The following is a 56374-nucleotide window of genomic DNA, read 5'->3' on the forward strand; positions in this document are numbered from 1 at the left end:
ACGAATATAAGCCGGTTCCTTTAAAAAAATGTAAGATTACATTAATCCCTTATAATTCGTGGGGAAATAGGGGAGAAACGGAAATGAGTGTGTATTTGCGTGTCTAAAATATTTAGAAGTAAAAATATGAATTAAAAGATTACAACTGTTGTAATTTCTCTTTGACAGGTTGATATAATCTGCCAATACCTCGGAATATTCGTGTTTCGAGGCTTTTTTATGCCCGAATACTGCTTTTTACGGCGGTATTCGGGCATTTTTTCTTTGCCTTAAAATATCGTGAGAGTCTTTGAGAGATTTTAAGAGACGGCTTATTTCAAAATTCCAAAGTCATTTTAGTGCGATTTAGGGCATTTATGACTGAGACTTTTGAGAGACATCGTTCAAATCAAAATCGTAACACGAATTGAAATGAGCAAAAAATTTGAGAGACTTTTCAAAAAATAATGAGGGCTTAAAGTAATAAAACTTTAAACCCTCACTTTAAGTTCGCCATTTTATATTGTTTATCCATCAAAAATGCAAAGGCAGACATCAATTTTTTTACTTGCAATTAGTATATAGTTTATCGAATTACTCGGGGAATAATTTGAACATTATTTCACTGCGAGTTGTTCGGTTTCGAGGGCGTCAAGGCGAGCTTTTGCATCAGCGTAAAGTAACTTGATGTCGTCGAAATGCGAATAGTTTGAAGCCTGAATGAGAGTTCTTTTTGCATCAAGATAAGGCTTTGCGGCACGGTAGTAAATCGAGTTCTTTTCGGTTGCGTCCTTGATTTCTTCCTTGATTTTTGCCTTTTGGAATTGCAACTGCTTAACCTTTGCTTTGAGTTGCTGAACCTCTGCCGTGTTTTTGTTTTCCTTTGCCTGCTTCATAGCCTTTAATGAATTATGAAGTTCAAGTTCATTTTCGTCATCGGCTTTGAAAAGCTCCTCAAACACCGAGCTGTCAAACTCAACAATACCGTTTGGAAAATACTTTTTGATGGCCTTTTTGGAGGCGTTGATTTTTGAAATCTGGATGAGTGCATCCCTGCGTCTGTCCTTTTCCTCCTGGGTATTCTTCGGCATTGCCTTTGCCTGCTCTTTGGTGATTGTTTGAACATTCAAAAAGCCGTCAAGGCCTGCATCAACAAAGCGTCTTGCGGTTTCTATTTCTGCCAAACCCTCCGCTGTTTCAAAGCGATGAAGCTCACGCATAACATAGCCTGCAATCTCGATTTTTTCGTTTTCTTCTCTCTGTGCCTGATAATTTTTCTTTGCTTCCTTGATTAAAGCCTTGTTTCTTGTTTTCTTGGCTTGCTTGATTTCGTCCTTTGAAAGTTCCTTTATTTCCTTGCCGTAATATTCCTCGGCATCATTGATGACATCAACAGCCTCAACAAGCGAATTGTCCGACAAAACATTGTTGCCGTAATCCTCAAACAATGCACGGATTTTCAAAACGCTGACCATTGCACGCTGTCTTGTTTCGGTCAAATCGTAGAAGAAAAACGGAATAACATTCATAATTGCACCTGCAACAGAAGCAATAACAAGCACCGAGCAAATCGAGATGAAATATTCTTTATTATAAAGAACATCATAAACATTTGAGCCGTCATATCCAAGCGAAACGGCAACAGTCTTGTTCAAGCCTGCTTTTTCGTAAATCATAGGCAAAACAGAGCTTGTGGCAAGAGTGATTACATTACCGATAAGTGCCACGGCTGCGAACATTCCGTCAATTCTCTCACCTGTGATGTACTGCTGATAGTCACGAATGTCCGCCTGCAAACTTGGGTTCATCAAATGACCGAGCGATGAAATAAATGTGTTTATAAATGTAATAAACAACAGTGCCCAAATGATAATCGGCGAGCCTGTCATTTTGATTATCGGCAACATAGTTGCAATAAAGACGATGTTGAGAAAGTTGGTGTATACCAAAATCTTCTTTTTTCCGTATTTTCTAATCAAAAAAGGAGCTACAAGATTTGGCCAAAATGCCGCATTGCCCGCTATGGCGGTAATGATTACATACTGCCCCGGTGTTGCAGCGTTTTGATAATTGTACAACCAACCGATAATGTTGTTGAACGAGCCTTCCAAAAATCCGAGCCAGCCTGCAAGAGAAATAATCCAGAAATACTTGTTTCTTGCGATAGCACGGAACGCATCTGAAAACTTGATTTGCACAACATGGGTCTTTGCCTGAACAATTTTTTCCTCGGTGTTTGTGTAGATTAACATCGAGATAAAGAAGCCGACAATAAGCATCGGAGGATACATAACTCTGTAAATCTTTATATCGTAAAGCGTGTTTTCGCCTGTAATCATTTTTGCAACAAGAGGCAAGAAAATATTTGCTATTGACGGAGCGATATTTTCAACAACCGCCTTGATTGAATTTACATCCGAACGCTCAACGCTGTTTGACGACAAAACATTGAGGATACTGTCGTTGACATCAATATAAAAATTGTAGAAAAATTGAAAACCGATGTTGAACAAAAGAACAATGGCACACTTCCAGAACAAATTGAAATGCTCATACGGCATCCAAATAAAACCGATACCGAGAAGCACGGACGGTATGCCCATACTGACTATGTACGGTCGGTATTTGCCCTTCATACTCTTTGTGTTGTCTATCATCTTTGCACGAAGCGCCGTAAGCGGAAAACTTGAAAGCACGCCGAGAAGATAGATGACATACATCGGTGTAGGGTCAATGCCTATTGTGTTGCCGATAAGCGAATTGCCAACGCTGAGCATCATATTGTTTATGCAATAATAAACGAATTTGACACCTATTCCGCCGACCGATAAGGAGCAGATTTCCTTGAAAGACATATATCTGCCTTTAGGCGGTATCTTCCAATATCGCTTAAAATCAGATATAAATGATTTGACTTTTCCTTTCATATTTTGCTCATTCCCCCTATTTTAATATTATGTTATTGAAAATTTTGAATTGTTTTGATAAAATATGAGTAAATAAATTTTGAAAATGTGTATTTTATGGAGCGTTAAATATGCCTGTTTTTAACGAAGAATTCAATCTTTACGACCAAAACAACAACAGCGAGCTGTTTCATCTTCATTCATTCGGCAAGCTGTTCCCCGATTCGAGCTATATCATTTCGAGAAAAGAAAACAACAACACAATCATTGAATGTGTGCTTGACGGAACAGGGTATTTTGAGCACAACGGCATTGTGACAATGCTTGAAAAAGGCGATTGCTACATCATAAAGCCGGGAGGTGCTCACACCTATTATTCAGACGATAAAAATCCATACACAAAAATTTGGTTCACCGTGTCGGGAAAAATGGTTGACGAATGGCTGAAATTCTACAAAATAGACACGCCGATTTTCGTTCGCCAGCTCGATATAACCCCCTATTACAATCAAATCAAGCAAATAGGTCTCGGCAAGCCGAATTTCCAAAACGAAAAAAGGCTTATGCTGTTGACGCATAATGTGCTGTTTGAAATGGGAATGACCGCACCGAAAACAAACAAGCAACAAAAAAGCGAAGCCCATTACATAAAAACAAACGACAATGTCATTTTGGATGTTAAAAAATACATCGAAAAGCAGTGCAACGAGCAACTGCGAATGAAAGATATTGCAATCAAATTCGGCATTTCTCCAAACATAATGAACAAGATGTTCATTGAAAAATACGGAATTTCCCCAAACAAATATCATATGCAGTGCAAATTGCAGTCATCTGTATATTTCCTTGAAAGCACGGATTTGAGCATTGATATGATAAGCGAAACGGTAGGCTTTTGCGACCGAAGCCATTTTAGGAAGGCGTTTGTAAAAGAATACTCCGTAACCCCAAGCAGATACAGAAAAGAATTCCTAAAATCGCAGGCTAAAACATAATAGTATTCACAGATTTTGCAGATATTTTTATATCTGCATTTTTTGTTTTACGCTCTGCAAGATTGTTGTCCTTGTCAGTTGTAGCAACGGTTAGTTCACTGTTAATCGCAGGAACTGTAACTGTCTTTTCGTCGTCTGTATCATTGATGACAATCAGCACGGTTTTCTTGTCTTTTGTAAAGGCAAGAAGTTTCAAAGCCTCGTCATCGACAACGGCTTCAACACGAATGGCACCGTATGGGATGTATTTTGAAAAATTGCCTGTGGCATAATATCTTTTGGTTGTTTCAAAGGATTTGTCGGCTAAATTTATGTAAATCAAGCCGTCACAGTAGTCGCCCTCTGCGACAGCCACCCAATGTTGCCAAGAAGTGACATTGAGCATGGAAATATCCTCGTACATAATATTTGCCATAACAAGCGCCGAGTTCATACCGTAATCTCTGCCGCTTTGCATATGACACCATTCGCTCATTTTGACATCAACATTCGGATAATTTTTATCAAGCCATTTTCTGTATCTTTTTATGTATGCCTTTCTGCTGAAATACGGAATTGAAACGGGATTGAGAAAATACGAATGAACATCTATTGAATCAATTCGTTTTCTGACATTGACATATTTGAGCAGATTTCTTGTGTAGGATTTATTGAACCAGCGGACATCCGCACTCTCCAAACCTGAAAGTTTGACATCATCGAGCAACGGTCTTTTGTTCATTTCGTCAGCAAAAACTTTGAACACTTTTCCCGCACTGCAAGGACTGTAATGGCAACCCTCTTGACCGCCAAGCCACAGCCATATAGGCTCGTTAATCGGCGAAAGATATTTTACGGGAATTCCTTTTTTGACAAAATGTTCTGTGACATCAAGACAGTATTTTGCAAAAGCAGTGTAATTCTTTGGACTGATATTATCCTGAAAAATCCTTGACGCATCGCAATGAGTTTTGCCGTTTTTTGTGAGCCTTTCAAGCGGAGAATTGACAAATAGCACCACCTCGTCGGCACCGTCCCTCACAGCCTGCTCCATCATATAAACGGCATTTTTGTCACGATCAAAATCATATCTGCCGTCAGCCGTTTCAAAAGAATCTGTTCTTCTCAACGGATTGTCGATTTTTCCGTTGCCGGATTGCTTTGAGCCACCACCGATATTGTAGCGATATGTGCGCAGACCTATTCCCTCGGTTTTGCTGTACAGAAGCTGAGAAATTCGGTCACGAACAGCAAGGTTGCTCTCGGCATCCTTATGCTCCCAGCCACCGACTTCCTGTGCCCACCAAGCACCGCTTGCACCAAACCCCTCAAAGGTCTGAAATGCTTTTTTCTTGTTTATATAAACATTCATAACTGTCCTCAAATTATGATTATTCCACAAATTTGTATATTATAAAAAACTATTATTAATACAATATTACCATATTCACCACCAAATAATAGGTACTTTTTATATAAAAAAGGGTACTTTATCACTTATTGCTGAGTAGAGCTTAAAGTAACAAAACTTTAAAGATAGATGTTTATTCATTTGAATAAATTCTTGAAAATGTGGGATAATTATTTGTACATTAAGTATAATTGCTCTCGCTCTATAACAGAGTGAGGGCGATTTGTTTTTTAATAATCCATTTGACTTGCAGATACCTTTAATGGTATAATCATTTTGCGACAAAAATCCAATTTAATAATATCACGAGGATATAGGTAGTGTATGTTTTTATCTTTTGATAAAAACACGCACTTCTTTTTACACGCCTATCTCGTGATAGCTTGTTGGGTTTTTGTCGCAGAAAACTTTGAAGCTGTGTGTTTTTTGAGCGTAGCTTCGGCTACGCTCTTTTTGCTTTTCTGCGGTGATTTCAATGGATTATAAAAGCCAAACATGTTGTTTTACAGGGCATCGTGACATTGCCCCATATACGCCCGACACGGTCTTTGAACAGACGAAGGCTGTCGTTACCCTGCTCGTTTCTAAAGGCTTCAAATACTTCGGCACAGGCGGTGCTTTGGGGTTTGATACCATTGCTGCACAGGCTGTTTTGTCGGTAAAAGAAATTCATCCCGAAGTTAAACTTATTTTAGTGTTGCCATGCGAAAACCAAACGAAATATTGGAAGCAACAAGATATTGATGTGTATAATGGTATTAAATTGAGAGCCGATAAAGTGAAGGTTCTTGCTCCGCATTACTATAACGGCTGTATGCAAAAAAGAAACAGACACCTTGTTGATTGTAGTTCTGCTTGCATTTGCTTTCTTACAAAGCACGAGGGCGGCACGGCATACACTGTTGATTATGCAAAACAAAAGGGTCTTTATTTAATAAATGTTGCCGACCAATGCAGTTAAACTTAACAAAAGGTCACTTATCTGACAAGTTTATATGGCGAAAAGTACGCCCCCTAAATGCTATAATGATTTATAGTTAAGGGGGCGTATTTATGTTTTCGGATAGTTTATTATATTTAAGAAACATTAAAGGCTTATTGAAACAATGAAACCCGAAGTTCAATAGCTTTTTCAACAGTCTGTTGTGTGTTGCTGTTTTTTAGCAAGTCGTTCAACCTTTAGGTCGTCAAAAACATTGGTCAAGCCCTCCCAGGTGAGCTGTCGTCTTTCAAACCAAAGATTTTGGAAAAATGCCAAAGGTTTGCTTGGGTTTGCCGTATTCAATTTAGAATAACCGATTCCGTTTTTGTCGAGGAAGGAATAGTAATAATCCAAAATTTCAGCAAACTTTTCGTATGAGTTGTCACCGTGCCATACGGTTTGAGCCATTGCGCCGAGTCGAGGATAAGTCACCTTGTCCGCCATTGTCATATTCGGCACATATTCTGTCCACAATGTGACCTCACCGCCGAGGCAGTTGCCCGAATAAAGTCGGTGGTCGGCTGTATTCTTTAAACTTATATATCCGTAAGGCAAATCAATGTAGTAGGCAGATGTGCTTGTATCAATGAACGGTCGGTCGCCCGTGTCCATATCTCCGCATTTTGTAAAGCCCAAATCCTTTGAAAGCAATTTATCGTTCTTCAAATCCCAACTCCACATAAACGCCTGCTTGCCCTTACTTTTGCAATAATCGTTCACCCTATTCATAAAGTAGCATTGAAGTTCGTCCTCGTTCTTCAATCCCAATTCTTTCATCTTTGCCTGACAGTGCGGACACAAATGCCATCTGTGTTTCGGCACTTCGTCACCGCCGATGTGAAAATATTTGTCGGGGAACATTTCGCAAAATTCATCAATAATATTTTCAACAAATTCGTAGGTTGAGTCCTTCCCTGCACACAGAACATCGTGCTTAACTCCCCAATGGTCGGCAACAGGCAACTTTCTGTCAAAACAGCCAAGATAGCTGTAGCCCGCCATTGCACTCCTGCTGTGCCCCGGAATGTCAAATTCGGGCATAACGCCGATTGCAAAATTGTGGGCATAGTCAACAATCTCTTTGATTTGAGCCTTTGTGTAAAATCCGCCGTGCTCCTTGTGGTTGAAATTGGTCTTTTTTCTAACCGAACCGATTTGAGTGAGCAATGGATATTTGTCGATTTCAACTCGCCATCCCTGATCTTCCGTAAGATGCAGATGCAGAAAATTTAACTTGTGCAGCGACATTTTTCTGATGAACAGTTTTACATCATCAACAAAGAAAAAATATCTGCCCACATCAAGCATAAATCCTCTGATTTCGTGCTTCGGCTTGTCCTTGATTGTGAGGCAAGGCACATTTTCACCATATTGAAAAAGGATTTGTTTCAGCGTTTGCAATGCAAAAATTTTTCCGCCGAGGCTGTTTGAATAAATACGGATTTTGTCGTTGATTTCAAGCCTGTATTCTTCGTTGTCAAGTGAGCCGTCATCAGCAAATTCAATCTGTGAACCGTTGCCGTTTTGAATGTTGATTTTGCTCAAAAACGCATAAAAATCATCAATCGCATCTCGGTTGATATCGGTTTCGTTTATCACGATTGATTTCACATTTAGCGTTTTTGTTTCGTTGATTTCTACAAATTTCGGTGTCGGAATAAGGTTTAACATAATAATATGTAGGCTGTTGAGAAAGTTTCTGAATTTCGTTTTCTTGCGAACATTGCTGTACAATGGTACCGCTTGTTCGCAAAAAACGAAAAACGCCAAAAATGCTGTAAGTTCGATATTTACAGCATTTTTAAAACCCCACCGTCAACACTTCGTGTTGCCACCTCCCCTTTAAAAAAATGGGAGGCATAATTCGGTTAATTATATTTGGCGTGTTTCAGGAGCTTTATCGACAGTCTGTATCCTTTATTATTTATTGGACTTTATTATACATTTATTTTCAGTTTTTGGCAACTGCCAAACTCCCATTGATTGTTGAGGGATTGTGTGCTATATTTGTTATGTAGAGCAAGAAAATCGGCAAATGAAGTGCCGTTGCTCAACGAATGATTTTTTTATAGGAGGAAAAATTATGTACATTGCGTCAAAGGAAAGATATTCGGCTATGGAATATAATCGTTGCGGAAGAAGTGGCTTGATGCTTCCAAAAGTGTCGCTCGGATTGTGGCATAATTTTGGTGACACGGCTAATTTTGAAAATATGAAATCGCTGTGTTTCACAGCTTTTGACAACGGAATCACTCATTTTGATTTGGCAAACAATTATGGTCCACAGCCGGGAAGTGCGGAGAAAAACTTCGGCAGAATTATGAAAGAAGACTTGCGCCCTTATCGTGACGAAATGATAATTTCAACAAAGGCGGGCTATCTTATGTGGGATGGTCCTTACGGTGATTGGGGCAGTCGCAAGTATCTGCTTGCAAGCCTTGACCAGAGTTTACAGCGTATGGGACTTGATTATGTTGATATTTTTTATCATCACAGAATGGACCCCGACACACCGCTTGAGGAAACTATGGGTGCGCTTGCAACAGCGGTCAACAGCGGCAAAGCGCTTTATGTAGGCCTTTCAAATTATGACGGAAAGACGCTGAAAAAAGCAACTTCGATTTTGAAAGATTTGAACTGCCCGTTTATAATTAATCAAAACCGTTATTCAATTTTTGACAGAACGGTAGAAAACAACGGCTTAAAAGAAGCGGTTGACAAATTGCACAAAGGCTTGATTACATTCAGCCCGCTTGCACAAGGTCAGCTCACCGACCGTTATTTGAACGGAATTCCTGAGGATAGCCGAATCAAAACAGACGGCAGATACCTCAAGGAGAGCACGCTCGATGAGCACAGGATGGAGCAAATCCGCCGACTCAACGATTTGGCAAAACAGCGTGGCGAAAAGCTTGCCGATATGGCTCTCGGCTGGCTGCTCCAAAAAGACGAAGTCACAAGCGTTTTAATCGGCGCATCAAAGCCACAGCAAATCCTCGACAACATCAAGGCAATTTCCTGCGCACCGTTCACCAAAGAAGAACTGAAATTTATTGATGACATTTCATTGAGTTGAGTTCTGTAATCTCAGTTTTATAAAAATTAAAAACCGACATTCATTTGAGTATTTCTTGATTGAATGTCGATTTTTGTTTTTGTCACTTATTGCCAAATTCAGTTTTGAAAGCCGTTATTCCGCTTCTTCCATAACTTGTCGGATTTTTTCAAGTGTGTTTCTTGTGGTTTCCAAGTCGTCGGGAGCAATTTCGGAAACAACTTTGTCATAGATTGAAATGATTTTGTTTTTTTCGCAGTTGGTCAGTTCTATTGCCTTGTTTGTCAAAACAATGTAGGTTTGTTCTTTTTTCTCGTCCAATTTCCAAATGATATAGCCTTTTCTTTCAAGGTTTGTTATCATTTTTGATGTTGCGGGCATAGATAAATCCATATAGCTTGCAAGCTCGGAAAGATACGCACCCTCCGGACATTCCGAATGTTTGATACATTCCTTAATTTTGTAGAGGAACAAATAGTCTGTTTTTTCCGCAAATTCAAATACAATCTCAAAATTCAGTATTCTGAGCAAAAATTCCTCGGCGTTGTTTGCAATTCCCATATTATCTTTCCTCCCTTGCGATATAGTCCTTTGTGTCCATCAAACTCTTGTATGCAGGACGGATGATTTTGTCTGTGGTTATCAATTCTTCCAAACGGTGAGTGCTCCAACCGACAATTCTTGCGATTGCAAACAGCGGAGTGTACAGTTCTCTCGGAATGTTGAGCATATCATAAACAAAACCGCTGTAAAAGTCGATGTTAGGGCTGACACCTTTAAATATTTTGCGCTGTTCGGCAATCAAAATCGGTGCAATCTTTTCAACATTATTATAAAGGAGCATATCGTCGCTGCGACCTTTTTCGTTTGCAAGCTGTTCAACAAATCCCTTGAACACTCTTTCTCTTGGGTCAGAAATAGAATATACGGCGTGACCCATTCCGTAGATAAGTCCCTTTTTGTCGAGCGCTTCTTTGTTGAGAATTTTGCTCAAATATGCTGCGATTTCTTCCTCGTCCGAATAATCCTTAACATGTGCTCTGATGTCGTCCATCATATTCATTACCATAAGGTTTGCACCGCCGTGCTTCTTGCCTTTCAATGATGACATAGCGGCGGAAATTACAGAATATGTGTCTGAACCCGATGAGGTTACAACTCTTGTGGTGAAAGTTGAATTGTTACCTCCGCCGTGCTCCATATGCAACAGCAACGCAACATCCAAAACTCTTGCTTCGAGTTCCGTGAACTGCAAATCGGGTCTCAGCATACGCAAAAAGTTCTCTGCCAACGACAAATTTTTTTCGGGTCTGTGGATGTACATACTCTCGTTTTTTTCATAGTGATTATATGCGTGGTATGCGTAAACGGCAAGCATAGGAAATGTTGCAATCAACTGCATACTTTGCTTCAAAACATTTGGAATTTCAAGCAATTCCTTTTGCTTGTCATAAGAGCCCAAGGTGAGAATACTCCTTGTCATCGAGCCCATAATATCCGATGTCGGTGAATCCATAATAACATCCCTTACAAAGTAGGTCGGGAGCTCCATACACTCGGACAAATGTTCCTGAAATTCTTTTAACTGTGCTTCGGTCGGCAACTCGCCGAACAAAAGAAGATATGCACCCTCCTCAAAGACAAATCTTTTGCCCTTGCTTCCTGCAACCAAATCTTCAATGTTATATCCACGATAGGACAACACGCCGTCACACGGGCATTTCTCTCCGTTGTGATAATCAAAAGCCTTGATGTTTGAAATGTTTGTAAGTCCGGTCAAAACGCCCTGTCCGTTTTCGTCACGCAGTCCACGCTTAACGCCGTATTCTGCATATAAATTTTTGCTTATGCTGTCGTTCTGCTCGCAGAGAACCGACTGTTGCTCCATATAATTTTCTAAGTTGGCCATTTTATTTTTCCTTTCGTTGCCGTATTTCGATTTTGTATCAAGTATATCGCTAAGTCCTCACATCATTTTAGGTTGTAAAAAATATGTTTCTTAAGATTTTATTTGAAACTCTCCAACCTAAACAAAATTCAAAAATTTGATGTTGTATCCCAAATTTAATAATACCGCAAAAAAATCTACTAACAATGAATAAAAATAAAACAAATTGTTAAATCGCATATAACACACTGTTATATTTTTAGCTAAAAACTCGTTTTTGTATTAATAAATAATTCAAAGAATCTTGCAACCGCCTTTGCGATTATGATATAATTTAAAAAAAGACAGGAGGGATTTTTGTGAATAAAAAAGGCATGGGTGCAATTTTCGGCACAATCTGTGGGTTGACAGCTTTGACCGCAATATCGGCAGAAATATTTTATGATTTTTCGATAAACACAAAATCGCCGATACATATGAGCAAGCTCAACAACCTTGTTCAAAAAGCCACAAACACCAACGGCAGTGAAGAAGATGCAAGCGCAAAATACAGCGGACTGACCGGCACACCGGAGATGAAAAAATGGTATGGCGAAAACGGCGAAGATGTTTATATTATGTCCGATTTATTTCGTCTGCACGGAAAATTATTCAAAAATCCCGGCACAAAATATGCTCTTGTCTGCCACGGATACACAAGCAAGGCAAAGCATATGGCAGGTTTTGTCAACAAATTCCACTCGCTCGGCTATAATGTTTTGGCAGTTGATGCACGAGCACACGGCGACAGCGAGGGAACAAAAATCGGAATGGGATGGGTAGAACGCTTTGATGTTATCGAATGGATAAACTATATCATTTCATTAGAGCCTGACGCACAAATTATCCTCCACGGCGTATCTATGGGCGCATCAACCGTGCTTATGGCATCGGGCGAAGAATTGCCGAAAAATGTCAAGGCAATAATAGCGGACTGCGGCTACACATCGGAATGGGATGAGTTCAGACAAGAGGCAGATGTTTTGCACATTCCGTGGTTTCCTGTTCTCAACGCAAGTTCTGCAATTTCAAAGATTCGTGACGGCTACGATTTCAAGCAGGCGAGTGCAGTTGAACAGGTCAAAAAGAGTCATACTCCAACCTTGTTCATCCACGGTTCGGAGGATGAACTTGTACCGTACGGTATGCTAAACGAACTGTATTCGGCAGCGAATTGCGAAAAAGAAATTCTGACAATTCAAGGCGCAGGTCACGCACTTTCGTCGTCTGTTGCGCCTGAACTTTATTGGAACACGGTTGAAGCTTTCCTCGAAAAACATTTGGAAAAATAAATCATTTGCATATAAATTGAAAAAGTCAAGATCTCCGACTAAGCCGAAGGTCTTGACTTTTAATAAGGTATAAGTAAAAAGAAAAAGACAAGTCATTGACTTGTCTTTTTGTGGCTCCCCCTGTTGGACTTGAACCAACGACAACTCGGTTAACAGCCGAGTGCTCTACCGACTGAGCTAAGGAGGAATGTGTGTTCTCTCTCGAGTGCTTATACATAATATCACTTTACGGACGAGATGTCAAGAGTTTTTTTGAATTTTTTTATTTTTTTTGAAAAAATGCTTTTCGCCTGTTCATCGGTGATTATGCGCCACACTTACTCTTGAATTAAACGGGCAATAATGGTAAACTTTAAATATAATTTTTATTTTTTAAGGAGGTCGGCTATGACGGATGCAGAGTTGAAAAATCAAATGCGTGAAAAGTTGAAAGACGATTATTTGCTCAACGGCAGTTCTGCTTTGTCGGATACCGAACTTCTTGAAATGGCGCTTGCTCTTTCGATTTCAAAAACCGACGGCAAAAAAGTTGCCGACAATCTTATCCACGAGTTTAAATCTTTGAAATGTATTTCTGTGGTGCGTCCTGAGCAAATGTTAAAAATTGACGGAATTGATGAATACAGTGCAATTTATCTTTCGCTTATGCGCCACATTTTGTCGAGGATAGAACTTGCAAAAAATGATGAAGTCAAGGTGCTTGACAACACCGATAAAATAATTGAATATGCAAAAAATATGTTGTCGGTTCAGGTTGTTGAAAGGGTCGTTATGGTGACCCTTGATGAAGATTACAGAGTTATCAAGTCGGGTTATATATCGCAGGGAACGGCAAGTTTTGCAAATGTTATGCCAACCGAGGTTTCAAAGCGACTGATTGCCGAGCAACCTTGTTATGTGTTTGTTGCGCACAATCATTTGATTGACAACTCCTGTGCTTCGTTTTCGGATGTCAATTTTACTTTGAATCTGTTGAATTGGCTTAATCAATTCGGAATTGAGCTGATTGACCATATAATTGTCAGCAAAAATGACGCAATGTCGATGGCATCCGACGACGAATACAAATTTATTTTTGATTGACATTGAATAGTTATATTGATATTATAAATAATAGATTACTATATACGGAGTGATACTATGAAAGATTTTGACAATCTTTGCGCTAATTGCTGGGAAGAGCTTACCGAAGGCTCGGTGTGTGCCGAATGCGGTTACGACAACGACACTCAAAACGACAGCATTAATCTCAAAACAAAGACCATCCTTGCCGACAAATATATTATTGGCAAGGTTATAAAGGTTGAAAGTGATTCTGTCACCTATTCGGGTTATGACGGACAAATCGAAAAACCGATTTATATCAGAGAATTTTTCCCAAAGGGGATTGCAAGCAGATTTGACGACAGCGATGAACTCCATGTTCGTCAAAAGTTTGTGAATGAGTTTGCACGCTACAAAAAGTCGTTTTTCAATTTGTGGACAACTATGCAAAAGCTCCACAATCTTTCTGCCGTTGTGCCTGTTTATGACCTTGTTGAAGCAAACGGCACATATTATGCAATAATTGAAAAAACCGAGTCTGTTCCGCTTCGTGAATATTTGCTCAGAAATGAGGAGGGCTATATTCCTTGGGAAACCGCAAGGCTTATGTTTATGCCTGTTCTCACAACAATTGAGGCACTTCATTCAAACGGCATTGTTCACGGTTCAATCACACCCGACAATCTTGTGCTTTGCAGAGACGGAAAGGTGCATCTTGCTCCGTTCCCGATTACAGAGGCAAGCGATAAATCGACCGCTTTGGAGTTTACCGAAAACGAGGGCTACACAGCGCTTGAACAATATGACAATAAGCACAGAATTTGTGCCGCAACCGATATTTACAGTTTTTCGGCTTGCATTTACAGAGCACTTGTCGGTGCAAATCCGCCGTCTGCCGTTTCAAGAGAGGCGAATGACAAGTTGATGATTCCAAACGCCATTGCCGAAAAAATCCCGATGCATGTAATCAAGGCGCTTGTCGGAGGTTTGCAGGTTTATCCCGAAAAGAGAGTCAAGACCGTTGACGATTTCAGAGAACTTCTTGACGCTGCTCCTGCCGTAAGGGCAAAAGCTGCCGTTGAGCAAGAGGATATTTATCAAGAGGGCGCAAAGGGCGGTTATCCCGATTATAATGACGACAAGGGCGACAAAAAACGCAAGGCAGTTGTTTGGATTCTTATAATTTTGATTGTTGCCGCAATTGCCGCTGCGGTTTATGTTGTGCAGTTTTCAGGCTTGATTGATAACAACAAGGATAACATAACAACCAACGCACCTGTTAAAACTCATCAAGTTCCGAATTTTGTCGGCGCAGGCTATACTCAAAGCGATATTGAAAACAACGGTGCTTGGAACGAGCAGTTCAAATTCACTTTCCAAGGCGAATATTCGGCAGACACCGAAGAGGGAATAATCTTTAAGCAGAGCGTCAATGCAGGCGAAACTGTGGACGAGGGCACTGAGATTATCCTCACCGTGTCAAAGGGCATTCAAACCCAGGCTGTTCCGGACGTGAGAGGTTTGACCCTTGAGGACGCCACAAAACAGCTTGAAGAACTCGGCTTCAAGGTCAGCACTGTTGCTGTTTATAATGACGGAACACATATTGCAAATACCGTTAAAAATACAGACGCATCTGCTCCGGCAGCAGGTTCAATTGCCGCAGTCGGTGAGGAGGTTATTCTTCAGGTTTACGGCGAGCCTGAAACAACAACCGCTCCTGCCGTAAAAGAATCAGCAGAATCAGCAGAATAAGATAACAAAAATGATAAAACGCTCCTTGGCTTAGGGGCGTTTTTGTTGCTTAATAAACTTAAAATATGTAAAAGGTAGTTTATTTTCAAAAAAATTTGACAAAGAGCTCAAAATTTGATATAACATTAAGCGGTTACAAAAAGGTTACAAAAATTACAAGTTTGTAAAGGAGATTTTGTTATCAGTAGACTATCAATGAAAATCGTTTCTTTCGTGATGACGGCAATCGTGGTTTTGGGTGCTTCTGTGCCTGCATATGCCGGCTCGGTTCATCAGGACTACACGGGGATAAAAACGGCTATGGCAGGTGATGCACCGTTTGTTCAAAGCACTTTTGATATGATACAACCGGAAAAAACGGAAGTGTTCAGCATTGAGGCTTATGACATCGGCGAATCAACTGCAAAAATCAAGTGGTCGGGCGACAAGATTTACTTGGGCTACAACATTTATCAGTTTAACCCTATTACGCATGGCTTTGAAGAGTATGCAACCACCAACACAACCAATATAACAGTAGGCGGATTGCTTGATGATTCAACATACAAGTTTATGGTGACATCGGCTGTCGGCGAAGAAACACTCGGTGTTGTCAGCTTTCAGACCAAATCGTTGAAACCACGCATCAAAGTTGCAAAAACATCGGCTGACGGAATCGAGCTGACATTCAAAAACACTTATGACGCTTCAAAACTTGTTGTTTACAGAAGCGACAACGACAATGATTTTGAAAAAATCGCTGTTGTCGACAATGCAACTTCGTTTGTTGACAAGGATGTAAAGACAAATGTTGTTTACACCTACAAGGTGAAAATGCTTTCTGCGCATAACGCAAGATTCAGCAACACGGCAGAAGCGGAGATACCGAAAGAAATGGGGCTTCCGAATGTTTCGGGCGCAACAAAAACTTATGCCTACTACACGGCAGTAACTGCCAAAGGTTCACCGCAGTACGCACTTCTTAATTCAAACGAATGTTATACCGATGAAAAAACGGGTATTCGTATGATTGGGAATTATTATTGCGTTGCCCTCGGTTCGTTCTACGGCAGTACAATCGGCACAAGATACCGCATTACATTTTCAACGGGAAAATCCATAAAAGTTATTCTTTGTGATCAAAAGTCGGACAGACACACCGACAGTAACCATCAGTATGCAGTAAGAAATTGTGATATTATGGAATTCTATGTTGAAAAGGGCAAAATCCCGTCAAATGTTCGTGGCAACTACGGCAACCTTGAGCAGTTCAGCGGAGATATTGTAAAAATAGAAAGATATTCGTTATAAATCAACACACGGCTCTCCGATTTTGGGGAGCTGTTGATTTTTTTAAGTGAGCAAACTCGTTTTGACGGGGAGTGCTTTTTGTGTTATAATACATATATATAATGTATATAATTAACGAGGTGACATATATGTTTAAGGAAATAGAATTCAGCGAGGTTAAGGAAAATGTTGTTGACCTTATTGCAAAGCAGTGGGCACTTGTTACAGCGGGTGATAAGGACGGCTACAACACAATGACTGTGTCTTGGGGTGCGGTCGGCGAACTTTGGGGAGTTGACACCGCAACTGTTTATATTCGACCACAGAGATACACAGAGCAGTTTGTTGATAAAAACGATTATTTCACAGTCAGCTTTTATCCTGCCGAACTCAAAAATCAAATTCACGGAGTGTGCGGTTCAAAGAGCGGTAGAGATGTTGACAAGGCTAAGGAAGCTGAAATTACACCTGTTTTCGATGAAAAGGCGCCGTATTTTGAGGAGGCAAAGCTTGTTCTTGTTTGCAGAAAAACAGCAAAGAGCAAGTTTGAACCTGAACAATTCATTGACAAAACCGTTGATGAAAGATGGTATCCCGAAAAGGACTATCACAATATTTACTACGGAGCAATCGAGAAGGTTCTTGTTAAAGAATAAAAATAATTATTGATTTATTATATTATTTATTGTATAATAACAAAACAGAGGTGCTTTTACACCTTCAGCGTAGCGTATGGGCCCTGTGCGACAGGATGCTACGAACCTTGTCAGGCGGGGAACCGAGCAGCAATAAGTGGATTATTCTGTGTGCCTCAGACAAGTCTGTACGTTACGTTGAGGGCGTAGAAGCATTTTAATTCTTTAAGGAGGTTTTGATATGTATCAGGTTTTGTACAGAAAATACAGACCAAAGGTTTTTTCCGATGTATACGGACAGGACCATGTCACCTCCACGCTTAAAAATGAGATTAAAAACGGCAGAGTGTCGCACGCATATTTGTTCACGGGTTCTCGTGGAACAGGCAAAACAACTTGTGCAAAAATTCTTGCCAAGGCTGTGAACTGCGAGCATAATGTTGACGGTGAGCCTTGCAACGAATGTGAGGTTTGCAGAGGACTCGACAACGGCTCAATCTATGATGTTGTTGAAATAGATGCCGCTTCAAACAACGGCGTTGACAATATTCGTGAACTTCGTGACGAAACGAATTACGCTCCGAGCCGTGGAAAATACAGAGTATATATTATCGACGAAGTGCATATGCTCTCAACAGGGGCATTCAATGCCTTGCTCAAAACTCTTGAAGAACCGCCTGCACATGTAATATTCATTCTTGCAACAACCGAGGTGCACAAACTTCCTGCCACAATTCTTTCTCGCTGTCAAAGGTTTGATTTTAAACGAATTCAGCCCGAAACAATGGCGGTCAGACTAAAAGAGGTTGCAGGTCTTGAGGGACTCAGCCTTGATGACGACGCAGCCGTGCTTATTGCAAGAATTGCCGACGGTGCATTGCGTGACGGACTTTCAATTCTCGACCAATGCGCAGGCAGAAGCAAGGAAATCAATTCGGATTTGGTGTCCGAGGTTGCGGGTCTTGCAGGCAGAGAAGCTATGTACAAACTCTCTGATTGCATTGCAAACAGCGACAGCAACACGGCTATGTCGATTATCAGCGACCTTTATCAAAACAGCTTTGATATGGAGCGACTTTGCGTTGAGATGATTAATCATTTCCGCAATTTCTTGGTTGCCAAAACCGTGCGTAAGAGCCGTGAACTGATTATTTGCACGGATGATGAATATAACACAATTTTGAAAGCGTCAAAGGGATTTTCGGTTGAAAGCATTGTTTTTGCACTCGACCTGTTCCAAAACACTTTGGTGATAATCAAAGGCGGCGCTTCGGCAAGAATTGAGGTTGAAATGGCGTTCATTAAACTCTGCGAGCCAAAGATGGATGAGAGCATCGCTTCACTTCTTGACAGAGTTTCAAAACTTGAAAATGCAATTAAAAGCGGTGTAAAAGTTCAGCCGACACAAACTGCTGTTCCTGCACCGAAAGAAGAATATGTGCCGAGGGAAGAGCCGAAGCCACAACCAAAGGTAGAGCCGACACCCGTGCCGACTCTAGAACCTGAACCGACTCCCGTTGAGGAAGAACCGCCTGTTCAGGAACAACAACCGGTTGTTGAAACTCCTCCTGTTGAGCACAAAACCGCACCGCTTGTTGCAAATCCAAACGAAACCGTTGAATTTACACAATGGGGCGATTTTATGGATGTCTTGCACAGGACAAACATTCCGTTGTTCGGCGTGCTCAGCGGTTCAAAGGGCTATGTCAGAGGCGAGTTTTTCTTGCTCGACAGTCCAAATCCGGCGGTAAGAGATTTCATCAAACTGCCGATTCATTCAAAATCAATCAAGGCGGCATTGCTTGAGGTGACAGGCGTTCAGTTCAAACTCGGACTTTTCAAGCGTCCGGCAGAGCAAACCGCACCAAAACGGGACCCGCTTGAGGATTTAATCAATCAGGCGCAAGGCTCGGTTAATATCGAATTTAAGTAATTTAATTAAGGAGAATATTATGAAAGCAAGAATTCCAAAAGGTATGGGCGGAGGCCCACAGAATATGCAGGCAATGCTCAAGCAGGCTCAAAAAATGCAAGAGGATATCGAAGCAAAGAAAAATGAGCTTGAGCAAAAGGAATATGTTGTTACTTCAGGCGGCGGTATGGTAGAAATCACTATGACAGGCAGTCATGAAGTTAAGGCAATCGGCATCAATCCTGAGGTTGTTGACCCTGAGGATGTTGAAATGCTTGAAGATATGCTTGTTGCAGCTCTTAACGAAGTTACCCGTCAAATCGATGAGGAAGCTGAAAGAGAACTTAATTCCGTAACAGGCGGACTCAATATTCCGGGACTTTAATCTGAAAATATAAGAGGATAATTATGGCGTACAATCTTGCACCGCTTCAAAATTTAATAGATCAATTTGAGCGGATGCAGGGTATCGGCCATAAAACCGCACAGCGAATGGCGTTTTATGTTCTCGGCTTGTCCGATGCACAGGCGCAGGAGTTTGCAAAGGCAATTACCGACGCTCACACCAAAATCAAGCAATGTAAGATTTGTTGCGATTTGGCTGATGATGAACTTTGCCCGATTTGCAAGGACAACACGAGGGATAAGAGCGTTATCTGCGTTGTTGAAGACCCGAGGGATGTTGTTGCGATTGAGAGAACGCACGAATACAAGGGCACATATCATGTGCTCCACGGTGCGATTTCGCCGATGGATAATATCGGACCTGACCAAATCAGGATTAAGGAACTCATTGCACGACTCGGTGACGGTGAGGTTGAGGAAGTCATTATGGCAACCAATCCAACCGTTGAGGGCGAGGCAACCGCTATGTATATATCCCGATTGCTCAAACCTATGGGCATTACGGTCAGCAGGCTTGCCTACGGAGTTCCTGTCGGCGCAGACCTTGAATATGCCGATGAGGTAACTCTTTCAAGGGCAATTGAGGGCAGAAGCGTGATTTAACAAAATAACAAAGGAGTGATAGACTTGGAGAAAAAAGAGAATAACACAGTTGCAACCAACAAAAAAGCCTATCACGACTATTTTGTTTTGGAAAAATACGAGGCAGGCATTGAACTTTTCGGCACGGAGATTAAGTCAATCCGTGCAGGCAGAGTTAATTTGAAAGACAGCTTTTGCAGTGTTGATGACGGCGAGATGTTTGTTATCGGTATGCACATTTCACCGTATGAGATGGGCAACCGTTTCAATCGTGACCCGCTTCGCAAAAAGAAACTTTTGCTCCACAAAAAAGAGATTATGAAGTTGTTTGGCGAAAGTCAACAGCAGGGATTGTCAATTATCCCGCTTGAATTATATATCAAAAACGGCAGAGCCAAGTTGTCAATCGGACTTTGCAAAGGTAAAAAACTTTACGACAAGCGTGCCGTTCAGGCAAAAAAGGATGCCAACCGCACGATTGAAAGGGAGTTTAAAGAACGATATTGAGTGCACGGCACTTGAAAATACGGGGATGAAAGGATTTCGACGGGGTCGGAAAACCTTGGTCAGCGAGTAGCGGAGTTGCACCGCTTTAAAAGTAACAACTTTAAAATTAACTGACAATAATACAGTTTCTTTGAAGGCTGCGTAAGCACCCTTCCGTTCTCACCGATAGTGCCACGGATTGGATGAGGGCGTCGATTAGTGGCGAACATGAATGAGAGAGTGCTTCGGCTCTCATCAGGAATCAGAAGCTACCGTAGCGTATAGGCTGTTTGTCGCCGATGCGTGAGGGGAATCCCAAACGATAAACTACACTCGTAGAGCCCTTGGCAATTCTTCTTCGGACGCGGTTTCGATTACCGCCATCTCCACCAAAAATAAAAGAGTACCCTTGCGGTGCTCTTTTTATTTATGCTGTGGAATGTAATCGAAACAGCCGTTAAGAAAACAGTCCGGTGGACTGTTTTTAGGCGCGGCGTGTCGGTGAGCGCAGAAGCGAACCGAGCGATTACCGCCATCTCCACCAAAAATAAAAAAATCCGAAACTTGTTGTCATAACAGTTTCGGATTTTCTTTTGTTTGGATGATTATTAAATTGCATTTTGCAAAGGTTAAAAACGAGGTTTGTTGTTGACGTTTTTGTGATAAAATGATGAATTTTAATCTTCGATATATTCAAATCTTTTGAATATTTTTCCGTCGCGTTCTATGGTTTCGTTCCACATTTTTGCAGGACGAACCCAGGTGTCGCCGTCGCCGTAAAGTGCTTTGTAAACCACCATTTCCTCAAGTGTTTCGCTGTGTTTGGCGATTGTGATAACTTCATATTCGTTCCCTTTGAAATGACGATATTTTCCGAGTTTTATGTTCATTTAGTTCTCCTTTTGCTGTGCTTTGTTGACCTTATTTGTTCTTTGTGCTAAAATATTATATCAAAGCTGAAAAAATTATACAAGGACTTTGATTTATGAAAAAGTTGTTTAACAAGGAAATAATTATGTATCTTATTTTCGGTGTGCTCACAACCGTTGTTTCGTGGGGCACGTACACCGTGTTTGTCAATTTTTGCAAAATGTCGGTGTTTTGGGCAAATCTTGTCAGTTGGGTTTGTGCCGTGAGTTTTGCATATGTCACAAACAAATTGTGGGTGTTTGAATCGAAAAGCTGGGAGGTAAAATTTGTCCTTAAAGAAGCCGTGTCGTTTTTTGCATCTCGTGGTGTTACGGGGGTTATTGAGATTGTTTGCGTTCCGCTTCTTGTAAAGACTTCGTTTGATAATCTGTTTTACAATTTGTTTGAAAAAATGGGTGTAGGAATGAAAATTTTGTTCACCGACGGCATTTATTCAAAGGTAGCAGTGTCGTTCATTATTATAATTCTGAATTATGTTTTTTCAAAATTAATAGTGTTTAAGAACAAAAAGGTCGAGGATTAAAAGACCTTTTTATTCTTTTTCACAAAAAAATTATTCCATCTTTGTATAATTTTTATAAATTATTATAATAAATATATAAATTAATATTGAATATCAAGTCCGTTTGTGAGATAATAAAATGTAATTTTATGTAGATTTAAAAATTTTGTAATTCGTTAGGGAGAAAATATGACTGATTATAAAGAATTGGCACAGCTTTTGTTTCCAAACATCACAAAAGTTCCGCAGGATATGGAAGATATGTATCCGCCAAGAGCACTTAAAGAGGGCGCAAGGGTAACTCGTTTTGCTCCGAGTCCAACAGGCTTTTTGCATTTTGGCAACCTGTTCACCTGTATGGTGTCTTACAAGACAGCGAAAACTACCGACGGTGTGTTTTATGTAAGAGTTGAGGATACCGACCAAAAGCGTAAAGTTGAGGGTGCTATTGACGTAATGCTCAAAGGACTTTCTGTTTACGGAATCAATGCAGACGAGGGCGTTGTCGGTGACGAAAAAGAAATCGGCAACTACGGTCCGTATTATCAAAGCGCAAGAGTTGAAATTTATCAAACTTATGCAAAGGCACTTGTTGAGCAGGGACTTGCTTATCCTTGCTTCTGCTCTGCCGATGAACTTGACGAAATTCGCACCGCACAGGAAAACGAAAGCATCAAGGGCTATTGGGGCAAATGGGCAAAATGCCGTGACCTTTCATTTGAGCAAATCAAGGCTAATATTGATGCAGGTATGAGCTGGACTCTTCGCCTTAAATCTCCGGGTGACCTTGAAAAGAAGTGCTATTTTGACGATATGATTAAGGGCAAGATTGAAATGCCGGAGAATGTTCAGGATGTTGTTCTTCTCAAATCGGACGGAATTCCGACCTATCATTTTGCACACGCAGTTGACGACCATCTTATGAGAACAACCCATGTTGTCAGAGGTGACGAATGGATTTCTTCCGTTCCGATTCATCTTCAACTGTTCAAGGTGCTTGGCTTCAAGCCTCCTAAATATGCTCATGTTTCTCCTATTATGAAGGAGGAAAACGGAGGCAAGCGCAAACTTTCAAAGCGTAAAGACCCTGAAGCAGCCGTTACTTATTACGCAGAGGAGGGTTATCCTCAGGAAAGCGTAAATGAATATATGATGACTCTTGCCAATTCAAATTTTGAGGATTGGCGCAGAATGAACAAAACAGAGCCTATCGAAAAATTCCCGTTCAATCTCAAAAAAATGAGCGTGTCGGGTGCACTTTTTGACATTGTAAAACTCACCGATGTGTCAAAGAATGTTATTTCTGTTATGCCTGCCGAAAAGGTGTTTGAGCTTGCCTACGCTTGGGCAAAGGAATATCAGCCGCAGCTTGCAGAACTTTTTGCACAGGATGAGGCAAAGGCAACCGCAATTCTCAACATCGACCGTGAGGGCAAAAAGCCTCGTAAGGATATTGCAAAGTGGAGCGATGTGCTCGATTATGTAAGCTATATGTATGACGAAACTTTTGTTCCGAATTACGAACTTAACGGCAACGCAACTCCGTCACTTGCAGTCAAGGTTATTGAGGAATACCTCAAGGTTGTAAATCTTGATGACGACAAAGACGCTTGGTTTGGCAGAATGAAAGAGGTTTGTCCTCTTGTCGGATGCACACCGAATGTCAAGGAATACAAGGCAGAGCCTGAAAAATTTGAGGGTCATGTCGGCGATGTGTCAACAATTATTCGTGTGGCACTCACAGGCAGAACAAACACACCCGACCTTTTTGCCATCACCGCACTTTTGGGCGAGGACACAGTAAAGGCAAGATTGAATTCGGCACTAAATCACTACAAGGAGGAAATGTAAATGGCAATTGATGAAATCAAAGACGAGGAAACCGTAACCCAAAACTTCATCCACGATTTTATTGATGAAGATTTGGAGGAGGGCGTATATTCAAGAGTTCAAACAAGATTCCCTCCTGAACCGAACGGCTATCTCCACATCGGACATGCAAAGGCTATTTGCATCAACTTCGGTGTAAAGAACAAGTACAACGGTGTTTGTAACCTCCGTATGGACGACACAAACCCGATTAAAGAGGACACAGAATATGTAGAGTCAATCAAAGAGGACATCAAGTGGCTTGGTTTTGATTGGGATAATATCTACTTTGCGTCCGACTATTTTGATTATATCTACGAATGTGCGGTTAAGCTCATCAAAAAAGGTCTTGCTTATGTTGATGAATCATCGGCAGACGAAATCAGAGAGATGAGAGGAACTCTTACCGAGCCGGGCAAGAACAGTCCATACCGTGACAGACCTATTGAAGAAAGCCTTGATTTGTTCCAAAGAATGACAGACGGCGAGTTTGAGGCAGGTTCAAAGGTTCTTCGTGCAAAGATTGATATGGCGTCACCGAATATGAATATGCGTGACCCGATTATCTACCGCATTATGTATGCACATCACCACAGAACAGGCGACAAGTGGTGCGTTTATCCTATGTACGACCTTGCACATCCTCTTTCGGATGCCTGCGAAAAGGTAACACACTCACTTTGCTCATTGGAGTTTGAAAATCACAGACCGCTTTATGATTGGGTTTGCGACAACTGCGTTGAGGGCGAAAAGCCAAGACAGATTGAATTTGCAAGAATGAACCTTAACTATACTCTCACTTCAAAGAGAAAGTGCTTAAAGCTTGTTCAGGACGGCATTGTAGACGGCTGGGACGACCCAAGAATGGCAACAATCAGCGGCATGCGTCGCCGTGGCTATCCTGCCGATGCAATCCGTGATTTCTGCGAAAAAATCGGTGTTTCAAAGGCTTACAGCGTAATTGATTTTGCAATGCTTGAAAGCTGTGTTCGTGACAGTCTTAACAGAAATGCAAAGAGAGCAATGGTTGTTGTTGACCCGCTCAAACTCATTATTGACAATTATCCTGATGATAAGGTTGAAGAACTTGAGGTTGAATATCATCCGGATCACGAGGAATTCGGCAAGCGCACAATTCCTTTCGGCAAGGAACTTTGGATTGAGCGAAACGACTTTATGGTTGAACCTATCAGCAAGTATCGTCGTTTGTTCGTCGGCAATGAGGTTAGACTTTACAAGGCTTATTGCGTAACTTGCACAGGCTATGATTTGGACGAAAACGGCGAGGTTATCGCTGTTCACGCAACTTATGACCCTGAAACATTCGGCGGTGACACTCCTGACGGAAGAAAAGTCAGAGGCACAATCCATTGGGTATATGCAAACGATTGCAACACAGCAGAGGTCAGACTTTACGACCGCTTGTTCAATGTTGAAAATCCAAGTGACGAGGAGGGCGTCGGCTCATTTGAGGACAATCTCAATCCTGATTCACTTGAAGTTAAAACCGCCTATGTTGAAAAGGCACTTGCAGACACTCAGCCGGGCGACAGATTTCAATTTATGCGCATAGGCTATTTCTGCACCGATAAGGACAGCAAGCCGGGTGCACTTGTATTTAACAGAACAGTACAGCTCAGAGACAGCTTTAATAAAAAGAAGTAAAGAAGGCATTATTGTGGCAAGAGAAGAAAGAAAAAACATAAAAAATATTGCAATTATTGCTCACGTTGACCACGGCAAGACCACCCTTGTTGATGAGATGCTTCATCAAAGCGGTATTTTCCGTGACAACGAGGTTGTGCAGGAAAGAGTAATGGACTCAAACGACCTTGAAAAGGAAAGAGGCATTACAATTCTTTCAAAGAACACCTCAATTCATTACAAGGACACAAAAATTAACATCGTTGACACACCGGGACACGCAGATTTCGGCGGAGAGGTTGAGCGTATTCTCACTATGGTAGACGGCGTTCTCCTTGTTGTTGACGCATTTGAGGGATGTATGCCTCAGACCCGATTCGTGCTCAAAAAGGCACTCGGCTTACATAAAACTCCGCTTGTTGTTGTCAACAAGATTGACCGTGACGGCGCAAGACCTGCCGAAGTTATTGACGAGGTTCTCGACCTTTTCATCGAACTTGGTGCTGATGACGACCAAATTGATTTCCCTGTTATCTATGCTTCGGCAAGAGAGGGCTATTCTTCAACCGACCCAACCGTTCGTGGAGGCGATATGCGTCCGCTTTTGGATGCTATTTTGGAATACATTCCTTCACCTGTCGGCGACCCTGACGGTCCTGCACAGATTTTGTTCTCGTCACTCGAATATGACGATTATGTAGGCAGAATCGGTGTCGGCAGAGTTGAAAGAGGCACAATTAAGGTTAACACTCCTTATGTCCTTTGCCGTCAGGACGGAACACAGGAGAATGTCAAATTCACAAAGATGTATCAGTTTGAGGGACTCAAGAGAGTTGCTTGCGACAGCGCAGAGTTCGGCGACCTTGTTTCCGTTGCCGGCATTGCCGACCTTAACATCGGCGAAACTGCTTGCGACCCTGAACACATCGAGCCGCTTCCGTTTGTAAAAATTGATGAGCCTACAATCAGTATGAACTTCATCGTTAACGATTCACCGTTTGCAGGCAGAGAGGGTAAGTATGTAACCTCTCGTAATCTCCGTGACAGATTGTTCAAGGAAGTTGAAACCAATGTTTCTATGCGTGTTGAAGAAACCGATTCTATGGATACATTCAAGGTTTCGGGCAGAGGCGAACTCCACCTTTCAATCCTCATTGAAACTATGAGAAGAGAAAATTACGAATTCCAAGTTTCCCGTCCGCAGGTTATTACAAAGACAGATGCAAACGGCAAGGTGCTTGAACCTATGGAAACCGCAATTGTTGAAGTGCCTGAAGAATATGTCGGCGCTGTTATGACAAAGCTTTGCTCACGCAAGGGCGAAATGATTAATATGGATACCCGCCCGACAGGTATGACTCATATGGAAATCAAGATTCCGTCAAGAGGTCTTATCGGTTACAGAAGCGAATTTTTGACCGACACCAACGGCAACGGTATTATGAATCAGCTCTTTGCAGGTTATGAAGAATGGCACGGTGAAATCGAAACAAGAAGCCGCGGTTCAATCGTAGTTCACGAAACAGGCACAACAACAGGTTACGGACTTTGGAACACACAGGACAGAGGTCGTTTGTTCGTTGGTCCGGGCGTTGATGTTTATGAGGGTATGATTGTCGGCGAATGTGCAAAGGATGAAGATATTGTATGCAATGTCTGCAAGAAAAAGCATGTCACAAACACTCGTGCAAGCGGTTCGGACGAAGCACTCAAGCTTGTTCCTCCAACCACTCTTTCACTTGAACAGAGTATGGAGTTTTTGGCAGATGACGAACTTCTTGAAGTTACTCCAAAATCAATCAGACTCCGCAAAACAATCCTCAGCAAGGAACTCAGATTAAAGGCAGAAAACAGAGCCAAAAAGGGTTAATTATGATTGATGAGCGTTCGGGATTGTATTTTCACATTCCGTTTTGCAAAAGCAAATGTCCGTATTGCGATTTTTACAGCGTGAAGTTTGACGAAGCGTCTGCACAGCAATATGTTCAAGAAATATGTGATGAAATTAAGCAGTATCAAGGTATCTTTGATACTGCTTATTTCGGTGGGGGCACTCCGAGTATTTTGCCTCCCGAATTAATCGGAAAAATCCTTGATTGCGCAAGGGAACAGTTTGAAATTTCGGACGATGCGGAAATTACGGTTGAGTGTAATCCGAGCAAGGATTTGTCCGAAGATTTCAAAAAATATGCTTCATACGGCGTTAATCGTATAAGTCTCGGTATGCAAAGTGCGGTTGACAGCGAACGCTTTGCACTCGGCAGAGTGGCAGGCAAAAATGAAGTTGAACGCACGATAAATTATGCAAGGCGGTCGGGGATAGAAAACGTCAGCCTTGACCTTATGCTCGGCACTCCTAAGCAAACGATTGACTCGCTCGATTATTCGTTCGATTTCATCAAAAGTATGGGCGTTCCTCATGTGTCGGCTTATATGCTGAAAATCGAGGAGGGCACAAAGTTCTACCAAATGCGTGACCGACTTGTTTTGCCCGATGATGACATTGTGGGCGAAATGTATCTCAAAACCGTTGAAACGCTGGCTTCGTTTGGAATTGAGCAGTACGAAATCAGCAATTTTGCAGTTCCCGGATTTGAGAGCAGGCACAACACGAAATATTGGACTTTGACCCCGTATCTCGGAATAGGCAAATCGGCTCACAGTTTTTGGGACGGCAGAAGATTTTTCTACGACAGAGAATGGAACAAAATCGATGACGGCACAGGCGGTGACAAGGAAGAACAAATTATGCTCGGACTCCGCCTTGCAAAGGGAATTGACAAATCGCTTGTTGACCGAGATTGCACCGATCTTGTCAAAATGGGATATGTTGCCGACCTCGGTGAGCGAATCGCATTGACCCCAAAAGGTATGCTCGTTTCCAACACGATAATAAATTATATAATAGGTTAGGCGAAAATCGTGGTGATATTGTTTGCGATTCAGTCAAAATATCGCCAAATTTTTGCAGATTGTTACAAAATTAACATAATATATGTAGGGTATATAGATTGTTTTTGTATAATCTGTAAAAAATGCAATTTTCGCTTGATTATTAATAGTAAAAAGTATAAAATAATAGTGCAATAAAATAAAGCAATTTATTTAATTAATTTAATTTTCGGAGGTATAATCCAATGGTAAAAGTTGCTATTAATGGTTTCGGCCGTATCGGTCGTCTTGCTTTCCGTCAGATGTTCGGCGCTGAAGGCTACGAAGTTGTTGCAATCAACGATCTTACAAGCCCAAAGATGCTTGCTCATCTTTTGAAGTACGATTCATCACAGGGCAAGTATGCTCTTGCTGATACAGTTTCAGCTACTGACGATTCAATCATCGTTGACGGCAAGGAAATTAAGATTTATGCAAAGGCTGACGCTTCTGAGCTTCCTTGGGGCGAGCTTGGTGTAGACGTTGTTCTTGAGTGTACAGGTTTCTACACATCAAAGGAAAAGGCTTCTGCTCACGTTAAGGCAGGCGCTCGTAAGGTAGTTATCTCTGCTCCTGCAGGCAACGACCTTCCTACAATCGTTTACAATGTAAACCACGACACACTTACAGCTGAAGATACAGTTATTTCTGCTGCATCTTGCACAACAAACTGCCTTGCTCCTATGGCTAAGGCTCTTAACGATTTTGCTCCAATCCAGAGCGGTATCATGTGCACAATCCACGCTTACACAGGCGATCAGATGACACTTGACGGTCCTCAGAGAAAGGGCGACCTCAGAAGATCAAGAGCAGCTGCTGTTAACATCGTACCTAACTCAACAGGTGCTGCAAAGGCAATCGGTCTTGTAATTCCTGAACTCAACGGCAAGCTTATCGGTTCTGCTCAGAGAGTTCCTACTCCAACAGGTTCAACAACAATCCTTACAGCTGTTATCAAGACAGACAAGGAAGTTACTGTTGAAGCTATCAACGCAGCTATGAAGGCTCAGGAAACAGAATCATTTGGTTACAACACTGATGAAATCGTTTCTTCAGATATCGTTGGTATGAGATACGGTTCACTCTTTGATGCTACTCAGACAATGGTTCTTAAAGTTGCTGATGACACATATGAAGTTCAGGTTGTTTCATGGTATGACAACGAGAACTCATACACATCACAGATGGTTAGAACAATCAAGTACTTCTCAGAGCTTGGCTAATTAACAACCTAAAACAAAACTCGGAGCATCTGCTCCGAGTTTTTTAGTCTGTCGATAAAGCTCCTGAACTACGCCGAATTACAGTTTGTTGACAAAATCTGATGTGTTATGTATAATTACAAAGGATAAGGAAAACTACCGGGTACGGTAGGCGGTTAAATCTTTCCCCGACCTTTTTAAGGTGTAAGGGGGTGTTGTGATGGAATATCTTATTTTTGCTATTATCTTTATAGTTGTAGCCACAGGATACATAAAAGCAACAGATAATAAAAAGAGATAATCGCCACATTTCCACAGGAGCGATTATCTCTTTTTAATCGATATGTGGGGCTAACCGTCTATCGGGCAAGCTCCTTATCTGTTTTTATTATATATCAATTATTTCGTTTTGTCAACATCGTGCTTATTCAAGGTAAAGCATGATTTTTTGTTCATTGATGGTTTTCTTTATGTCGATTACTCTTTGATTGGATGAACCACGGAATTTGAGCGTGATTGAGTGCAAATCTTCCACATACGGGCCGTCAACAAGCACATCAATCAGCGACAGCATTTCCTTGCTGATGTCGGTTGCGGCACGGCTCTTTTCCTCCGTGCTTCCGAGAATTTGCTCAATGGTGAAACCTGTGTAGCACCAAACGGTTTTGTCCGGGAATTTTTCGTGGAACATAATCAAAAACGGCACAAGCACCTTTTGATTTTCAGGTTCAAACGGTTCTCCGCCAAGAAGTGAAATTCCGTTTATCCAGTCGTGGTCAACGCTTTTGAATATATCCTCCATGGTTTCTTCGGTGAAAAGATTTCCGTATCCAAAGTCCCATGTAATTTCGTTAAAACAATTTTTGCAATGATGTCTGCAGCCGGAAACAAAAAGAGATGTTCTCACTCCCTCGCCGTTTGCGATGTCATTTGTTTTTATTTCTGCCCAATTCATATAGTCACCTCAACATCACTTTTCTACATTATAGCACAATGTTTACATAAAATAAAGAGTATAATGTTTGACAATTATATGTTGGGTGTGATAAGATAAATACATACTATATAAAGTATTTTTTTAAGGAGTATTACATAATGAAATACGGTGTGTTGTACAGAAAAACAACTAAAAACATCGGTGACGATATGCAGTCATATGCAGCAGAGCAATGGTTGCCGCATACCGATTATTTGGTTGATATTGAAGATATGGACAGCTTTAGGGCTGATGATGACGAGCCGGTTGCAACCATTATGAGCGCATGGTATATGTGGGAAAAGTGGAATTGGCCGCCGTCAAAATATATTTATCCTTTGTGGATAGGATTTCACTATAATGATATTCAAAGAGGCAGGCCTCGTGGTATGCCTTCGAAGTTTGAGTATATCGAGGACGGACCGGGCAAGGAATATCTCAAAAAATATGAGCCTATCGGTTGCCGTGATTATTACACGCAGGAGCGTCTTTCGGAGCGTGGAATAGACAACTATTTTTCAGGTTGCGTAACTCTCACCCTCAAAAAGCGTCCGCCAAAGCCGAGAGAAAGAGAATATATTGTTCTTGTCGGTCTTGCAAAGTCTGTTGAGGAGGCTGTCAAAAAGCAGATGGAGGGCACCGGCATTGATGTAATCGTTGAGCCGCCGACCCGTCCTATTCCGTCAGACCAATTTATGACTTGGGAGCAGAGGCGTGCCGAGGTTGAGGAAAGACTTGACCTTTATCAAAACGCAAAGTGTGTGCTTACTTTCAGAGTTCACTGTGCACTTCCTTGTATCGCACTTGAAACTCCTGTGCTTTGGGTTCGTCACAACTTCAATTCGGTTCGACTTGACCCATACAAGCACTATGCAAACACGGCTCTCAACGAGGATGTTATCGCAGGCAAGTACAAGGATTATATGCTTAATCCTATTCCGAACCCTGACACCTACAAGCCTGTCAGAGAAAATCTTGAAAAAATCATTTCCGAATTCATCGACAAGGCAGAGCACGAAACTCGCACTGCTTCCGAGCTTTACGAATCACAGTATACCGATGAGGAAATTATGCAGTGGCGTCACGATACTATGAAGAAAACTCTTTATAGCTATCACAAGGAGCATCACATTGACCTCCGTGAAATGGTTGCTATGAGAAACGAACTTGCGAAGTATCACAAAATCGGCGATATTGAGGAACTTCGCCTAATGAACAGGGAATACAATTCAAAGATAGTCAGATTTGCAGTTAAATGCAGACGACTTCTGCTTAAACTTTTAGGCAAAAAGCCATAATAAAAAGGATCGATTATATGAGCGAAAAGAAAGAAAAAGGCAACGGCGGTTTTTGGCAGTTCATAAAATTTGCGCTGTTCTCCGCTTCTGCCGGTATTATTCAGGTTGCGGCTTTCACTCTTATGAGCGAGGTAATTATCAAGTTGCCGTTTATGCAGAATTTGATGGCGTCAAATGCCACTTTTGCAAAAATTATGCAAAATGAGTACGGTCCGATGTATCTCATTGCACTTTTGATGTCGGTTATTTGGAACTTTACCTTTAACCGAAAATTCACCTTTAAATCGGCAAACAATGTGCCTATTGCAATGCTCAAGGTTCTTGCGTTTTACTGCGTATTTACACCCGTGAGCACAATTTTGGGCAATCATTTTACGGAAAAGTTTGCTGATGTAACTGCGATTAATTATATTGTCCTCGGTTGCACAATGGCGTGCAATATGATTACGGAATTTTTGTACGACAAGTTTGTTGTGTTCCGTGGTCAAGAGGGAACAGCGGTTAAAAAATAGACAAATAGCGACTTTTGAATAAATCGCAATTTGTTCATACTTACAAAATTGTGCCGAAACATTTGACAAATTGATTTTTTGGTATTAACATAAAACCATAAATTAAACAGACAAATGCAATGAACAGGATATGACTTTGCGTAGCACCGTTTACAGAAAGCTGTCGGTTGTGCAAGACAGTAACAGGCACGCTTTGCCCTCACCTGCAAGCAGTTTCAGTGAAAGATTGCGAGTAGTTGAAAACGGGACTCACCGTTATATGAGACACTGTTAATTTTATTGACGGTGATTGAGCGGTCGGCATCTGTCGGCAAGCAAAGTGGTAACACGAAAGCACCAAATTTTATGCCTTCGCCTTTGCGGAAAATCGGAAACGATTTTCGCTTTGGCGGAGGTTTTTGTTTTTGTTATCTAATGCAAGTTGCTTTTGAACTGTAAAAAAAGAGAAAGAAGATGTAAATTATGAACACGCTTGTAATTGTTTTGATTGCTGTTGTTGTTCTCGGCGCAGGTTATGTCTTTTACGGCAGACATCTTGCAAAAAAATGGGGCATTGACCCTAAAGCCGAAACCCCTGCCGTAAAATATAATGACGGTAAGGATTATGTTCCGACAAACGGTTGGACAGTATTTTCTCACCAATTTTCTTCAATTGCGGGTGCAGGCCCTGTAACCGGCGCTATTCAGGCGGCTGTGTTCGGTTGGCTTCCCGTACTCCTTTGGATTTTAATCGGCGGCGTATTCTTCGGTGCGGTAACCGACTTCGGTGCACTTTATGCTTCGGTTAAAAATCAAGGCAAATCCATGGGTATGCTTATTGAAAAGTACATCGGTAAAACGGGCAGAAAACTTTTCTTGCTTTTCTGCTGGCTCTTTTCCCTCTTGATTATTGCGGTATTTGCGGATATGGTATCGGGTACTTTCAATGCGTTTGATGACGTGACAGGCAAGCTTGCGGCTAATGCTTCGGTTAACGGTTCAGCCGGTATGGTGTCGATTATGTTTATGGTCTTTGCCGTAATCTTCGGCCTTATCCAAAAGAAGTTCAACTTCTCCGGTTGGAAAGAAGCTGTTTTGGGCATTGTGTTCATCGTTGCTTCGTTTGCCGTAGGTATGCAGTTCCCGCTTGAATTCAGCAAAACAACATGGAGCTATGTTGTATTTGTTTATATTTTCTTTGCCGCAATTCTTCCTATTTGGCTTATGAAACAGCCTCGTGACTATATGACAACAATTATGTTTGTTTGTATGATTGTCGGTGCGGCTTTGGGACTTGTAATCGGTCACCCTACAATGAATCTTCCTGTGTTCACAGGCTTTAAGAATGAACAACTCGGCACAATGTTCCCGATTTTGTTTGTAACCGTTGCCTGCGGTGCGGTTTCGGGCTTCCATTCACTTGTATCATCAGGCACATCATCAAAAACAATCGCCAATGAAAAAGATATGCTCAAGGTTGGCTACGGCGCAATGATTCTTGAAAGCGTACTTGCCGTTCTTGCTCTTTGCGTTGCAGGCGCTGCCGCTAAAAACGGTATTCCTGCCGAGGGTACTCCTTTCCAAATCTTCTCATCGGGCGTTGCAGGTTTCTTTGAAAAGATGGGTCTTTCGGTTCACTTATCAACAGTATTTATGACAATGTGCGTGTCTGCTCTTGCTCTTACAACACTTGATGCCGTTGCACGTATCGGCAGAATGTGTTTTCAGGAATTCTTCAGCGTTGACGATATGGAACACGCAAAGCCTTGGAGAAAGGTTGTTTGCAATACATATTTTTCAACAATCGTCACACTTCTTTGCGGCTTTGTTCTCACAAAAATCGGCTACCAAACAATTTGGCCGCTTTTCGGTTCGGCAAACCAACTTTTGAGTGCGCTTGTTCTCATCACACTTTGCGTATTCCTCAAGGTAACAGGCAGAAGCAACAAGATGCTGTTCCCTCCGATGATTATTATGCTTTGCGTAACATTCACCGCCCTTGTTCAGCGTGTAATCGGTCTTGTTAAATCTCTTGCCGCAGGCACAGATGTTTTTGCAAGTGTAATTCAGCTTGTTGTTGCGGTTCTTCTTATCGTGCTTGCCATTATTATTGCAATTAACTCATTTAAGAGTTATATCCACAGCAAGAAAAACAGCGAGGTTGAAGAAGTCAAAGACTGTTGAGAAAGGTTCTGAAACACGCTAAATATTATCAACCGAATAATGCCTCCGCTTAAATGTAAGGTGATTCCCCCGTTAATCGGGGGAAATGTCTGCAACGCAGACAAAAGGGGGCGTCTACGCAGTAAAGGTGGCAACACGAAGTGTTGACGGTGGGGTTTTAAAAATGCTGTAAGTATTGAACTTACAGCATTTTTTGCGTTTTTTCGTTTTTTGTCTTACTTGTTGAAGCGGTAGCCCTTACCCCAAACTGTGTTGATGAGTTCCATATTGTTGTCAACCGCAAAGAGCTTTTCTCTTACTCTGTTTATGTGTACGGTGACGGTCGATGTGTCACCCATAGAATCGTAGTTCCAAATCTTGCTGAGAAGTTCCTCTTTGGTGAAGACCGTGTCGGGATTTTCTGCCAAAGTTGCGAGGAGGTCGAATTCCTTGTTTGTAAAAGTGATTTCGGTGTCCTCAAAGAAAATTCTGCGAGATTTTTTGTCGATTTTCAGATTGTCAATTTTAATGACGGACGAGTCTTTCAGGTCGGTGTTTGTCAGCCTTTCGTATCTGTTGAGGTGGGCGATAACCCTTGCAACAAGTTCCGACGGGCTGAACGGCTTTACGATATAATCGTCTGCACCGAATCCGAGTCCGTTGATTTTGTCGAATTCATCTTTTTTTGCACTGACAAGAAGAATCGGTATGTTGCTGAATTCTCTGATTTTTTTGCAAACCTCAAGTCCGTTGAGTGACGGAAGCATAACATCCAAAAGCACAAGTGCAACATTGGAATTCTGTGCTATTTCAAGTCCTTTTAAGCCGTCATCTGCACATAGCACTTCAAATCCGTGTGCCTCAAGATAATCTCTTTCAAGGCAGGTGATGTTTTCATCGTCCTCTATGATAAGTATTTTTTTATTCATTGGTTTTCCTCCGTTTGTTTGTCATAGGCTTGCCGTTAAGCCTCCCTGTTGAGCGAAATCATAATGGTTGTTCCGCTGCCTTCTTTGCTTGTAGCCCAAATGTGACCGTTGTGAAGTTCAACGATTTCTTTGCATACCGCAAGTCCCAAACCTGAGCCGTCACGTACCCTTGTTCTTGCTTGGTCGGCACGATAAAATGTTTCAAATATATGCTTTAAATTTTCGTCTGTAATTCCGATACCGTTGTCGGATACAGCGATGATAACCGACTTATCGTAGATTTCAAGGCTGATGCTGACAACAAGTTTTCTTGCACTTGATGAATATTTCAACGAGTTTGAAATGATGTTGTTGAGCACTCTTGAAAATCTGTTTGGGTCGAGCATAACATATGCTTTTTGTTTGATGTTTGGTCCTGCATATGTGAGATTAATACGGCTTGTGTCAACCTTGCGATGCTTTTCCACAAGGTATTCGATGATGTAATCATTTATGTCTATTTTGATTGTTTCAAGCTGTGTTGAACCCGATTCAAGCTTTGAAAGGGTCAAAAGTTCGTCAAGCAATTTTTCCATATCAAGCGCAGAGGAGTATATCGTTTGCAGATATTTTTCCTGCTTTTCGGGAGTGTTTGCAATTCCGTCACGAAGTCCCTCAACATAACCCTTGATTGATGTCAGCGGGGTTCTTAAATCGTGTGCAATTCCGGCAGTCATTTCTTTTCGTGAGTCAGCCATCTCGGTTTGCATTTCGATAGACTCTTTCAGTTTGTCGGTCATATCGTTGATTGATTTAACGGTTGTGCCGATTTCGTTGGTTGAGTCGTATTCGATGTGATAATCGAGATCGCCGCCTGCAATTTCGTTTGCACCGTCAGACAGCTTTTTGATAGGTACGGTGATTGTTTGTGATGTTATAAGCGACATAATCAGGTTTGATACGATTATGATAACAAAAGCCATGAGCACCATAAAGCCTGTTCTGCCTGTAAAAATAGCTTTGAAATCTTTGAGTGAACTTCCTTGCGAAGCGTCTTCAACGGAAAAGTTGGGATTAACTACTTTGATGGAGAACTTTCCCGCATCGGTTTTAAGATGGGATTTTATTATAAGTCCGTCTTTGCCGAAATAGTACATATTTCGCTTGTCGTCAATATCCATAATTGCTTTTGCGTGGGCATCAATCTCTGCCTTTTCAACATTGGCAAAATATTTTTCTCCGTTTTTTGTGATGTAAATTTCCGAGCCAAGCTCCGAGATTGATTTTGTGATGCCTTTGAGGTCTTTTTTTATTTTTTCATCTGTGTCGTTGTCGGCAAGCTCTTTGTTTATGCTGTTGATAGTTTGTGCCCATTGAAGCTGATTGATTGTTGAATAATGGTTTGAATCAACTCTTGATATTCCGTAAATATCGGGAAGCAGCGAGCGAAAGACGAGTATAACGGCAATTATCATAATCACCGATGTTGCAATGCTTGCAAGAGTTGCCAGCGATATCCTTGTGGCAATCTTCATATTTTTAAAATTTTTCATATAGATACCTCTTTTATATATTAAAACAATTTATAACTTTTTTCAAGTGCTAAGCATTTTATTGCAACACTGACAAATATTTAACGCTGTTTACAAATTGTAATATTTGCTTGTCGGACTGTTTGACGCTTTGTGCGATATACTGCGTGTTTGCGAAAATGTGCAAAACAACATTTCGTATAATTTTATTACAATTTGGATTGCGAGCACAATATATTGTATTTTTTGCCCGAATTCTATTGACATATCCACAGTATTTTGTTATTATGATAAAGGTCACACATCAAAGGTTACAGCTTTGTAACACTCGGTTTAAGTTATTTGAAAGGGGAAAGAATAATGAATATTATTAAGAGAAACGGCTCGGAAGCCAAGTTTGACCTTAACAAAATCGTTATCGCAGTATCAAAGGCGAATGCTGCCTGTGAAAGAAAAGAACTTACTCAAGGTCAAATCAACGACATTGCAGAATTCGTTGAGTTTAAAATCGGCAAGGCTAACCGTGCTTTGTCGGTAGAGGAAATTCAGGATATCGTAGAGGATCAAATTATGGCGCAAGGTGCGTTCGAGGTTGCAAAGCGTTATGTTAAGTATCGCTACACCCGTTCTCTCGTGCGTAAGGCAAACACAACCGACAATCAAATTCTCTCCCTTATCGAATGTAATAACGAAGAGGTTAAGCAGGAAAATTCAAACAAAAACCCAACTGTCAACTCGGTTCAGCGTGATTATATGGCAGGCGAGGTTTCAAAGGATATTACAAAGAGAATTTTGCTTCCTGAGGACATTGTTGAGGCTCACGAAAACGGACTCATCCACTTCCACGATGCAGACTATTTTGCACAGCATATGCACAACTGCGACCTTGTCAACTTGGAGGATATGCTCCAAAACGGCACGGTTATTTCAGATACAATGATTGAAAAACCGCACAGCTTCTCAACGGCTTGCAATATCGCAACACAGATTATTGCGCAGGTTGCTTCATCACAGTATGGCGGTCAGTCAATTTCTCTTGCACACCTTGCACCGTTTGTGCAGATAAGCAGAGAAAAAATCCGTGCACAGGTTATCGAAGAAGCAAAGGATTTCGGCGGTGAACTTACAGAGGAAAAGATTGTTAAGATTACCGAAAAGCGTTTGCGTGACGAGGTTTCAAGAGGCGTTCAGACCATTCAGTATCAGGTTGTAACACTTCTTACAACCAACGGTCAAGCTCCGTTTGTAACCGTGTTTATGTATCTTAACGAAGCAAAGAACGAGCAGGAAAAGAAAGACCTTGCACTTATTATTGAGGAAACACTCCGCCAGAGAATTAAGGGTGTTAAGAATGAAAAAGGCGTTTGGATTACTCCTGCGTTCCCTAAGCTTATCTATGTTTTGGAAAATGATAATATCAACGAAAACACACCGTTCTTCTATCTTACCGAGCTTGCGGCAAAGTGCACGGCAAAGCGTATGGTGCCTGACTATGTAAGCGAAAAAGTTATGCTCAACCTCAAGGGTGATGTTTACACTCCTATGGGTTGCCGTTCGTTCCTCACTCCTGACAGATTTACGGAAGCAGGGGTTGGCAATATTGCAAGAGCAAAGAATTATGTTGAGGGCAAAAAGAAGTATTACGGCAGATTTAATCAGGGTGTTGTTACAATCAACCTTGTTGATGTTGCTTGCACATCGGGCGGTGATATGAACAAGTTTTGGGAAGTTTTTGACGAGCGTCTTGAACTTTGCTATCGTGCACTTATGTGCCGTCACAACAGACTCAAGGGCACACTTTCCGACGCTGCTCCTATTTTGTGGCAACACGGCGCACTTGCACGACTCGACAAGGGCGAGCCTATCGACAGACTTCTTTATGATGGATATTCAACAATTTCTCTCGGTTATGCAGGTCTTTATGAATGTACAAAGTATATGACAGGCAAGTCGCACACCGATGAAAACGGCGGCAAGGAATTTGCATTGCAGGTTATGCGTCATATGAACGATGCTTGTGCAGAGTGGAAGGAACAGACAAATATCGACTTCTCGATTTACGGCACTCCGCTTGAATCAACAACCTATAAATTTGCAAAATGCCTTCAAAAGAGATTCGGCATAATCAAGGGCGTTACAGATAAGAACTATATCACAAATTCTTATCATGTACACGTTACAGAAAAGATTGACGCATTCACAAAACTCAAGTTTGAGAGTGAGTTTCAGGCTCTTTCACCGGGCGGTGCAATTTCTTATGTTGAAGTTCCTAATATGCAGGACAATATTCCGGCAGTTATTCAGGTTATGAAGTTTATCTACGACAACATTATGTATGCCGAACTCAACACAAAGAGCGACTATTGTCAGTGCTGTGGCTATGACGGCGAAATCAAAATTGTTGAAGATGAACACGGCAAACTTATTTGGAGATGTCCAAACTGTGGCAACGAGGATCAGGACAAGATGAATGTTGCAAGAAGAACTTGCGGTTACATCGGCACTCAGTTCTGGAATCAGGGCAGAACACAGGAAATCAAGGACAGAGTTCTCCACCTGTAAATGTACAATTTTATATCAGATAAGTTTTGAGAAAGCTTCGTTTATCGAGGCTTTCTTTTTTACTATTATTTTGTATTTTATATGAAAGTATGGTATTATGTTGTTAGTATAACAAGGCGGTGACAAAATGAGAGTTGTGATTTGTGATGACGAAAAGGCTTGCGTTGATGACATAGTTAAAAATATTGATGCCTTTTCTGCCGAGAGCGGAATTGAATTTGAAAAGCATATTTTCTTTTCGGCAGAGGAAACTTTGCGTGCGAATTTGAAATTTGATATTGCAATACTTGATGTTGAGATGCAGGGCGAAAATGGAATCAAGCTCGGCGAAGCTTTGCGACAGGCTAATCCTCATATCATTTTGATGTATGTCACCGCTCACAGAAAATATCTTGATGACACACTCAATTTGAATGCGGTTCGATTTTTTGAAAAGCCTATTGATTCTCAAAGGTTTTACCGTGGCTTGCGTGAGAGCATAAAGCGAATTGATAATTCAGCCATCAATTTTTACCTAAAAGACAAAGCGACCCTTGAAAAAGTTGTCAGCCAAGACATAATTTATGTTGAAATTGAAAAAAGACATTCCAAGGTTGTGACAACTCAAAAGGAATATCATTCGGCAAATCATATTAGTTTTTGGAAAGAAAATCTTAACCCGAACATTTTTATTTCTCCGCACAAAAGCTACTTAATCAATATGAATTATGTCACATCCTATGAACGGGATTCGATTGTTCTTGATGACAAATTCAACATTCCCGTTGCACGGAACAAGCAGGCTGATTTTTACAGGGCGTTCATTCGTTTTGCGGAGGGCAAGTGATGAATTATTTGAATGTTGGCATTGGATATCTTTTTGAATATCTGATAACCGTTTCGTTTTGCAACAGCATTATGAAAAAGAAAATGAAGTATTCAAAAATTCTTCTGTGCACTTTTCCGTTGTGCGTGGCAGAATTTGCGGTGTATTTCATATTTCAAAATGCGTGGCTCAATGCGGTGCTGTCGTTTTTGGTGTTCTTTTTGACAATGGTGATAGGATACAAAGAAAAAACGGGCAAGCAAATCATCTATACATTTTATCTGACGATAATTATGTGGCTTTCCGAAACTGTTTTTTCGCTCAACAGAACAATAGGTTCGTTCCTTGTGGCAGGCGATAAAAATCCCGAAAACAGCTCGATTATTATTGTCCTCGGAATTAAGATGCTCAATCTGATTTTGGTTCAGTTGTTTGTTCTTATAGTCAAGCACCGAGATTTTCAGCAAAACAAAAAGATTGTTCCGCTGTTTATTTATCCTGTGATTACAATGTGCTTGATTATGTATTTCTATTATCTTGCAACGGAATACAATTTTGACGCAAAAGAGATAGATATATTTTTGGTGATTATAGTTGTCAGTTCTTTGATGAGCGTGGTTATATTCATTTATTACAGCATGCTCAACGAACAGGACAAAAAGCTGAAAGAACTTGAAAAAGAGCAACAGTTTGTGGAACTGAACGACTCATATATGCAGGTGCTGGAACATCAAAACAAAGAAATGCAAATGGTGTTTCACGACACGAAGCATCACTATATGGCTATTGAAAATATGGACAGCCTTGATGATGTCAAAAATTATGTTTCAAAGTTGTATCCACAGCTTGAAAACAAAAACCACATCAACATTTCAAGCAATAAAATGCTCGATTTGTTGCTCAACAAATATATTGTAACTTGCCAAAGCAGGGGGATAAAGTTCAATTTTGATGTCAAAACCGTTTCGCTTGATTACATTGACGATTCGGAACTGTCAATCCTCATTTGCAACATTCTTGACAATGCGGTTGAAAGTGCGGAAAAAAGCAATGAAAAGATTGTTGATTTGTCGCTGAAACGCATTGGCAATATGGATTTGCTGTCGGTCGAAAACAGTTGCGATGTTTCGCCAAAACACAATGAAAGTACGCTGATTACCTCAAAGACAGACGGCAAAAATCACGGCTTGGGCACAAAGAGTATTGAACGCTATGCAAAGAAAAACGGCGGAAAATACGAATGGTTTTATGACGAAAACGAAAAGCGTTTTCATCTGAACATCTTGTTTAATGAAAAAGATTGATTATATTAATTGCATCTTTCTTGCTTATAGGGAAGTGCAAAACACCGAGATTCACAATTTGCGAATCTCGGTGTTTTTATTTTTATTGATGCGTCGGATTATTCTGCAACTGTTTTTGTTGCAACAAAGTTAACTCCTGTGCGGAAAACATTGCTAATCACAACATCTCCGACCTTTACAGGTGCTTTCACCTCCACCTTGTCGAGCAAGTGCATAGCTTCTTCCATCATATATTTTGGGATTTCGCCATCGGTCTTGACAGGCAAACGGCAAGCGTTTTGGCTGTCCAATTTGACTGTTGAAGTGATAACTCTTGTTGGGTTTTTCAATTCGTTGTGACCGTATTCGGCACCTCTTGGGCAGTGGTTGCCCGTAACTGCGTAGTCGTGCTTTTCGTCAACTTTCAAATGGCAACCCTTTGGGCACATAATGCAAATTAAATCTGTCATGCTTGAGCCTCCTCTGCTGAAATTGTAATGCTGTCGCCGTCAATTCTGTCCAACAACGCTTTTGGAATTTTGATGTTTTCCATTTCGCCCGGAGCCATATGCTCTCTCTTGAATGAGGCAATCACATTGTCGCCGCACATAACTTGGATTTTGCTTTCTTTGAACACACGGCGAACACGGAAGTAGAATTCAACTCCGTCGCTGTCTGCTCTGAATCTCTGAGGAACTGTATAGCCGATGTTTGCGTTTGTTTCAACTTTGATGGTGTGGTTGCGGTCAAGTTCGCCGTTTTGAACATAATCGGCAGCAGCTTCACCGGCAGCCATACTTTCTGCTGTAACAAAGTCAACAAGGTCGTGTACATGAAGTGCATTGCCACATGCAAAAATGCCCGGAGCGGATGTTTCCCTGTTTTCGTATACCAATGCACCGTTGGTGCGGAAATCCATTTCAATTCCTGCGTCACGAGTAAGCTCGTTTTCAGGGATAAGACCGACCGACAACAAAACCGTGTCGCAATCGAAGGTCATCTCTGTACCCGGAATAGGGCGGCGCTGTTCGTCGACTTCGGAAACAACAACCTGCTCAACTCTTGACTTGCCACGAATGTCGGTGATTGTGTGTGAAAGATAAAGAGGGATGTTGAAGTCCTCAAGGCATTGAACGATATTACGCTGCAAACCGCCCGAATAAGGCATAACTTCAACGCAAGCAAGAACCTTTGCACCCTCAAGAGTCATACGGCGAGCCATAATCAATCCGATGTCGCCCGAACCGAGGATAACAACCTTTTTGCCGACCATATAGCCTTCAATGTTAACATATCTTTGAGCGGCACCTGCTGTAAGAACACCTGCAGGACGAGTGCCCGGAATAGAGATTGCGCCACGGGTACGCTCTCTGCATCCCATTGCAAGCACGATGCTCTTTGCTTCCAATACACGGTAGCCCTCTTTTTTGCTTACGGCGTGAACCTGCTTTTCAGGAGTTACCTGAAGCACCATTGTGTCCAAGAAAACTTCAACGCCTGTGTCTGCAACCATTTCTGCAAAACGAGATGCGTATTCGGGACCTGTCAACTGCTCCTTAAAGTAATGCAAACCGAAGCCGTTGTGTATGCACTGATTAAGAATACCGCCAAGTTCCTTGTCACGCTCCAAAATAGCGATGTTTTTCAAGCCTTTATTCCAAGCTGCATAAGCCGCTGCCAAACCCGCAGGGCCGCCGCCGATAACTATCAAATCATACATTATGCACGCACCTCCTCTTTTGTGCGGGCAGTGAGAATTTCGCTGCCGTCCTTATCTTGCAAAATTGTAAGCGGTGAAACATCAAGCTCACGAGCAAGCAAATCCAATACACGAGGTCCGCAGAAACCGCCTTGACAGCGTCCCATTCCTGCGCCTGTGCGTCGCTTAACGCCGTCAACCGAAATCGGTGTAATCGGTGAATGAATAGCGTCCAAAATTTCGCCCTCTGTTACAGTTTCGCAACGGCAGATAACTCGACCGTATGCCGGATTTTCTGCAATCAAAGCCTTTTTCTCATCAGGCGTCATTTTGTTGAAATGAACTTTTCTGCGAGAGTCTATGTAATCTTCTTTTTCTGTGAGGTCAAGTCCTGCCTCACCGAGAAGTTCTGCAACATATTGTGCAATAGCAGGTGCCGAGGTCAAGCCCGGTGAACGAATACCTGCTACATTGAGGAAGTTTTCTTCTGCAAATTCGATGATGAAATCGTCAACTGTTGAGTTTGCACGCATACCTGCAAAGTTGCGGATGTTCTGGCGGAAATCAACTCCCGGAACAATACGAACAGACTTTGCTTTAACCTCTGCAAGTCCCTCAGGTGTGTCAGAGGTGTCCTCAGGGTCTTGACGAACAACAGCGTTTGGTCCGACAATCAAGTTGCCGTGAACGGTAGGTGAAACCAATACGCCCTTGCCCTCTTTGCCCGGACATTGGAAGATAACTGTTGAAACTCTTGTGCCCTCGCACTTGTCGAGCAAATAGTATTCGCCGACAGTCGGTTCAACTGTGAATGACGGCTTTGCAACCAAATTGTTAATCTTGTCTGAATAAACGCCTGCGGCATTGATGACATAACGAGCCTCAACTGTGTCTTCACCGTTTGACAAAGCGTAACCGCTATCTGTCTTTGAAATGCTTGAAACAGTGAAGCGACGACGAAGTTCACAGCCGTTTTGCACTGCAACTTCTGCCATAGCCAAACCGAATTCCCAAGGATTTACGATTGCTGCTGTCGGTGCCCACAAAGCACCTTTTGTATCTTCTGTTACGTTCGGCTCTTTTTCACGAACTTTTTCTGCATCCCAAATTTCCAAACCCGGAACACCGTTTTTTACGCCACGCTCCAAAAGTTTTTGCAATGTGTCCATATCCTCATCGCACAAAGCCAAAACCAATGAACCCGTGTCTTTCCAAGATACATTGAGCTTTTTGCAAATCTCTCTGCTCATAGCGTTGCCCTCAACATTGAGCTTTGCCATAAGCGTGCCCGGAAGTGGGTCGTATCCTGCGTGCATAATTGCACTGTTTGCACGAGTGGCGCCCATACAGATGTCGTTCTCTTTTTCTAACATAACCACTCGCAGATTACAGCGTGACAAACGGTAAGCACAAGCACATCCGGCAATACCGCCGCCGATAATCGCTACATCATACATTTTGTTTTCCCCCTTAATTTTGCATATCAACAAAACAAAAAAGCAACGGAAAAAGACGGAGTAAACCTCTCCATTTTTTACCGTTGCTCAAATCTCTCGGTTGTTATGCACTTGTTGTACCATCAATATAGCACAAAGTTTTGGTGCTGTCAATATAAAAAGATAATAAACTACAAATTATTTTTTTGTTAATTTTTTAACACTTTATTGTTATATTTTTCACATATTTATTGTTAAGTTTTTCACATACCCCAAACACCGATATTAGTGGATGAAACTGCTATTGCACCTGCCTCAAGGGCATTTACAACGTCAGATTTTTCTGTCACAAGTCCGCCTGCGATAATCGGCTTGCCACAGGACGCAATTACCCGTCTGACGATTTTCGGCATCAGACCCGGCATAACCTCAATCATATCAACGCAGCGTTCATTTTTCATAGATGTGATGTTTTCCATAGCGATAGAGTCAATCAAGAAAAATCGCAAAATTGTGCACAATCCCTTTGCTTTTGCAAAACGCAAAAGCGGCAAACGAGTGGATATTATTCCGTCAGGCTGTGCTGTTTGAACCAAATAATCCACGGCTGCTTCTCGTGCGGACAATCCCTCAACCAAATCGGCGTGAACAAACACGGTTTTGCCTGCTGCTTTCAGCTTTGTAACAATTCCGGGAACGGAATTCAAATCTCCAAACAACACGAACACAACACGTGACGGGCTGTTCAAACATTCTTCGAGCCCTGCTTCGTCTTTAACTGCGGCTACGATAGGGCTGTCCTCTAAAGCATCTTCTAAAAATCCCATACTTTTCCCCCTTTTGTACGGTTTTTTATCAGTCCTCGACATAATTGTAACTGTTTTTTATCATCAAGTCAAGCAGGAAGAACAGATGATTTTTTGCGTGTTTTTTCAAGTACGACAAATCTTGTTGGATAAGATTATTAAAATGTATATATTGTTTATATAAATATTAAAACATTAGACATACCAAATAAAATGTATAAAAAAATAGAAAATATGAATAATTTTTTAATTTTATTGTGGCTTTTTTTGTTCAAATAGTGTATGATAAGTGCTACTATACTGTTTTTTTCGTGCCTTTGGGCTTATCTTGGCAAAAATATAGAAATACTTTATGTAATTTGGAGAGGGAAAATTATGTCAAAGATTGTAAATGAAGCAAAAATCAAAAACAAGGTTATTGTTAAAGTAAGAGAACAGTTGGAGCACCGTGCTTTTTGGCTCTACCTTTTGACCGACGAAGCAGAAAAGAGAGGACTTGATCCTGAAGATTTCGCTTCTGCAGCTGTCACAAGATGTGGTATGTCACAGGGTTCTGACCTTGTTAAGCAGGGCGGAACAAAGAGCCTCAAGGGCTTGAAGAAAACTTTGTTCACTCAGGCTGCAAGATGGGTGTTTGAAATGGATTTGGTTGAAAACACAGATGACACTTTGTATCTTGACTTCCACTATTGCCCACTTGTAAAGGCTTGGCAGAAGGCAGGCTGTTCTGATGAAGAAATCGCAAGACTTTGCGACATCGCTATGTGCGGCGACCACGGAATCGGAAAGTGTTTTGACGCAAGACTTGAGTTGCCAAAGTGCATTGCAAAGGGCGATGATATTTGTGCATTGAGATATATTAAGGAAAAATAAATAGAATAATAGGAGAATAACAATGAAGAAAATTAACACAGCTTTGATTATAAGATTGTGTCTTCCACAGTTTGCTGTTGGTCTTTTTACAACAATGCTCAACAACTATCTCATCTATTTTTATCAGCCGTCTAAGGAATCGGGTTTGCCAAACCTCATCCCTCAGGGAAGAATCGTTCTCGGCGTTCTCACTGTAATCGGTTTGATAAAAGCTGTCGGACACATCATTGACGCTGTTACTGACCCGTTGATTGCAACAAAATCGGATAAGAGCACAAACAAAAACGGCAGAAGAATTCCGCTTATGAAAAAAGCAGCCATTCCGTTCGGCTTATGCGCAATGCTTATTTTCTTTGTGCCGATTAATCAAATCAGCGGTTTCAACGCAGCATGGATTGCAGCATTTATGTGGGGATACTATTTCTTCTTCACTCTTTATATGATTCCGCTCAACGCACTCGTTCCTGAGATGATTCAGGACGGTCCGCTCAGAGTAAATGCTTATACATACAGTTCATTCTTCTTCGTAACAGGTAGTGCACTCGGTTATGTTACTCCGCTTATCGTTGACGGAATGAAGAAACTCGGCTTGGAAACAGTTTCTGCTTGGAGAGGAACATTTGCAATTTATACAATAACCGGTATCATTTTGCTTTTGATTCCTGCCTACACAATCAAGGAAAAGGATTATGTTCAGTCAACAATTCCTAATGTTTCATTGGGCGAATCATTGAAGCACGCATTTTCAAACAAGCACTTCAGATTGGTTACAGTCGGTCAGCTTTTGGAAAACACAGGTATGGCATTCTTCCAGGCGTGCATTATGTATTATGTAACAGTTCTTATGGGTCTTAAGGAAACAGATTCCGTATTGATTTTGGCAATCTCCATCGCAGGCTCGTTGCTTATGTATCCGTTTGTAAACAAGTTTGCAAAGAAAAAAGGCAAGAAGCTTCCTGTTATCTTGGGTTGCATCGTATTCTCTATTGCAGAAATCGTAATTTGCTTCAGCGACAAGATTCCGGGAGAAAATAAACTTGTTTTGGCTTGCATTTTTGCATTGTTTGTATCATTCCCGTTTGCGGTTCTCAACGTGCTTCCAAATGCTATGATGGCAGACATTATTCAGTACGATACCGTAACAACAGGCATCAACCAAGAGGGTATCTTTGGTGCGGCAAGAAGCTTTATCGTAAAGATGGGCAACTCACTTGCTATTATGATTGTACCTTCACTCATCGTTGCAGGTGCGGCGAAGGGCGAAAATGTCGGTGCATTCGGCTTGAAACTCACAGCAGTAGTTGGCAGCGTGTTCTGTATTCTTGCAATTATCGTATTGTTGTTCTATAAGGAAAAAGAAGTTCTTTCCACAATCGAGGGAAAGAGCGACAATAAAGGAGAATAATTTTGACACAAACTACTGAAAAGAGAGATTTATATTACGCAGAACGTCTTGCAGAAATGATTAGGTGCAAGACTGTATCAAAAAAAGATGAGTTTGAGGGAAAAGAGTTTTTCAAGCTTCGTGAAGTTATTGCAAAGCTTTTCCCGTTGATGACAGAAAAAGCCGAGCTTACTGTTTTCGGTGATGACGCTTATCTTTACAAAATCAAGGGCAAAGACGAAAGCAGAAATGTTATGGTTATGTCGCACCACGATGTTGTTGATGCAACAGGTGATTGGCAAGAACCTCCGTTTGACGGCGTAATCAAGGACGGCAAACTTTGGGGCAGAGGCACTGTTGACACAAAAACTCCGTTGTTTGCAGAGTTTTCGGCAATCGAGGAGCTTTTGAGCGAGGGTTTCGAGTTTCCTGTGAATGTTTATGTTTTTTCATCTCATAATGAGGAAATCGGCGGCGACGGTGCGGTTCTTGCTCTTGAATATTTCAAAGAAAACAATTTGAAGTTTGATTGGATAAGCGACGAAGGCGGTGCGGTTATTGACCCTCCGATGGCAGGAATCGACAAGAAGTGCGCAATGATGGCTGTTCACGAAAAGGGCAGATGCACGGCACACCTTGTTGCAAAAAATGCTTCGGGACACGCAGGACTTGCAGGCAATCACCAAACTCCTACTATGAGAATGGTGTCGTTTATGGCAGAAATGGACGAGAAAAAGCCGTTCATTAAAAGACTTCATCCCGAAGTGAGAGGAATGTTTGAGTCATTGGCTCCGCATATGTCGTTCCCGATGAAAACTATTTTCTCAAACCTTAATGTGTTTTCGGGTCTTTTGGTAAAACTTATGCCAAAACTCAATGACGCAGCAGGCGAAATGCTCGGCACAGGTTGTACCTTTAAGAATCTTTCATCAGATCCGGACGGCACTTGCAGAGGCGAGGCATTCCTCCGTTGCATCAACGACGGCGACTTTGCCAAAGATGTTGACACAATGAAAGAAATTGCCAAGAAGTACGAAGTTGAAGTTACTCTCAGCGAAACGGACAATGAGTATTACAGACCGGCTTCACTTGACAGCAAAGGTTATAAATACATAAAGAAAACTGTTGAAAAGGTGTTTGACTACGCAGCGGCAGCTCCGTTCATTCTTCCTGCCGGAACAGATGCAAGAAGATTTTGCGACCTTTCCGATGCGGTAATCAGATTTGCACCGATTGACATTGACTCACAGCAGTACGCATCTGTTCACAGCGAAAATGAGAACATCAGTGTTGACAAAATTCACCTTGCGGTTGATTTTTACAAGGAGCTTATTAAAAATTATAAATAATTACCAAACGGCTCTCTTTTTGAGAGCCGTTTTGACTGTCGATAAAGCTCCTGAAACACGCCCAAATATAATCAACCGAATTATGCCTCCCATTGACGCAAGGGGTGCGGGTCTCCGGTGGAGACCTCTGCATTTCAATGCAGAAGCACCGACCGAACCGGTAGGTGAGACGGTGGCAACACGAAGTGTTGACGGTGGGGTTTTAAAAATGCCGTGGGTATTGAACCTAAGGCATTTTTGGCGTTTGGGAAGTGTTTTTAGAATAAATAATTTATATATTATTCATAATAAAGTGCGGAATTGTTATTGAATTATTATGAATGAGAATGTATAATAATTATGATTGGATAAAAAAGGAGATGTACTAAATGGAAAAAGTATTTATTCCGTCGGGCGTATGCTCACGACAGATTACTATAGATGTAAACGAAAACGACCAAACCATCAATTCGGTCAGCTTTGTCGGCGGATGTAACGGTAATCTCAAGGGCATTGCTTCGCTTGTTAAGGGCAGAAAAATTGATGAGGTTATCGGCGACCTAAAGGGAATTGATTGCAATTTTAAGGGCACTTCCTGTCCTGACCAGCTTGCAAAGGCTCTTGAGGAAATCAAGGAAGAACTTTGATTTTAATTAATTTATATTATAAACATATATAAGGGGATAGGTATGTTTAAATTATCAAGTAACCGACTCAAAAGAGAGTTTAAAATAACAGACGGAAAGTTTTATGCTTCTCAAATCAAGAATACTTATTCGGGAATGAGCTTTGTTCCTGACGGCAACGGCAACGAATTTGTTGTTCATTTTGTTGACGGCGGAGAGTATTCGTCAAAGGGTTTGCCTGTTGAATACAGCGATTATGAGGACGACAAGCTTGTTTTCAGATTTGCCGAAACCGATGGGCTTCAGGTCACTCTCAAATATTGGGTGCATAAGGACGGCAACACCGTTTGCAAGCAGATTTTCATCGACCAAACCGATGACAGAGTTGTTGATTTTATCGAGCTTGAAAATGTCGGAATCATCAATTCAAAGACACATTTTGATGTTTCTGTTGTTGAGGGTGGAGAAATCCCTGCATTTTGGTCAATGCTCGGACAGCCGATTTATATTGACAGCTTGTTCTTTGGTTGCGAATTTCCTGCAACGGAAAACAGAATTATTCACGGCAGTGCGTCCGTCAGATATTTTGTCGGTCACACACTCGGCAAGGGTTTCGTTTGCCCTGTAACCGTTATGGGCGGTGGCTCGGACAACACTTTGCCGTCGGTTCGCAAGGCTTTTTATGAATATATCGAATCAATCAGCGTTCCTACTACACTTCGTTTTCAGTATAACAGCTGGTATGATTATATGAAAGACATCACCGAGCAGAACATTATGACTTCGTTTGCCGAAGTTCACAAACAACTTCAGGCGTACGGTGCTCCCGAGCTTGCGGCTTATGTTGTTGATGACGGCTGGCCGAATGTTAAAGCGGATTTCTGGTCATTCAACAAGAAATTCCCTAACAAACTCACAAAGGTAACCGCTCTTTGCAATGAGATGGGTTCAAAGTTCGGCTTGTGGCTCGGCCCTCGTGGCGGATACACCCGTCCGGATAAAATCGCAAAGCGTTATCAGCGTGCCGGCAACGGCTATCTTAACAAAGAATCACACGAAATTTGCGTTGCTTCATCAAAATATGTTGAAAAACTCGGCGATTTTCTTGTTGAAACCACAAACGAGTTTGATATTGATTATTGGAAACTTGACGGTTTCTGTTTGAAAGCTTGCAAAAATCCAAAGCACGACCACGCAATAGGCGGTTACGAAGATATGTATTTTGTAACCGATATGTGGCAAAAGTGGATTCAACTTTACAACAAGCTCCGCTTTGCAAATCCAAATCTTTGGATAAATATGACTTGCTATGTCAATGTTTCACCGTGGTGGCTTCAGTGGGTTAATTCCCTTTGGGTGCAAAACAGCGGTGACATCGGATTTGCCAAAAATCTTGAAAATCAGGCACAGGTTGACAAGGAAATTACCTATCGTGACGGCAGATATTTTGACTGCCTTTGCAAGCGTGCACTTCAAATTCCGCTTAAAAATCTTTATAATCACGAGCCGATTTACGGCAACACCGCAAAGGTAAGTTATACCGATGAGGAGTTTGAAAGATATATTTATTGGTGCACCGTCAGAGGTCAGGCTCTCAACGAACTTCATCTTTCGGTCAATATGATGAATGACAGCAAGTGGCGCAGTCTTTCGGCTGCTATGAATTGGCAAAAGGCAAACTACCACATTCTCCAAAATGCACAGTTCATCGGTGGTGACCCTGTTGAAAATAATATCTACGGCTACATTTCTTGGGACGGTGACGAGGGCGTAATCGCACTTCGCAACCCGACCGATGAAGAAACTTCGCTCACCCTTACTTTCAACAAACTTATGGGTGCACCGGAGAGCCTTCAAGGCGCAAGAAGATTTAATGTTTATTGCAAATCTCTTGCGGAAACAGACGAAACTTATAGCTATAACTCAAAGATGGAGCTTACTATGAAGCCGTTTGAATCTATGATTTTTAAAATTGCTAAGGAAAGATAATTATGAGCAAAAAAGTAAAAACATCAGCTGAAACCGAGGTTGAGGAGGAAGAAACCCCGAAATCCAAACTGCGTGAGTTCCTCGAATTTATCGCACCTATCGTTATTGCGCTTGTTGTTGCAATGATACTCAAATATTGCATATTCGCAAATGCCGTAATTCCGACAGGCTCAATGCTTGAAACAATCCAAAAAGGCGACCGTGTTATCGCAAGCCGACTTGAATACAAGTTCAACGACCCTGAAAGATTTGACATTGCAATATTCAAATATCCCGATAACGAAAAAGAACTTTTCGTCAAGCGTATCATCGGACTTCCGGGCGAAACGGTGGAAATTGTTGACGGCACGGTTTATGTCACAGGCACAGACGGCAAAACAATGAAACTGCGTGACGACTTTGTTGCACCCGAAAACAAAGACAGTTATAACGGAACATTTGTTGTGCCGGAGGACAGCTATTTTGTAATGGGCGACAACCGTGACAATTCTGTTGATTCACGATATTGGACAACAACAAATTTTGTATCTCGTGACAAGTTCATCGGCAAAGTTATGTTTAGGTATTATCCGTTCAACACCGCCGGCAAACTTGAATAGCGGAAAAATATTTCAAAAAATTGTTGACAAATGAGTTTTGTTGTGCTAATGTTAAGTAAACCGATGAGAAAGAGTAAGTAAGTTTTTTACCGCTTTTCAGAGAGTCGCCGATGGTGGAATGGCGATAGGTAAGGGAAGAACCGAATGGGCTTTTGAGGGCAAGCCGAAATTTCAGTAGGCAAGACGGAGCAGGCACTTCGTTAACAACAGTCTGCGTATGACAGTACGTGCAAAGTGGGCACAGTATATGTGTCAAGACGGGTGGCACCGCAGGAGTCAGATTATCACTCTTGTCCCGACAGAAATGTCAGGACGAGAGTTTTTTTATTTATCAAAAGGAGATTTGCGGCAATGTTTATTTTGAAAGAACGATGGCGACAGTAAACTTTTTACATATTATTTAACATCCATCTATTACATTTTTTAACATTTAACATCGAAAGGAAATTATTATGAAAAAGTTTAAGAAAATCATCGCAGTAATCACAGCAATTTCAATCATCTTCGCTTTTGCAGCTTGCAGCAAAAAGGCAACAGACGACAAAACAGAATCAGGCGCAAAGACCACTTACAAGGTAGGCATTTGCAACTATGTAGACGACGCTTCGCTCAATCAAATCGTTGAGAGCATTCAGTCACAACTCACTTCACTCGGTGAAGAAAAAAATGTAACTTTTGATGTAACCGTAGAAAACTGCAACGCAGACGCTTCGGTTATGAACCAAATCATTTCAAACTATATTTCAACAGGCGTTGACCTTATGGTAGGTGTTGCCACACCTGTTGCAGTTGCAATGCAGGCTGCAACCGAGGACAACAAAATCCCTGTTGTGTTCGCAGCAGTTTCAGACCCTGTCGGTGCAGGTTTGGTAGCAGACGATAATGCTCCGGGTGCAAATGTAACCGGCACATCCGATTACCTCAACACAGACGCAATTATGGATTTGATTTTTGCGAACAACGAAAAGGCAAACAACATTGCACTTCTTTATGATATGGGTCAGGATTCATCAAAGACACCTATCGAAAACGCAAAGAAATATCTTGAAAAGAAGGGCGTTTCATACAAGGAATACACAGGCACAAATGTAACAGAAGTTCAGCAGGCTGTTTCAACAATCATCAACGACAAGTGCGATGCAGTGTTCACTCCGACCGACAACACAATTATGACAGCAGAGCTTTCAATCTACGAAGACCTTGCAAAGGCAGGCATCCCTCACTTCACAGGCGCCGATTCATTCGCACTCAACGGTGCATTCCTCGGCTACGGTGTTGACTATATTGCTCTCGGTCAGCAAACAGCAGATATGGTTTCCGATATTCTTGTAAACGGCAAAGACCCTGCAACATATCCTGTAAAATTCTTCGACAACGGCACAGCAACAATCAACACAGAAATTTGCTCAACACTTGGCTACAAACTTGATGAAGTAAAGACAAAGTCAAATCCGTTCTGCACAGAAATTAAGGAAATCACAACAGCAGAAAGCTTCTGATAATAGTTAATTAAACAAATTTTTGGCACCTTGCAAATCGCAGGGTGCCCATAATTCTCGATATGTAAATTTTAATGCATATCGTAGGGGCGAACTGTGTTCGCCTGTGAAATTTATGAAAGACAATGGTGAAAACAATGTCAACTTTAGCTTCAATATTCGATGCCGGACAAATGCAAACCGTTTTGGAACTTGGTTTAATCAGTTCACTTACGGTGCTTGCATTGTTCCTCAGTTACACAATGCTCAATGTCTGCGACCTTTCAACAGACGGTTGCTTCACATTCGGTGCGGCAGTCGGCGCAATCGTTGCGCTCAACGGACACCCGCTTTTGTCAATTCCGCTTGCAATGCTTGCCGGAGTTGCTTCGGGATTTATCACAGCAATTTTGCAAACCGTTCTTGGTATAGACAGCTTGCTTGCAGGTATCGTTGTTAACACGGGGTTGTACTCAATCAATATTGCGGTTATGAAAAAGTCGTCATTGCTCAATCTCAACAGCAGCGAGACCGTGTTCTCGCTTCTTAAGGCAAAACTTGAGGGCACAGCACTTGAGGGCAAGCAAACACTTATCATTGCATTTTTGGCAGTATTTTTCGTTGTGCTTTTCCTGTCACTTTTCCTCAAGACAAAGCTCGGACTTTCCATCCGTGCAACAGGCAACAATCCTGATATGGTCAAGTCGTCATCAATCAATCCGATTGTCACCACGATTATCGGACTTTGCATTGCAAACTCATTCACCGCACTTTCGGGTTGCTTGCTCGCACAGGCTCAAAAGCAGGCAGAAATCAACATCGGCACGGGTATGGTAACCGTTGCTCTCGCTTCACTTCTTATCGGCGGAGTGTTTGTCAGACGAGGCAAAATTCCGCTTCGTGCAATCGGAGCTGTTCTTGGTGCAATTGTGTTCCGTTTGGTATATCAAATCGCAATCGGACTCCATATGCCTCCGTTTATGCTCAAATTCGTATCCTCGATTATCGTAATCATCGCAATTGCAGGGCCGTATCTCAAAACAAAGCTTCCTGAATATATCAGAAAAGCAAAAGTTCGTGTAGGAAAGAAGGTGCAATAATGCTCACATTGTCAGATGTAAAAATGGTGTTTTTCAAGGGCACACCCGATGAAAAGGTTGCACTTAACAATCTTTCCCTTGAAGTAAATCAGGGCGATTTTATCACAATTATCGGTGCTAACGGTGCAGGCAAATCAACATTGTTCAACGCTATTGCAGGAACATATCTCACCGATGCTGGCAGAATTTTGCTTGAGGGCAACGATATCACCGCTATGCCCGAACACAAGCGTGCTCGTTTTATCGGCAGACTTTTCCAAGACCCGATGAAGGGTAGTGCGCCGGGTATGAGCATCGAGGAAAATCTCGCTCTTGCAGCAGGTCACGGCGGTTGGCTCAGCACAATTTCAAAAAAGGATAAAAAGCTGTTTAGGGAAAAACTCGCTCTTTTGGGTATGGGGCTTGAAGATAGAATGAACTCACCTGTCGGACTTCTTTCGGGCGGTCAGCGTCAGGCACTCACTCTTATGATGGCAACCATCAATCCGCCAAAGATTTTGCTTCTTGATGAACACACGGCGGCTCTCGACCCGGGCACGGCTGAAAAGGTGCTCACTCTCACAAACCAAATTGTTGCCGAAAACAAAATCACTTGCTTGATGATTACTCACAATATGCAGTCGGCACTTGATCTTGGCAATCGCACAATTATGATGGATAAGGGCAGAGTCGTTTACGATGTCGCAAATGAGGAGCGTTCAGGACTTACCGTTCCCGATCTTCTCGAAAAATTCAAGATTTCCGTTGGCGAAAATCTCGATAACGACCGTATGCTTTTGTCATAATTTACAGATAATAAAAAATATTTTTATACCCTTATATATTTATACCTATTATATATAGCAAACCTGTGCACATCAATATATTATGTGCCACGACTGCTTGTACAACCAAAGTATACAATATATAAGGGTGTTGCATTTTAGTAACAAAAGTAACATCAAATTTACAGAAAAAACAACTTGAAAAAAATATCAAAATAGTTCTTGACATCTGTATTAAATTATGATAGAATTCACATTACCAAATGACGGAAGCGCAAGCAACCGTTACATATAGTCGGTGTTTATTACGCTGAGGGTCCACCCGTTCCCATACCGAACACGGTAGTTAAGCTCATGCGTGCCAAAAATAGTTGGAGGGCAGCCTCCCGCAAAGATAGGTCGACGCCGACATGGTTACCACAAAAACTTTTTAAAAAAGTTGAAAAAAGTTCTTGACAAACGCAAGACACTGTGGTATTATATATAGGCTGTCAACGAGAACAACAGACGGCAAGGACCTTGAAAATTAAACAACGACGAAAAAGTAAGGAACCCGATTAAGATAATTGAGTAACTGAACTC

At 41.6% G+C, this 56374-nt stretch carries 47 protein-coding genes, 1 tRNA gene, 1 rRNA gene and 2 other RNA genes; 37 read left to right on the forward strand and 14 right to left on the reverse strand.

Features of this window, described 5'->3' with window-relative positions:
- The first annotated feature begins 35 nt into the window (after positions 1-35).
- Positions 36-107, forward strand: coding sequence for a hypothetical protein (locus Q0E03_RS09115; RefSeq protein ID WP_367270263.1), 72 nt, complete (start codon positions 36-38; stop codon positions 105-107).
- A 489-nt stretch (positions 108-596) separates the two neighbouring features.
- On the opposite strand, the gene Q0E03_RS08750 is transcribed toward Q0E03_RS09115, so the two are convergent.
- Positions 597-2906 (reverse strand): MFS transporter, encoded by a 2310-nt coding sequence (locus Q0E03_RS08750; protein ID WP_297131788.1) that lies wholly within the window; start codon positions 2904-2906, stop codon positions 597-599.
- Between the two features lie 110 nt (positions 2907-3016).
- On the opposite strand from Q0E03_RS08750, the gene Q0E03_RS08755 reads away from it, so the two are divergent.
- Positions 3017-3880: an AraC family transcriptional regulator gene (locus Q0E03_RS08755; RefSeq protein ID WP_297131791.1), complete on the forward strand. Its 864-nt coding sequence runs from the start codon at positions 3017-3019 to the stop codon at positions 3878-3880.
- Here the strand turns inward: Q0E03_RS08755 and Q0E03_RS08760 are convergent.
- A complete protein-coding gene (locus Q0E03_RS08760) occupies positions 3870-5231 on the reverse strand; it encodes a glycoside hydrolase (RefSeq protein WP_297131794.1) in 1362 nt (453 codons plus the stop codon). The genes Q0E03_RS08755 and Q0E03_RS08760 overlap by 11 nt on opposite strands.
- Before the next feature lie 514 nt (positions 5232-5745).
- Here Q0E03_RS08760 and Q0E03_RS08765 point away from each other — a divergent pair.
- The gene (locus tag Q0E03_RS08765) at positions 5746-6231 is read left to right on the forward strand and encodes an SLOG family protein (RefSeq protein WP_297131797.1); all 486 of its coding nucleotides are present in this window, start codon (positions 5746-5748) and stop codon (positions 6229-6231) included.
- Positions 6232-6402: 171 nt separating this feature from the next.
- Here Q0E03_RS08765 and Q0E03_RS08770 read toward each other — a convergent pair whose 3' ends face one another.
- Positions 6403-7923 (reverse strand): beta-N-acetylhexosaminidase, encoded by a 1521-nt coding sequence (locus tag Q0E03_RS08770; RefSeq protein WP_297131800.1) that lies wholly within the window; start codon positions 7921-7923, stop codon positions 6403-6405.
- Positions 7924-8335: 412 nt separating this feature from the next.
- Here Q0E03_RS08770 and Q0E03_RS08775 point away from each other — a divergent pair, with 412 nt between their 5' ends.
- Positions 8336-9328 carry an aldo/keto reductase gene (locus Q0E03_RS08775; protein WP_297131803.1) on the forward strand — a complete coding sequence of 331 codons (993 nt, stop codon included), beginning with the start codon at positions 8336-8338 and terminating at the stop codon, positions 9326-9328.
- Positions 9329-9442: 114 nt separating this feature from the next.
- On the opposite strand, the gene Q0E03_RS08780 is transcribed toward Q0E03_RS08775, so the two are convergent.
- On the reverse strand, positions 9443-9868 hold the full coding sequence (locus tag Q0E03_RS08780) for a MarR family winged helix-turn-helix transcriptional regulator (protein ID WP_297131806.1): 426 nt from the start codon (positions 9866-9868) through the stop codon (positions 9443-9445).
- 1 nt (position 9869) lies between these two features.
- Entirely contained in the window at positions 9870-11216 is a 1347-nt protein-coding gene (locus tag Q0E03_RS08785) for a citrate/2-methylcitrate synthase (RefSeq protein ID WP_297131809.1), read from the reverse strand.
- 338 nt (positions 11217-11554) lie between these two features.
- Between Q0E03_RS08785 and Q0E03_RS08790 the strand changes: the two genes are divergently transcribed.
- Complete coding sequence (locus tag Q0E03_RS08790) at positions 11555-12526, forward strand: alpha/beta hydrolase (RefSeq protein WP_297131812.1); 972 nt, start codon at positions 11555-11557, stop codon at positions 12524-12526.
- Positions 12527-12637: 111 nt separating this feature from the next.
- Here the strand turns inward: Q0E03_RS08790 and Q0E03_RS08795 are convergent.
- Positions 12638-12713 (reverse strand) — tRNA-Asn (locus Q0E03_RS08795).
- 200 nt (positions 12714-12913) lie between these two features.
- On the opposite strand from Q0E03_RS08795, the gene Q0E03_RS08800 reads away from it, so the two are divergent.
- From Q0E03_RS08800 to ssrA, 10 genes are all read left to right on the forward strand, one after another.
- Positions 12914-13609, forward strand: a complete 696-nt coding sequence (locus tag Q0E03_RS08800; RefSeq protein ID WP_297131815.1) for a JAB domain-containing protein — start codon at positions 12914-12916, stop codon at positions 13607-13609.
- A gap of 57 nt (positions 13610-13666) precedes the next feature.
- Entirely contained in the window at positions 13667-15325 is a 1659-nt protein-coding gene (locus tag Q0E03_RS08805) for a PASTA domain-containing protein (RefSeq protein ID WP_297131818.1), read from the forward strand.
- Positions 15326-15520: 195 nt separating this feature from the next.
- On the forward strand, positions 15521-16615 hold the full coding sequence (locus Q0E03_RS08810; RefSeq protein ID WP_297131821.1) for a hypothetical protein: 1095 nt from the start codon (positions 15521-15523) through the stop codon (positions 16613-16615).
- 128 nt (positions 16616-16743) lie between these two features.
- The gene (locus Q0E03_RS08815; protein ID WP_297131824.1) at positions 16744-17250 is read left to right on the forward strand and encodes a flavin reductase family protein; all 507 of its coding nucleotides are present in this window, start codon (positions 16744-16746) and stop codon (positions 17248-17250) included.
- Positions 17251-17324: 74 nt separating this feature from the next.
- An RNA gene (ffs, locus tag Q0E03_RS08820) (signal recognition particle sRNA small type) lies at positions 17325-17424 on the forward strand.
- 46 nt (positions 17425-17470) lie between these two features.
- Positions 17471-19162, forward strand: a complete 1692-nt coding sequence (dnaX, locus tag Q0E03_RS08825; protein ID WP_297131827.1) for a DNA polymerase III subunit gamma/tau — start codon at positions 17471-17473, stop codon at positions 19160-19162.
- Positions 19163-19181: 19 nt separating this feature from the next.
- Entirely contained in the window at positions 19182-19526 is a 345-nt protein-coding gene (locus Q0E03_RS08830; protein WP_294837137.1) for a YbaB/EbfC family nucleoid-associated protein, read from the forward strand.
- 23 nt (positions 19527-19549) lie between these two features.
- Positions 19550-20149, forward strand: coding sequence for a recombination mediator RecR (gene recR / locus Q0E03_RS08835; protein ID WP_297131830.1), 600 nt, complete (start codon positions 19550-19552; stop codon positions 20147-20149).
- Positions 20150-20167: 18 nt separating this feature from the next.
- Complete coding sequence (smpB, locus tag Q0E03_RS08840; protein ID WP_273337778.1) at positions 20168-20635, forward strand: SsrA-binding protein SmpB; 468 nt, start codon at positions 20168-20170, stop codon at positions 20633-20635.
- Positions 20636-20656: 21 nt separating this feature from the next.
- Positions 20657-21006, forward strand: a transfer-messenger RNA (tmRNA) gene (ssrA, locus tag Q0E03_RS08845).
- 285 nt (positions 21007-21291) lie between these two features.
- On the opposite strand, the gene Q0E03_RS08850 is transcribed toward ssrA, so the two are convergent.
- A complete protein-coding gene (locus tag Q0E03_RS08850) occupies positions 21292-21504 on the reverse strand; it encodes a DUF1653 domain-containing protein (RefSeq protein WP_297131833.1) in 213 nt (70 codons plus the stop codon).
- Positions 21505-21599: 95 nt separating this feature from the next.
- Here Q0E03_RS08850 and Q0E03_RS08855 point away from each other — a divergent pair, with 95 nt between their 5' ends.
- The 6 genes from Q0E03_RS08855 to gap all read left to right on the forward strand — a co-directional run bounded on the left by Q0E03_RS08855 (position 21600) and on the right by gap (position 29713).
- Entirely contained in the window at positions 21600-22067 is a 468-nt protein-coding gene (locus Q0E03_RS08855; protein ID WP_297131836.1) for a GtrA family protein, read from the forward strand.
- A gap of 168 nt (positions 22068-22235) precedes the next feature.
- Complete coding sequence (gene gltX / locus Q0E03_RS08860) at positions 22236-23897, forward strand: glutamate--tRNA ligase (protein ID WP_297131839.1); 1662 nt, start codon at positions 22236-22238, stop codon at positions 23895-23897.
- Positions 23898-25580: a glutamine--tRNA ligase/YqeY domain fusion protein gene (locus Q0E03_RS08865; RefSeq protein WP_297131842.1), complete on the forward strand. Its 1683-nt coding sequence runs from the start codon at positions 23898-23900 to the stop codon at positions 25578-25580.
- A gap of 13 nt (positions 25581-25593) precedes the next feature.
- A complete protein-coding gene (gene typA, locus Q0E03_RS08870; RefSeq protein WP_297131845.1) occupies positions 25594-27429 on the forward strand; it encodes a translational GTPase TypA in 1836 nt (611 codons plus the stop codon).
- Positions 27430-27431: 2 nt separating this feature from the next.
- A complete protein-coding gene (gene hemW / locus Q0E03_RS08875) occupies positions 27432-28472 on the forward strand; it encodes a radical SAM family heme chaperone HemW (protein ID WP_297131848.1) in 1041 nt (346 codons plus the stop codon).
- Positions 28473-28696: 224 nt separating this feature from the next.
- On the forward strand, positions 28697-29713 hold the full coding sequence (gene gap, locus Q0E03_RS08880; RefSeq protein ID WP_297131851.1) for a type I glyceraldehyde-3-phosphate dehydrogenase: 1017 nt from the start codon (positions 28697-28699) through the stop codon (positions 29711-29713).
- Between the two features lie 403 nt (positions 29714-30116).
- Here the strand turns inward: gap and nrdG are convergent, their stop codons facing one another.
- Positions 30117-30647 (reverse strand): anaerobic ribonucleoside-triphosphate reductase activating protein, encoded by a 531-nt coding sequence (gene nrdG, locus Q0E03_RS08885; protein WP_297131854.1) that lies wholly within the window; start codon positions 30645-30647, stop codon positions 30117-30119.
- Between the two features lie 140 nt (positions 30648-30787).
- Between nrdG and Q0E03_RS08890 the strand changes: the two genes are divergently transcribed.
- The 3 genes from Q0E03_RS08890 to Q0E03_RS08900 all read left to right on the forward strand — a co-directional run bounded on the left by Q0E03_RS08890 (position 30788) and on the right by Q0E03_RS08900 (position 34641).
- The gene (locus Q0E03_RS08890) at positions 30788-31966 is read left to right on the forward strand and encodes a polysaccharide pyruvyl transferase family protein (protein WP_297131858.1); all 1179 of its coding nucleotides are present in this window, start codon (positions 30788-30790) and stop codon (positions 31964-31966) included.
- Positions 31967-31983: 17 nt separating this feature from the next.
- The gene (locus tag Q0E03_RS08895; protein ID WP_297131863.1) at positions 31984-32478 is read left to right on the forward strand and encodes a GtrA family protein; all 495 of its coding nucleotides are present in this window, start codon (positions 31984-31986) and stop codon (positions 32476-32478) included.
- Positions 32479-32940: 462 nt separating this feature from the next.
- Positions 32941-34641, forward strand: coding sequence for a carbon starvation protein A (locus tag Q0E03_RS08900; RefSeq protein WP_297131865.1), 1701 nt, complete (start codon positions 32941-32943; stop codon positions 34639-34641).
- Between the two features lie 215 nt (positions 34642-34856).
- Here the strand turns inward: Q0E03_RS08900 and Q0E03_RS08905 are convergent, their stop codons facing one another.
- Together Q0E03_RS08905 and Q0E03_RS08910 are read right to left on the reverse strand one after the other, a co-directional pair.
- Complete coding sequence (locus Q0E03_RS08905) at positions 34857-35549, reverse strand: response regulator transcription factor (protein WP_297131869.1); 693 nt, start codon at positions 35547-35549, stop codon at positions 34857-34859.
- Between the two features lie 35 nt (positions 35550-35584).
- Positions 35585-37081 carry a HAMP domain-containing sensor histidine kinase gene (locus Q0E03_RS08910; protein ID WP_297131872.1) on the reverse strand — a complete coding sequence of 499 codons (1497 nt, stop codon included), beginning with the start codon at positions 37079-37081 and terminating at the stop codon, positions 35585-35587.
- Positions 37082-37420: 339 nt separating this feature from the next.
- On the opposite strand from Q0E03_RS08910, the gene nrdD reads away from it, so the two are divergent.
- The 3 genes from nrdD to Q0E03_RS08925 all read left to right on the forward strand — a co-directional run bounded on the left by nrdD (position 37421) and on the right by Q0E03_RS08925 (position 41731).
- The gene (gene nrdD / locus Q0E03_RS08915; protein ID WP_297131875.1) at positions 37421-39622 is read left to right on the forward strand and encodes an anaerobic ribonucleoside-triphosphate reductase; all 2202 of its coding nucleotides are present in this window, start codon (positions 37421-37423) and stop codon (positions 39620-39622) included.
- A gap of 127 nt (positions 39623-39749) precedes the next feature.
- Positions 39750-40448 (forward strand): LytTR family DNA-binding domain-containing protein, encoded by a 699-nt coding sequence (locus tag Q0E03_RS08920; protein WP_297131877.1) that lies wholly within the window; start codon positions 39750-39752, stop codon positions 40446-40448.
- Complete coding sequence (locus tag Q0E03_RS08925; RefSeq protein ID WP_297131880.1) at positions 40448-41731, forward strand: GHKL domain-containing protein; 1284 nt, start codon at positions 40448-40450, stop codon at positions 41729-41731. The genes Q0E03_RS08920 and Q0E03_RS08925 overlap by 1 nt, the downstream gene beginning before the upstream one ends.
- Before the next feature lie 98 nt (positions 41732-41829).
- Here the strand turns inward: Q0E03_RS08925 and Q0E03_RS08930 are convergent, their stop codons facing one another.
- From Q0E03_RS08930 to Q0E03_RS08945, 4 genes are all read right to left on the reverse strand, one after another.
- Positions 41830-42180 (reverse strand): DUF1667 domain-containing protein, encoded by a 351-nt coding sequence (locus Q0E03_RS08930; RefSeq protein WP_297131883.1) that lies wholly within the window; start codon positions 42178-42180, stop codon positions 41830-41832.
- Positions 42177-43433 carry an NAD(P)/FAD-dependent oxidoreductase gene (locus tag Q0E03_RS08935; RefSeq protein ID WP_297131916.1) on the reverse strand — a complete coding sequence of 419 codons (1257 nt, stop codon included), beginning with the start codon at positions 43431-43433 and terminating at the stop codon, positions 42177-42179. The genes Q0E03_RS08930 and Q0E03_RS08935 overlap by 4 nt, the downstream gene beginning before the upstream one ends.
- Entirely contained in the window at positions 43430-44866 is a 1437-nt protein-coding gene (locus tag Q0E03_RS08940; RefSeq protein WP_297131886.1) for an NAD(P)/FAD-dependent oxidoreductase, read from the reverse strand. The genes Q0E03_RS08935 and Q0E03_RS08940 overlap by 4 nt, the downstream gene beginning before the upstream one ends.
- 242 nt (positions 44867-45108) lie before the next feature.
- Positions 45109-45672, reverse strand: coding sequence for a glycerol-3-phosphate responsive antiterminator (locus tag Q0E03_RS08945; RefSeq protein WP_297131889.1), 564 nt, complete (start codon positions 45670-45672; stop codon positions 45109-45111).
- A gap of 354 nt (positions 45673-46026) precedes the next feature.
- Between Q0E03_RS08945 and Q0E03_RS08950 the strand changes: the two genes are divergently transcribed.
- The 10 genes from Q0E03_RS08950 (at position 46027) to rrf (ending at position 56203) form a co-directional block, all read left to right on the forward strand.
- Positions 46027-46524, forward strand: a complete 498-nt coding sequence (locus Q0E03_RS08950; protein ID WP_297131892.1) for an L-2-amino-thiazoline-4-carboxylic acid hydrolase — start codon at positions 46027-46029, stop codon at positions 46522-46524.
- Positions 46525-46546: 22 nt separating this feature from the next.
- On the forward strand, positions 46547-47929 hold the full coding sequence (locus Q0E03_RS08955) for an MFS transporter (protein ID WP_297131895.1): 1383 nt from the start codon (positions 46547-46549) through the stop codon (positions 47927-47929).
- Between the two features lie 2 nt (positions 47930-47931).
- Positions 47932-49257: a M20/M25/M40 family metallo-hydrolase gene (locus Q0E03_RS08960; RefSeq protein ID WP_297131898.1), complete on the forward strand. Its 1326-nt coding sequence runs from the start codon at positions 47932-47934 to the stop codon at positions 49255-49257.
- A gap of 368 nt (positions 49258-49625) precedes the next feature.
- Complete coding sequence (locus tag Q0E03_RS08965; protein WP_078767657.1) at positions 49626-49883, forward strand: TIGR03905 family TSCPD domain-containing protein; 258 nt, start codon at positions 49626-49628, stop codon at positions 49881-49883.
- A gap of 42 nt (positions 49884-49925) precedes the next feature.
- Positions 49926-51851, forward strand: coding sequence for a hypothetical protein (locus tag Q0E03_RS08970; RefSeq protein WP_297131903.1), 1926 nt, complete (start codon positions 49926-49928; stop codon positions 51849-51851).
- 2 nt (positions 51852-51853) lie between these two features.
- Entirely contained in the window at positions 51854-52450 is a 597-nt protein-coding gene (gene lepB, locus Q0E03_RS08975; RefSeq protein WP_297131905.1) for a signal peptidase I, read from the forward strand.
- 452 nt (positions 52451-52902) lie between these two features.
- Entirely contained in the window at positions 52903-53949 is a 1047-nt protein-coding gene (locus tag Q0E03_RS08980) for an ABC transporter substrate-binding protein (RefSeq protein WP_297131908.1), read from the forward strand.
- Between the two features lie 137 nt (positions 53950-54086).
- Positions 54087-55028 (forward strand): ABC transporter permease, encoded by a 942-nt coding sequence (locus Q0E03_RS08985; RefSeq protein ID WP_297131911.1) that lies wholly within the window; start codon positions 54087-54089, stop codon positions 55026-55028.
- Positions 55028-55813 (forward strand): ABC transporter ATP-binding protein, encoded by a 786-nt coding sequence (locus tag Q0E03_RS08990; protein ID WP_294837263.1) that lies wholly within the window; start codon positions 55028-55030, stop codon positions 55811-55813. The genes Q0E03_RS08985 and Q0E03_RS08990 overlap by 1 nt, the downstream gene beginning before the upstream one ends.
- A 273-nt stretch (positions 55814-56086) precedes the next feature.
- Positions 56087-56203, forward strand: a 5S ribosomal RNA gene (gene rrf / locus Q0E03_RS08995).
- The last annotated feature ends 171 nt before the right edge of the window (positions 56204-56374 follow it).

Source organism: uncultured Eubacterium sp. (assembly GCF_934525195.1).
GTDB lineage: Bacteria > Bacillota > Clostridia > Oscillospirales > Acutalibacteraceae > Eubacterium_R.

Coding starts and splice junctions, on each gene's coding strand:
- Q0E03_RS08990 (WP_294837263.1), top strand. CDS start 55,028: ATGCTCACATTGTCAGATGTAAAAATGGTGTTTTTCAAGGGCACACCC.
- Q0E03_RS08980 (WP_297131908.1), top strand. CDS start 52,903: ATGAAAAAGTTTAAGAAAATCATCGCAGTAATCACAGCAATTTCAATC.
- gap (WP_297131851.1), top strand. CDS start 28,697: ATGGTAAAAGTTGCTATTAATGGTTTCGGCCGTATCGGTCGTCTTGCT.
- Q0E03_RS08850 (WP_297131833.1), bottom strand. CDS start 21,504: ATGAACATAAAACTCGGAAAATATCGTCATTTCAAAGGGAACGAATAT.
- nrdD (WP_297131875.1), top strand. CDS start 37,421: ATGAATATTATTAAGAGAAACGGCTCGGAAGCCAAGTTTGACCTTAAC.
- hemW (WP_297131848.1), top strand. CDS start 27,432: ATGATTGATGAGCGTTCGGGATTGTATTTTCACATTCCGTTTTGCAAA.
- Q0E03_RS08910 (WP_297131872.1), bottom strand. CDS start 37,081: ATGAAAAATTTTAAAAATATGAAGATTGCCACAAGGATATCGCTGGCA.
- Q0E03_RS08905 (WP_297131869.1), bottom strand. CDS start 35,549: ATGAATAAAAAAATACTTATCATAGAGGACGATGAAAACATCACCTGC.
- gltX (WP_297131839.1), top strand. CDS start 22,236: ATGACTGATTATAAAGAATTGGCACAGCTTTTGTTTCCAAACATCACA.
- Q0E03_RS08925 (WP_297131880.1), top strand. CDS start 40,448: ATGAATTATTTGAATGTTGGCATTGGATATCTTTTTGAATATCTGATA.
- Q0E03_RS08890 (WP_297131858.1), top strand. CDS start 30,788: ATGAAATACGGTGTGTTGTACAGAAAAACAACTAAAAACATCGGTGAC.
- Q0E03_RS08945 (WP_297131889.1), bottom strand. CDS start 45,672: ATGGGATTTTTAGAAGATGCTTTAGAGGACAGCCCTATCGTAGCCGCA.
- Q0E03_RS08900 (WP_297131865.1), top strand. CDS start 32,941: ATGAACACGCTTGTAATTGTTTTGATTGCTGTTGTTGTTCTCGGCGCA.
- Q0E03_RS08830 (WP_294837137.1), top strand. CDS start 19,182: ATGAAAGCAAGAATTCCAAAAGGTATGGGCGGAGGCCCACAGAATATG.
- Q0E03_RS08750 (WP_297131788.1), bottom strand. CDS start 2,906: ATGAAAGGAAAAGTCAAATCATTTATATCTGATTTTAAGCGATATTGG.
- Q0E03_RS08930 (WP_297131883.1), bottom strand. CDS start 42,180: ATGACAGATTTAATTTGCATTATGTGCCCAAAGGGTTGCCATTTGAAA.
- Q0E03_RS08755 (WP_297131791.1), top strand. CDS start 3,017: ATGCCTGTTTTTAACGAAGAATTCAATCTTTACGACCAAAACAACAAC.
- Q0E03_RS08800 (WP_297131815.1), top strand. CDS start 12,914: ATGACGGATGCAGAGTTGAAAAATCAAATGCGTGAAAAGTTGAAAGAC.
- Q0E03_RS08970 (WP_297131903.1), top strand. CDS start 49,926: ATGTTTAAATTATCAAGTAACCGACTCAAAAGAGAGTTTAAAATAACA.
- Q0E03_RS08865 (WP_297131842.1), top strand. CDS start 23,898: ATGGCAATTGATGAAATCAAAGACGAGGAAACCGTAACCCAAAACTTC.
- Q0E03_RS08805 (WP_297131818.1), top strand. CDS start 13,667: ATGAAAGATTTTGACAATCTTTGCGCTAATTGCTGGGAAGAGCTTACC.
- recR (WP_297131830.1), top strand. CDS start 19,550: ATGGCGTACAATCTTGCACCGCTTCAAAATTTAATAGATCAATTTGAG.
- dnaX (WP_297131827.1), top strand. CDS start 17,471: ATGTATCAGGTTTTGTACAGAAAATACAGACCAAAGGTTTTTTCCGAT.
- Q0E03_RS08765 (WP_297131797.1), top strand. CDS start 5,746: ATGGATTATAAAAGCCAAACATGTTGTTTTACAGGGCATCGTGACATT.
- Q0E03_RS08950 (WP_297131892.1), top strand. CDS start 46,027: ATGTCAAAGATTGTAAATGAAGCAAAAATCAAAAACAAGGTTATTGTT.
- Q0E03_RS08985 (WP_297131911.1), top strand. CDS start 54,087: ATGTCAACTTTAGCTTCAATATTCGATGCCGGACAAATGCAAACCGTT.
- Q0E03_RS08920 (WP_297131877.1), top strand. CDS start 39,750: ATGAGAGTTGTGATTTGTGATGACGAAAAGGCTTGCGTTGATGACATA.
- Q0E03_RS08955 (WP_297131895.1), top strand. CDS start 46,547: ATGAAGAAAATTAACACAGCTTTGATTATAAGATTGTGTCTTCCACAG.
- Q0E03_RS08760 (WP_297131794.1), bottom strand. CDS start 5,231: ATGAATGTTTATATAAACAAGAAAAAAGCATTTCAGACCTTTGAGGGG.
- Q0E03_RS08895 (WP_297131863.1), top strand. CDS start 31,984: ATGAGCGAAAAGAAAGAAAAAGGCAACGGCGGTTTTTGGCAGTTCATA.
- Q0E03_RS08770 (WP_297131800.1), bottom strand. CDS start 7,923: ATGTTAAACCTTATTCCGACACCGAAATTTGTAGAAATCAACGAAACA.
- Q0E03_RS08785 (WP_297131809.1), bottom strand. CDS start 11,216: ATGGCCAACTTAGAAAATTATATGGAGCAACAGTCGGTTCTCTGCGAG.
- Q0E03_RS08815 (WP_297131824.1), top strand. CDS start 16,744: ATGTTTAAGGAAATAGAATTCAGCGAGGTTAAGGAAAATGTTGTTGAC.
- Q0E03_RS08780 (WP_297131806.1), bottom strand. CDS start 9,868: ATGGGAATTGCAAACAACGCCGAGGAATTTTTGCTCAGAATACTGAAT.
- Q0E03_RS08775 (WP_297131803.1), top strand. CDS start 8,336: ATGTACATTGCGTCAAAGGAAAGATATTCGGCTATGGAATATAATCGT.
- nrdG (WP_297131854.1), bottom strand. CDS start 30,647: ATGAATTGGGCAGAAATAAAAACAAATGACATCGCAAACGGCGAGGGA.
- lepB (WP_297131905.1), top strand. CDS start 51,854: ATGAGCAAAAAAGTAAAAACATCAGCTGAAACCGAGGTTGAGGAGGAA.
- Q0E03_RS08940 (WP_297131886.1), bottom strand. CDS start 44,866: ATGTATGATGTAGCGATTATCGGCGGCGGTATTGCCGGATGTGCTTGT.
- Q0E03_RS08965 (WP_078767657.1), top strand. CDS start 49,626: ATGGAAAAAGTATTTATTCCGTCGGGCGTATGCTCACGACAGATTACT.
- Q0E03_RS08855 (WP_297131836.1), top strand. CDS start 21,600: ATGAAAAAGTTGTTTAACAAGGAAATAATTATGTATCTTATTTTCGGT.
- Q0E03_RS08810 (WP_297131821.1), top strand. CDS start 15,521: ATGAAAATCGTTTCTTTCGTGATGACGGCAATCGTGGTTTTGGGTGCT.